The organism is Providencia sp. PROV150, from assembly GCF_028481025.1.
Taxonomy (GTDB): Bacteria; Pseudomonadota; Gammaproteobacteria; order Enterobacterales; family Enterobacteriaceae; genus Providencia; species Providencia hangzhouensis.
In genome coordinates this window covers 1-51,931 of sequence record NZ_JAMPPJ010000033.1, presented here as the reverse complement: position 1 = coordinate 51,931, position 51,931 = coordinate 1, and the positions used below count along the sequence as shown (strand labels likewise).

At 40.8% G+C, this 51,931-nt stretch carries 49 protein-coding genes; 38 read left to right on the top strand and 11 right to left on the bottom strand.

Annotation, left to right across the window (positions count from 1 at the left end):
* Positions 1-50 precede the first annotated feature (50 nt).
* Entirely contained in the window at positions 51-935 is an 885-nt protein-coding gene (corC, locus tag PSE83_RS19420; protein WP_036958175.1) for a CNNM family magnesium/cobalt transport protein CorC, read from the top strand.
* The gene (gene lnt / locus PSE83_RS19415; protein WP_004256995.1) at positions 935-2,464 is read left to right on the top strand and encodes an apolipoprotein N-acyltransferase; all 1,530 of its coding nucleotides are present in this window, start codon (positions 935-937) and stop codon (positions 2,462-2,464) included. The genes corC and lnt overlap by 1 nt, the downstream gene beginning before the upstream one ends.
* Before the next feature lie 46 nt (positions 2,465-2,510).
* Here lnt and PSE83_RS19410 read toward each other — a convergent pair whose 3' ends face one another.
* Positions 2,511-3,434, bottom strand: coding sequence for a sugar kinase (locus PSE83_RS19410; protein ID WP_112307274.1), 924 nt, complete (start codon positions 3,432-3,434; stop codon positions 2,511-2,513).
* On the bottom strand, positions 3,434-4,453 hold the full coding sequence (locus PSE83_RS19405; protein WP_004257001.1) for an SPFH domain-containing protein: 1,020 nt from the start codon (positions 4,451-4,453) through the stop codon (positions 3,434-3,436). The genes PSE83_RS19410 and PSE83_RS19405 overlap by 1 nt, the downstream gene beginning before the upstream one ends.
* Before the next feature lie 151 nt (positions 4,454-4,604).
* Here PSE83_RS19405 and PSE83_RS19400 point away from each other — a divergent pair, with 151 nt between their 5' ends.
* Positions 4,605-5,318 carry an NUDIX hydrolase gene (locus PSE83_RS19400; protein WP_004257005.1) on the top strand — a complete coding sequence of 238 codons (714 nt, stop codon included), beginning with the start codon at positions 4,605-4,607 and terminating at the stop codon, positions 5,316-5,318.
* A gap of 48 nt (positions 5,319-5,366) precedes the next feature.
* Here PSE83_RS19400 and PSE83_RS19395 read toward each other — a convergent pair whose 3' ends face one another.
* The 5 genes from PSE83_RS19395 to PSE83_RS19375 all read right to left on the bottom strand — a co-directional run bounded on the left by PSE83_RS19395 (position 5,367) and on the right by PSE83_RS19375 (position 10,105).
* Positions 5,367-5,894, bottom strand: coding sequence for a protein K (locus tag PSE83_RS19395; RefSeq protein WP_096864955.1), 528 nt, complete (start codon positions 5,892-5,894; stop codon positions 5,367-5,369).
* A 110-nt stretch (positions 5,895-6,004) separates the two neighbouring features.
* On the bottom strand, positions 6,005-6,505 hold the full coding sequence (locus PSE83_RS19390) for a redoxin domain-containing protein (RefSeq protein WP_096864956.1): 501 nt from the start codon (positions 6,503-6,505) through the stop codon (positions 6,005-6,007).
* 340 nt (positions 6,506-6,845) lie between these two features.
* The gene (locus tag PSE83_RS19385) at positions 6,846-7,577 is read right to left on the bottom strand and encodes a DsbA family protein (protein ID WP_004257016.1); all 732 of its coding nucleotides are present in this window, start codon (positions 7,575-7,577) and stop codon (positions 6,846-6,848) included.
* Positions 7,574-9,646: a protein-disulfide reductase DsbD family protein gene (locus PSE83_RS19380; protein ID WP_272661035.1), complete on the bottom strand. Its 2,073-nt coding sequence runs from the start codon at positions 9,644-9,646 to the stop codon at positions 7,574-7,576. The genes PSE83_RS19385 and PSE83_RS19380 overlap by 4 nt, the downstream gene beginning before the upstream one ends.
* Positions 9,647-9,694: 48 nt before the next feature.
* Entirely contained in the window at positions 9,695-10,105 is a 411-nt protein-coding gene (locus tag PSE83_RS19375) for a metal resistance protein (protein ID WP_112307277.1), read from the bottom strand.
* Between the two features lie 580 nt (positions 10,106-10,685).
* Between PSE83_RS19375 and PSE83_RS19370 the strand changes: the two genes are divergently transcribed.
* The 8 genes from PSE83_RS19370 to nadD all read left to right on the top strand — a co-directional run bounded on the left by PSE83_RS19370 (position 10,686) and on the right by nadD (position 18,994).
* Positions 10,686-11,579, top strand: coding sequence for an amino acid ABC transporter substrate-binding protein (locus tag PSE83_RS19370; protein ID WP_272661034.1), 894 nt, complete (start codon positions 10,686-10,688; stop codon positions 11,577-11,579).
* A gap of 115 nt (positions 11,580-11,694) precedes the next feature.
* The gene (locus tag PSE83_RS19365; RefSeq protein WP_094961800.1) at positions 11,695-12,435 is read left to right on the top strand and encodes an amino acid ABC transporter permease; all 741 of its coding nucleotides are present in this window, start codon (positions 11,695-11,697) and stop codon (positions 12,433-12,435) included.
* A 4-nt stretch (positions 12,436-12,439) separates the two neighbouring features.
* Entirely contained in the window at positions 12,440-13,117 is a 678-nt protein-coding gene (gene gltK / locus PSE83_RS19360) for a glutamate/aspartate ABC transporter permease GltK (RefSeq protein WP_036958176.1), read from the top strand.
* Entirely contained in the window at positions 13,114-13,839 is a 726-nt protein-coding gene (locus tag PSE83_RS19355; RefSeq protein ID WP_004257041.1) for an amino acid ABC transporter ATP-binding protein, read from the top strand. The genes gltK and PSE83_RS19355 overlap by 4 nt, the downstream gene beginning before the upstream one ends.
* 313 nt (positions 13,840-14,152) lie before the next feature.
* Positions 14,153-16,735, top strand: a complete 2,583-nt coding sequence (leuS, locus tag PSE83_RS19350; protein ID WP_164565436.1) for a leucine--tRNA ligase — start codon at positions 14,153-14,155, stop codon at positions 16,733-16,735.
* Positions 16,736-16,765: 30 nt separating this feature from the next.
* Complete coding sequence (lptE, locus tag PSE83_RS19345; protein WP_036957952.1) at positions 16,766-17,305, top strand: LPS assembly lipoprotein LptE; 540 nt, start codon at positions 16,766-16,768, stop codon at positions 17,303-17,305.
* Positions 17,305-18,336, top strand: a complete 1,032-nt coding sequence (gene holA, locus PSE83_RS19340) for a DNA polymerase III subunit delta (RefSeq protein WP_004257053.1) — start codon at positions 17,305-17,307, stop codon at positions 18,334-18,336. The genes lptE and holA overlap by 1 nt, the downstream gene beginning before the upstream one ends.
* Complete coding sequence (gene nadD / locus PSE83_RS19335) at positions 18,329-18,994, top strand: nicotinate-nucleotide adenylyltransferase (RefSeq protein ID WP_206277454.1); 666 nt, start codon at positions 18,329-18,331, stop codon at positions 18,992-18,994. Before holA ends, nadD begins: the two co-directional genes overlap by 8 nt.
* Here nadD and PSE83_RS19330 read toward each other — a convergent pair.
* Positions 18,985-19,707 (bottom strand): YbgA family protein, encoded by a 723-nt coding sequence (locus tag PSE83_RS19330; protein ID WP_272661033.1) that lies wholly within the window; start codon positions 19,705-19,707, stop codon positions 18,985-18,987. The two genes, nadD and PSE83_RS19330, sit on opposite strands and share 10 nt — an antisense overlap.
* Before the next feature lie 263 nt (positions 19,708-19,970).
* Here PSE83_RS19330 and rsfS point away from each other — a divergent pair, with 263 nt between their 5' ends.
* The 9 genes from rsfS to lipA all read left to right on the top strand — a co-directional run bounded on the left by rsfS (position 19,971) and on the right by lipA (position 28,562).
* Positions 19,971-20,297 (top strand): ribosome silencing factor, encoded by a 327-nt coding sequence (gene rsfS / locus PSE83_RS19325; RefSeq protein ID WP_004257063.1) that lies wholly within the window; start codon positions 19,971-19,973, stop codon positions 20,295-20,297.
* Positions 20,298-20,299: 2 nt separating this feature from the next.
* A complete protein-coding gene (rlmH, locus tag PSE83_RS19320; RefSeq protein ID WP_036957956.1) occupies positions 20,300-20,770 on the top strand; it encodes a 23S rRNA (pseudouridine(1915)-N(3))-methyltransferase RlmH in 471 nt (156 codons plus the stop codon).
* A gap of 32 nt (positions 20,771-20,802) precedes the next feature.
* Positions 20,803-22,692: a peptidoglycan DD-transpeptidase MrdA gene (mrdA, locus tag PSE83_RS19315; protein WP_004257068.1), complete on the top strand. Its 1,890-nt coding sequence runs from the start codon at positions 20,803-20,805 to the stop codon at positions 22,690-22,692.
* Between the two features lie 37 nt (positions 22,693-22,729).
* Positions 22,730-23,842 (top strand): peptidoglycan glycosyltransferase MrdB, encoded by a 1,113-nt coding sequence (gene mrdB / locus PSE83_RS19310; RefSeq protein WP_004257071.1) that lies wholly within the window; start codon positions 22,730-22,732, stop codon positions 23,840-23,842.
* Between the two features lie 13 nt (positions 23,843-23,855).
* The gene (gene rlpA, locus PSE83_RS19305) at positions 23,856-24,830 is read left to right on the top strand and encodes an endolytic peptidoglycan transglycosylase RlpA (protein ID WP_036957957.1); all 975 of its coding nucleotides are present in this window, start codon (positions 23,856-23,858) and stop codon (positions 24,828-24,830) included.
* A 172-nt stretch (positions 24,831-25,002) separates the two neighbouring features.
* Positions 25,003-26,214, top strand: coding sequence for a D-alanyl-D-alanine carboxypeptidase DacA (gene dacA, locus PSE83_RS19300; RefSeq protein ID WP_094961795.1), 1,212 nt, complete (start codon positions 25,003-25,005; stop codon positions 26,212-26,214).
* Positions 26,215-26,364: 150 nt separating this feature from the next.
* Positions 26,365-26,628 carry a DUF493 family protein YbeD gene (ybeD, locus tag PSE83_RS19295; protein WP_004257083.1) on the top strand — a complete coding sequence of 88 codons (264 nt, stop codon included), beginning with the start codon at positions 26,365-26,367 and terminating at the stop codon, positions 26,626-26,628.
* 230 nt (positions 26,629-26,858) lie between these two features.
* On the top strand, positions 26,859-27,473 hold the full coding sequence (gene lipB / locus PSE83_RS19290; RefSeq protein WP_071585879.1) for a lipoyl(octanoyl) transferase LipB: 615 nt from the start codon (positions 26,859-26,861) through the stop codon (positions 27,471-27,473).
* A gap of 123 nt (positions 27,474-27,596) precedes the next feature.
* Positions 27,597-28,562 carry a lipoyl synthase gene (lipA, locus tag PSE83_RS19285; protein WP_272661032.1) on the top strand — a complete coding sequence of 322 codons (966 nt, stop codon included), beginning with the start codon at positions 27,597-27,599 and terminating at the stop codon, positions 28,560-28,562.
* 143 nt (positions 28,563-28,705) lie between these two features.
* On the opposite strand, the gene cspE is transcribed toward lipA, so the two are convergent.
* Both cspE and PSE83_RS19275 read right to left on the bottom strand, forming a co-directional pair.
* Positions 28,706-28,915 (bottom strand): transcription antiterminator/RNA stability regulator CspE, encoded by a 210-nt coding sequence (gene cspE, locus PSE83_RS19280; RefSeq protein WP_004257099.1) that lies wholly within the window; start codon positions 28,913-28,915, stop codon positions 28,706-28,708.
* Between the two features lie 216 nt (positions 28,916-29,131).
* Positions 29,132-29,590, bottom strand: a complete 459-nt coding sequence (locus tag PSE83_RS19275; RefSeq protein WP_004257101.1) for a methylated-DNA--[protein]-cysteine S-methyltransferase — start codon at positions 29,588-29,590, stop codon at positions 29,132-29,134.
* 288 nt (positions 29,591-29,878) lie between these two features.
* On the opposite strand from PSE83_RS19275, the gene nrdH reads away from it, so the two are divergent.
* From nrdH to emrB, 11 genes are all read left to right on the top strand, one after another.
* Entirely contained in the window at positions 29,879-30,106 is a 228-nt protein-coding gene (gene nrdH, locus PSE83_RS19270; protein ID WP_036957963.1) for a glutaredoxin-like protein NrdH, read from the top strand.
* An 8-nt stretch (positions 30,107-30,114) separates the two neighbouring features.
* A complete protein-coding gene (gene nrdI / locus PSE83_RS19265) occupies positions 30,115-30,528 on the top strand; it encodes a class Ib ribonucleoside-diphosphate reductase assembly flavoprotein NrdI (protein ID WP_004257105.1) in 414 nt (137 codons plus the stop codon).
* Between the two features lie 11 nt (positions 30,529-30,539).
* The gene (nrdE, locus tag PSE83_RS19260) at positions 30,540-32,672 is read left to right on the top strand and encodes a class 1b ribonucleoside-diphosphate reductase subunit alpha (protein ID WP_004257107.1); all 2,133 of its coding nucleotides are present in this window, start codon (positions 30,540-30,542) and stop codon (positions 32,670-32,672) included.
* A gap of 12 nt (positions 32,673-32,684) precedes the next feature.
* On the top strand, positions 32,685-33,656 hold the full coding sequence (gene nrdF / locus PSE83_RS19255; RefSeq protein WP_112307280.1) for a class 1b ribonucleoside-diphosphate reductase subunit beta: 972 nt from the start codon (positions 32,685-32,687) through the stop codon (positions 33,654-33,656).
* A 760-nt stretch (positions 33,657-34,416) separates the two neighbouring features.
* Positions 34,417-35,616 carry a glycine betaine/L-proline ABC transporter ATP-binding protein ProV gene (gene proV / locus PSE83_RS19250; RefSeq protein ID WP_004257111.1) on the top strand — a complete coding sequence of 400 codons (1,200 nt, stop codon included), beginning with the start codon at positions 34,417-34,419 and terminating at the stop codon, positions 35,614-35,616.
* Positions 35,609-36,784, top strand: coding sequence for a glycine betaine/L-proline ABC transporter permease ProW (proW, locus tag PSE83_RS19245; RefSeq protein ID WP_004257114.1), 1,176 nt, complete (start codon positions 35,609-35,611; stop codon positions 36,782-36,784). The genes proV and proW overlap by 8 nt, the downstream gene beginning before the upstream one ends.
* 102 nt (positions 36,785-36,886) lie before the next feature.
* Entirely contained in the window at positions 36,887-37,882 is a 996-nt protein-coding gene (proX, locus tag PSE83_RS19240) for a glycine betaine/L-proline ABC transporter substrate-binding protein ProX (RefSeq protein WP_004257119.1), read from the top strand.
* A gap of 131 nt (positions 37,883-38,013) precedes the next feature.
* On the top strand, positions 38,014-39,213 hold the full coding sequence (locus PSE83_RS19235) for an MFS transporter (protein WP_172767380.1): 1,200 nt from the start codon (positions 38,014-38,016) through the stop codon (positions 39,211-39,213).
* Positions 39,214-39,874: 661 nt separating this feature from the next.
* The gene (gene mprA, locus PSE83_RS19230; protein WP_004257124.1) at positions 39,875-40,390 is read left to right on the top strand and encodes a transcriptional repressor MprA; all 516 of its coding nucleotides are present in this window, start codon (positions 39,875-39,877) and stop codon (positions 40,388-40,390) included.
* A gap of 216 nt (positions 40,391-40,606) precedes the next feature.
* Positions 40,607-41,788 carry a multidrug efflux MFS transporter periplasmic adaptor subunit EmrA gene (gene emrA, locus PSE83_RS19225; RefSeq protein ID WP_164565439.1) on the top strand — a complete coding sequence of 394 codons (1,182 nt, stop codon included), beginning with the start codon at positions 40,607-40,609 and terminating at the stop codon, positions 41,786-41,788.
* A 13-nt stretch (positions 41,789-41,801) separates the two neighbouring features.
* Positions 41,802-43,340, top strand: a complete 1,539-nt coding sequence (gene emrB, locus PSE83_RS19220) for a multidrug efflux MFS transporter permease subunit EmrB (RefSeq protein ID WP_036957964.1) — start codon at positions 41,802-41,804, stop codon at positions 43,338-43,340.
* 106 nt (positions 43,341-43,446) lie between these two features.
* Here emrB and PSE83_RS19215 read toward each other — a convergent pair whose 3' ends face one another.
* The gene (locus PSE83_RS19215) at positions 43,447-44,541 is read right to left on the bottom strand and encodes a tRNA/rRNA methyltransferase (protein ID WP_004257138.1); all 1,095 of its coding nucleotides are present in this window, start codon (positions 44,539-44,541) and stop codon (positions 43,447-43,449) included.
* 171 nt (positions 44,542-44,712) lie between these two features.
* On the opposite strand from PSE83_RS19215, the gene PSE83_RS19210 reads away from it, so the two are divergent.
* From PSE83_RS19210 to PSE83_RS19180, 7 genes are all read left to right on the top strand, one after another.
* On the top strand, positions 44,713-45,414 hold the full coding sequence (locus tag PSE83_RS19210) for a tRNA-uridine aminocarboxypropyltransferase (RefSeq protein ID WP_198634119.1): 702 nt from the start codon (positions 44,713-44,715) through the stop codon (positions 45,412-45,414).
* Positions 45,415-45,642: 228 nt separating this feature from the next.
* Entirely contained in the window at positions 45,643-48,288 is a 2,646-nt protein-coding gene (locus PSE83_RS19205) for a bifunctional acetate--CoA ligase family protein/GNAT family N-acetyltransferase (RefSeq protein WP_096864975.1), read from the top strand.
* Between the two features lie 159 nt (positions 48,289-48,447).
* The gene (gene pssA, locus PSE83_RS19200; RefSeq protein ID WP_004257145.1) at positions 48,448-49,803 is read left to right on the top strand and encodes a CDP-diacylglycerol--serine O-phosphatidyltransferase; all 1,356 of its coding nucleotides are present in this window, start codon (positions 48,448-48,450) and stop codon (positions 49,801-49,803) included.
* 71 nt (positions 49,804-49,874) lie between these two features.
* Positions 49,875-50,207, top strand: a complete 333-nt coding sequence (locus PSE83_RS19195; protein WP_004257147.1) for a YfiM family lipoprotein — start codon at positions 49,875-49,877, stop codon at positions 50,205-50,207.
* A 117-nt stretch (positions 50,208-50,324) separates the two neighbouring features.
* A complete protein-coding gene (locus tag PSE83_RS19190; RefSeq protein ID WP_004257149.1) occupies positions 50,325-50,648 on the top strand; it encodes an antibiotic biosynthesis monooxygenase family protein in 324 nt (107 codons plus the stop codon).
* Positions 50,641-51,030 (top strand): hypothetical protein, encoded by a 390-nt coding sequence (locus tag PSE83_RS19185; RefSeq protein ID WP_004257151.1) that lies wholly within the window; start codon positions 50,641-50,643, stop codon positions 51,028-51,030. The genes PSE83_RS19190 and PSE83_RS19185 overlap by 8 nt, the downstream gene beginning before the upstream one ends.
* Entirely contained in the window at positions 51,027-51,737 is a 711-nt protein-coding gene (locus PSE83_RS19180; RefSeq protein ID WP_112307282.1) for an ArsR/SmtB family transcription factor, read from the top strand. The genes PSE83_RS19185 and PSE83_RS19180 overlap by 4 nt, the downstream gene beginning before the upstream one ends.
* Positions 51,738-51,931 lie beyond the last annotated feature (194 nt).

Below are 51,931 nucleotides of genomic sequence, written 5' to 3'. Positions count from 1 at the left end.
GCGGTTCGAAGTATGACGAGTATTTTTTGAGGAAAAAAAAATTAACCGCCATGAGCGACGATAACTCTTCGAGTAGCGATAACCCTGGTCCTAAGAAAGGGTTCTTTGCACTGTTAAATCACCTATTCCATGGTGAACCTAAAAATCGTGATGATTTGGTCGAATTAATCCGCGACTCTGAACAGAACGATTTGATCGATCCTGACACCCGCGAAATGCTTGAAGGGGTAATGGATATTGCGGATCAGCGTGTGCGCGACATTATGATCCCGCGTTCCCAAATTGTTACCTTAAAACGTAACCAAACGCTTGATGAGTGCCTTGATGTCATTATTGACTCTGCTCACTCACGCTTCCCTGTTATTAGTGAAGATAAAGACCATATCGAAGGGTTATTAATGGCAAAAGATTTACTGCCATTTATGCGTACTGACGCTGAGCCTTTTAGTATCGATAAGGTATTACGCCAAGCGGTTGTTGTCCCTGAAAGTAAGCGAGTAGACAGACTACTCAAAGAATTCCGCTCTCAACGCTACCATATGGCTATCGTTATCGATGAGTTTGGTGGTGTTTCTGGTCTAGTGACCATTGAAGATATTTTAGAGCTCATCGTGGGCGAAATTGAAGACGAATACGACGACCAAGACGATGTTGATATTCGTCAACTTAGCCGCCATTCTTATTCTGTGCGCGCCCTTACGCAGATTGAAGATTTCAATGAAGCCTTTGGGACTCATTTTAGTGACGAAGAGGTTGATACGGTCGGTGGCCTCGTTATGCAAGCCTTCGGTCATCTACCTTCTCGTGGTGAAACCATCACAATTGACAACTATCAATTTAAAGTTGCGATGGCAGATAGTCGCCGGATCCTTCTGCTTCACGTGAAAATTCCAGACGACGCGCCAGTTCCAACTTTGGAAGAAGAACAGACTTAATGAACTCAACGTCTATTTATCAAAGTCAGCGGTTGCGGTTACTGCTGGCTTTAATTTTCGGAGCCAGTGGAACGCTGGCTTTTTCGCCTTTTGACATCTGGCCTGCCGCACTTCTTTCTATCCTTTTTCTCCAATTACTGACCTTGCAGCGCACAGCCAAGCAATCTTTTGCTATCGGTTTCGCTTGGGGATTTGGCTTATTCGGTAGTGGCGTTAACTGGGTTTACGTCAGTATCGCGGATTTTGGGGGGATGCCAGGGCCTGTTAACGTCTTTATTGTCATTCTTTTGGCAGCATACCTTTCCCTTTATACGGGGCTTTTTGGGGCATTGATGGCTAAATTTGCCCCACATGCCAATATTTGGCGTTTAGTATTTCTTGCTCCTGCCCTGTGGCAAGTCACTGAGTTTTTACGTGGTTGGGTTCTCACTGGTTTCCCATGGCTGCAATTTGGCTACAGCCAAATTGATGGCCCCATGAAATCGCTCGCTCCAATATTCGGCGTCGAAATGATCACATTGCTATTATTTAGCATTAGTGGTTTGTTAGTGCTCGCTATCCTACGTCGTAGCTTTATTGCATTAGCCACAGCGGTAGTTTTACTGTTTGCCCCATTAGTTGCCAAAAATATTCAGTGGTTTACCCCGCTTGAAGACAACAAAATGCAGGTGGCATTAGTTCAAGGTAATATCCCGCAATCAATGAAATGGGAAGCCAGTTTTTTACAGAAAACCAAAGATACCTATATGGAGTTATCTCGTCCTTATATTGGTAAAGCATCGCTAATTATCTGGCCTGAATCTGCCGTACCTTCTGTTGAACTGGATAACCAAGCATGGCTAAAATCCCTCGACCGGCTGTTAGCGGCTTCGAACACTCAATTAATCACAGGGATCGTTGATGCAAGGCCAATGGATGGGGAATATGAGTTCTTTAATACGATTATTGTATTAGGGGATAAAAACCCGTATCTCTACCCATCAAAAAACCGTTATAACAAACATCATTTAGTGCCATTTGGGGAGTTTGTTCCATTAGAAGATATCCTGCGCCCTATTGCACCGTTTTTTAACTTACCGATGTCTGGATTCAGCCGTGGTGATTACCAACAAGCCCAACTCGCTGTAGGGAATATTCACCTCACTGCCGCTATTTGTTATGAAATTATCTTAGGTACACAGGTCAGAGATAATTTTAAACCTGATAGCGACTACTTACTTACTGTTTCAAATGATGCGTGGTTTGGCCAATCTATCGGCCCATGGCAGCATTTCCAAATGGCACGTATGCGTTCGTTAGAATTGGGACGCCCATTATTACGTTCCACTAATAACGGAATAACTGCGGTGATCCGTGCGGATGGTTCAATACAAGATATGCTACCACAATTTAAAACAGCGACTCTTGCCACTGAAGTCACACCGACAACAGGGCTAACCCCTTACGCACGTTGGAGTAATCATCCAATGTGGGGAATCGCCATTATGTTTGGTATTCTTGGTTTTGCTATGAATAGACGTCAAAAGTAACGATGTTGACCCCACCTCGGTACCTGTAAATGAGGTGGGGAATTAGCTAAGCAACCAATAACCCCTGTGTGTCCGCAATCTTCACCGTCACAATACAGCCTGAATTAAATTGTAAGAAATCATCTTCAATGCCATCAGAAAAAATAACGCCGTTATCTGGCATTAATGACTCAACAGCTAACGGGCTACTCGGCTCAATCGTGCCAAATACCCATTTGGTTCCTGTCGTTTTACTTAAAAACGGCTCCCTAACACTAAATTGTAATTTACTTTCCCCCCAACCAAATCCTTTTGCCAACGGGTGAGTACTTACTCCCATAATGGCCTGTGCTCCCGCTAAAATAGATTGAAACCACCCCGTTGACCCAAGTCCTGTGGATATAATTATTCCAGAAGATGATTGAAACTCTTGTTCCCCATTCCAGTTCAATAAATAGCGTGCCGAAGTGTGGCTTTTCGGGCCAATGAATAAATCGTTTACCGCTAATAGTGATTGCCCATCATTGGTTGTAGCTTGTGCAAAAGTCACTATTTTTTGCTCTATTTTTCCTTTTAAGGTATTTATCACGACTTCCTGCAATTGGCCTATTTCAAAAGGAAGTAGTTGGCCATCCCACCTTTCAGGATCAGGGTTAATAGCAATAACTGGCTGTCCATTTAAGTATTTCAAGGTATTCGCCACTAAACCATCTTGGCCAATGACAACAACAATATCGTGTTTAGAAAATTGGTAACTAGGCAATAATTTTCGTTCCAATAATTGAAATCTACCCAATGATTTCAATACCGATTCGGCTTGTACTAATTGGCGCTGATATAAATCATGCTCATTTAAATAATCGCTGACTTCAACATGGTTATGCTCCAAGTAAAATTTGGCTTGAGGCCAGGTGTTAAAGCGTTCAATCAATTCCTGTAAACGCGTTTTACGCATGACTAATACAAATCGCACGTCATTATTCCTTTGCATTATTTACCTCCTTTTTTCATTAACTGGCTAAATAAATCAGGCGATATATTGAGCTCACCAATTTTTCCAGCATTTTGTGCCAATGATTCGAATGCCATCGCCATCAACTGCTCAGGTCCCATTTTAGCCAACGCTAACGCTTTTAAGTTTTCAACGGGTAATTGGCTATAAGCTTTCATTTTAGATTCAATGGAATAAGCATCTGCATCAGACTGTATACGCTGGTTTTCAACACTAAGCGCAACCAGCTCATTGCGTTTTGCCTCTGCACTTACTTGTGCAATTAACTCTTCTTGCTCTATTTCGGCTCGCTCTCGCAATATTTTTCGCTCATTATCAAGACGAGCCTCTTCAATTTGTTGTTCTTTGGCCTGAACAGATAAATCTGTTTCTAATTCAGCTTCTTTAATTGTTCGCTCTTGTTCTACAGAAAACTTACGTCTTGCATAAATGGCATCATCAGCCTCTTTCAGTATGGATTCTCTCGCTTGTGCTTCTAACGCTTTGAGCGTTTCAGGTAATGGTGCGATGGCAGAAATAGAAACATCCAAAATTTCAATTCCCAGTGACTCAATAACCGCCTGCTCTGCTAATTGCTGGTTCACCAAAATCACTAATGATTGGCTAATCAATAATGCATCTCGCAATGAAGTAGTTTGTATTTTGGCTTGAATCACTGTTTGAGCTGCTCGCACAACTCGGTCACTTAATTTAAGGGGATCTTCAGAAGAATAGCTTTTCCCATCCTTAGATAAATTAAAATTTAAGACGTCCGCGGTTTTTTCCGGCTGCTTTACCTGAAAAGAAATTTGCCCCTGGATACGTAAACTTTGGAAATCAGACGTTTGTAAATTAAAAATAAATGGGGCTTCTTGGGCATTTAATGGAAGTGCCGCAATGGAAGTTTTATCGGAGTTATACCAAAAACTGAGCCCCTTACCTTGCTTACGCACTTTCCCATTCACCGATTGAATAACAAAAGTTGATGAGTCTGCTTTGAAATATTTAAAGTTAATCATAGTGGATTCCTCATTATTGTCTTTATGACCTTAATTGATTATTGTCCTATAGACACAAACAAGTCAAGCATTAAATGTCTTAATGACAATAACTATTTTTACCTGTATGATTTAACCCTAAACTTCATCTTTAGCGATAAGTGGTAACAATATGAATGAAAAAGAGTTTCTTGCTAGTTATGACAGAAAAGATTATTTATCGCCTTTACTCACTGTCGATGCCGTTTTATTTACTTACCATGAAAACACGTTGAAAGTATTACTGGTTGAGCGAGCAAGTTTCCCTGAAAAAGGGAAATGGGGCTTACCGGGAGGATTTATTGATGAGCAAAATGATCAAACCTTAGAAGAGACTGTTTTACGTAAACTAAAAGAAAAAACAGGAGTTATTCCTCCTTATGTTGAGCAACTTTGTACGGAAGGAAACCACCAACGAGACCCTCGCGGCTGGTCTGTCACTGTTTGCTACACAGCTCTAATTGCTTACCAAGCCTGCGAAGCCCATATTGATACCGTGGATTCTGTAAAATGGGTTTCTATTGATGAAATTGAACAACTGACTCTTGCATTCGACCACCTCAAACTTTATCAACAAGCGAGAGAGCGCCTAAAGCAAAAATCACTCTATTCGATAGTTCCAGGTTTTGCATTACCTGACGTTTTTACCTTAGCAGAGCTACAACATGTCCATGAAGTTTTGATTGGTAAGCCTTTACAAAATAAATCGTTTAGGCGCCGACTCGAACAAGCTGATTTGTTAATTGATACCGGAGAAAAACGCCACGAGCGTGGCCGACCCGCTAATTTGTATCGTTTAAAACCACAATCAGCGGACTACCGTTTTATTCGTAATTTAGAATTTTAATCATTGATATGCCTGATAAACAAATATTATCAGGCATTCCAATGAATGCTATTGGCAAATTGCAGGGGTAACAATATAGGTAAAAATGAGTTTGTTAGACTTATGATAATTATGCGTAATGCCTTCGGGAAACATTTCATGCAAAATATCCATACCTGCATTTTTACCGCAATAGTTGCGATTTAAAATCTCACGCATATTTTGCTGCCAGCTATCACCTTCCAATATATTGTCAGGGATCCCTTTGATAGTGTATTGGTAAAATAACATGCCATTTTTAGCAGTCACTTCCGTCAATAGTGTTACGTCATCAATCAGCATAGGCAATGATTCCGCCATGTCAGATAGAAAAATACCCCGTAACATCGTTGGGTCATCATCTCCTTTTGCATTAAACGCATTGATTTTATCTTCTGTTGAATTAGCTTTTATTTCATCATAACGCTGTTCTATTTTTGAATTTTCTATTGTTCCTGATGGTTCTTTAGTTGTCGTTTTTTCTTCCACATCAGGGGAGCATCCCGTGATTAATACCGCGCCTAAAAATAATCCAACCACTTTTTTAAACATAGCCATCCCATTCACCTATTTTATTATTTATATAGCCAAATGAGTTTACCATAATGATAAATTAAACTTATAGGCAGAAAAGTCCCCTTTTTTAGGTCAAAGGGGATGGTGGAAAGTTAAAAGGATGCCAACCACATACGCATTTTTAGACCATAAGAGCTAGTCCAGCCCGATGTAAAGCTAACTAATTCACCGTTATCAATTACCATAAATGTGGGAGTTGCGCTGACCCCAACCGCATTGGAAAGCTGACCGCTGGTATCGTTAATCACAGGAAACGTTAATTCCTTGTTTTCCATTCCCTTGATTAAGCGAGATGTTTCACCTGAACGTATCGCGACCGAAATAATTGGCATACCTGATTGGCTTAACTCTGATACCGTTGGCGAAGTCAAATTACATACCCCACACCAAGTTGCCCAAAAATACACTAGAATCGGTTTTTCTTTACTTAACTCAGCTAATGAAACGCTCTCACCATTCACTAGAGTGTGCTGCTCCAATAATACGGGCGCAAGGGTTTGTGGTTTGCGCCATAAATCCATCACCGTAAAGGCAATAAATAAAATAATTGCCAAAACAATAATTTCTTTAGACCACTTTTTTATTTTATTCATATAGTTACTTACCTATTTGTTATCAAATAGTACAAATCAAAGATGTAAGAAACCAAAACATCCACTTAAAATGAATGCTTTAGCATTTAATTAAATATTTTTTTCCTATCCTCTAATTTTAGAGTTTGGATTGTTTAATCTTTATCCTCTAATTCTAGAGTTTGGATTATTTAATCTTTATCCTCTAATTTTAGAGTTTGGATTATTTAATCTTTATCCTCTAAATAATTCGCGTTGTGGCTAGGCGGCGAGTGAAACTAAGCCCTAGGAGCATACATAAGTATGTGACTAGGGTTAGTAAGCGAAGCCAACAACGCCACAGCGCGAAGTATGACGAGGATTATTTGAGCTTAGCGAGCTGCTCCTTCACTACCGCCTCAAACTGCTGTGCATCAATAGCACCTGGGATCATTTCATCACCCACCAATGTTGCTGGGGTACCATTCACACCCAATTTTTCTGCCAATATCATATTGGTACGAATACCATCGCGGCTCTTATCACTCGCTTTTAGCTTATCGTTGCCAGTGGCTTTGAGAGCATCTTTGATATTTGCATCTGATAGCATGCCCTGTTTTTGCATAAATTTATGGTGTAAAGCTTCAAATGCTTTCGGGTCTTCTTGCCACAGTGTCATGGTTAACTGAGCTGAATCCATTGATGTTTGGCCTTTAAATGGTAAATATTTGATTACCACAGCCACATCATTTGGATATTTTTTCACAATATCCATCAGTTGAGGGTCGAAACGCTTACAGAATGGGCAGTTAAAATCAGTAAAGTTAACTAAAACTAACTTAGCATCTTTTTTACCGATACGCGGGCTGGTTGGGTCATTGAATAAAGCATCGTGCTCCGCTTTTAACGTTTCTTTCATTTGGGCTTGTTGTTTTTCCCCTTGTTTGGCTTGCAGGGCAACGATAGCTTCTTCGAGAATTTCTGGGTTTTCAACCAAAGTATCACGCACTAATTTACGCACTTGTGCTTCTTGGTCTGCACTCAAAGGTGCCGCCTGTGCTACTGATCCAATCATTAGTGACGAAAATAAAACAGCTAAAATTGTTTTTTTCATTTTGTGGCTCCTTTGGCCTGATTCATAACGGATATTAGCGATTCACGATCAAGTATCGTTGAAAGTACTTCGCCTTCGGCCAAGTTAGGGCCATAGATTTGATTAAATGGAACAGCGACCTGCCCACGTTTTTGTAAAAATGCTGTAATTTCAGGTGAAGGCTTCGTCCAATCACCACGTAAAGCAACAACATCAGGTTCACTAAGCAGCTGTTGAATATCATCTCTTAGCAATACATTGTATTTATTTGCCTTACAGGTTACGCACCATTCCGCGGTAACATCAATAAATACGCGTTTATTATCCGCTAGCGCATCAGCAATTGCCTGTTCAGTTAGCGGTTGCCAATTCACCGTATCTTTAACGAGAGAGCGGCTACCAGAGTGCTGTTCTTGCGTCATCCAAACAAATCCACCAGCAAAAACAGCGAATAATATAAATGGCAAGATAGCTGCTCTTACACCACGTTTTATCGCGATAAAGACCACTAATAACACTAAGAAAATGACAGCAATCGAGGTCGAAGTAGAGACACCAAAATGCGGAATTAATAAACTAATTAGCCATAAGCTGGAAACTAGCATCATGACTCCAAGTATTGCACGCAATTTGAGCATCCACATACCCGGTTTTGGTAACAACCTCGCAATAGCAGGAAAAGCGGCAATTAATAGCCAAGGCAAACTCATTCCGACACCTAATGCCGTGAAGATCAACCACAACTCTTCCATTGGCGCTGCCAGTGCAAAGGCCACGGCTGTGCCCAAAAATGGTGCAGAACAAGGCGTTGCCAACAATGTCGCGAATACCCCTTGCCAGAAATGACCACTATTGCCATGACCACCTGCAGTCGCCAAGCGTGTATTAGCCTTACTGCCAAGGTTGATTTCGAATAAACCAAATAAATTTGCAGTAAATAACGCCGTTACCACCACCATAAAGCCGATAAACCACGGGTTTTGGAACTGAATACCCCAGCCAACGGCTTGCTGACCGACCCGCAGTAAGGTCATCAGTAAGGCGAGTAACCAGAAGGAAACCAAAATCCCTGAAGAAGACAGTAAAAATTGACGACGAATGGTTTTCTGCTCACCTTGCGGAACCATTAAGACTGAGCCCAGTTTCATGGCGAGTACAGGAAGAACGCATGGCATTAGATTAAGGATCAAGCCACCTAAAAGTGCAAATAACACTACTTGCCATAAAGAAGCACCGCTCACTTTTGACGCTATTGTGCCAGTAAATGTGCTAACTTGATGGCTAATTTGCTGGGAAATGTCACCATCAGAAACCACAAAAGAAATGGTTTTTCCGGTTAAATCAGGAGACTCGCCCCCCCAATCATCACCAACATCTATTGTTGCTGTTAAATGTTCTCCTGATGTTTCTATTACAGGTACGCCTAACGCCGCCCCTTCAACCACATCAGTGAAAATGTTCGGTTGTTCCCACGAGTTCCCTGTATTTTTTTGTAATTCAATGATTAGCTTATCATTAGCAAAACCAACTTTGGTTTGCTCAACTAAACCACTTGATGGTGGAACCGCACCTTTGGCTTGGTTAAACGCCCAAGTAAAGTCAGCAGGAACAGGTTCTGTTAAATCGAGCTCAAATGGGTAATCGGTTAAAATACAAACATTACTACATGTTGATAATGTTAACGTTCCTGCCAGTTTGTCCAACTTCTCATTACTTGTTACTGTTATCGGGAAAACTACATCGCCCATATAACCTTGAGTTGAAACACCAGCAACATCAAAGCGCCCTGGTGTTGGCCATTGCCAATCTGTTGATTCGACAGGTGACGACCATACAATTTCAGGCGCTACTCCGCCTTCGCCTGGTGAGCGCCAATAGGTTTTCCACCCCTCATCAAGTTGCACATCAAGCAAAACTTCAATTTTGCCATTTTCCTGTGCTGAACTTAATAACCTGACCTGCGCATGCCGTGGAGTGTTGTCATTCATCCACCCCGTATTCGCAGGTTGCAACCACCCCGTATCTGCAGCGTATAAACTGCTCGAAAATAGTGCAAAAAATATAAAAAATGAATTAATTAAAAAACGCATTGTTTCCTCCAGAATAAATTACACAAACGAATCCCTATTCGTTGTGTGTTAATTCCGAAGATTACAAAATTGTAAGTGTCTTCTGACTCTTGGAGGGGCATGCTTCTCTTCATTATTTGCTCTAGATATAAATAGATTAGTACAAAATAAAGTTAGCGCAGCCAAAGTAAGGAGCATAAAGAAGAATGGTTCAAGCACAGCAGGTAACAAAGTCATTAATGACTTGGCGCTCAGTTCACAACTAGAAAGATGTGTACTACTGCCATCACCTTGTTTTACTTGTGATTGTTCGATATAGGAAAGGTTAGCTCCAGTATTAATTTGCACTTGAGCTAAGACGTCGGGCACAAAAAAATTGGCGAGCAGACGCTCTCCGACGGCGCGTTGATTCATACAAATCAATACCATCAGACAGGCGAATATCACTAATCCTTTACCTAATTTTAAATGCCTGTTCATGCGCACCTTGGTATAACTTCCTGAAATAATACTAATTATGCGACTTTGATAACCATAACGATAAAAACCAGTCTTTGATTAATACCGTTACACCGTCTATAAGTTAAATAGAGGTTACATCTTACACAGCAAAATATTCCGTACAAGTGTCATCAGCTAACTTTACAAATATTATTCTCTTCCCAATGAACAAAAATGCAGTTCCATCAAAACTAGGCACGTAAATTGCTTTATCCAATATATGACATGAAATGAAGATAGATTGCACCTTAACAGTGCGTGACTATCAGTTTAGGACAATATTAAGTGGCAAATCACCATGTTAGTGCGGTAATTCAAAAATTACCCAAATAATATGCGAGACAGCTCCCGAAATTGAAACAATTTGTTTTCATTAATTAACAAATTTAATTACTTTTTAACAACAATAAAACATATAGCGGATAATCGCGGTATTGTCTAAATCTGCGAAATATTTGCAAACACAACACTACAAAACCACAGTAATTCAGGTGTTATCTCGTGATGACCCCTTAAAATTACAACGGGTTTACACCGATGTTCTAAAGGAGTTGTAATTATGCGTATAAGTAAACTTGTATTATCGATGATGATTTTAGGTGCAACCTGCGCAGTCCAAGCAGAAGAATTAAACGGCACTCTGAAAAAAATCAAAGACAACGGTGTAATAGTTGTTGGTCATCGTGAATCATCCGTACCGTTCTCTTACTATGATAATAGCCAGAAAGTGGTTGGTTACTCGCAGGATTATTCAAATGCCATTGTTGATACAGTGAAGAAAAAATTAAACATGCCTGATCTGCAAGTCAAACTCATTCCCATTACATCACAAAACCGTATTCCACTCCTGCAAAATGGCACATTTGATTTTGAATGTGGTTCAACAACCAATAACGTAGAAAGACAAAAACAAGCGGCTTTCTCTAACACTATCTTTGTGGTCGGGACACGCTTACTCACCAAAGGTGATTCCGGTGTAAAAGACTTTGCTGACTTAGCTGGTAAAAATGTTGTCGTGACCTCAGGTACGACTTCTGAAATTCTGTTGAATCAGTTGAATGATGAAAAAAATATGAAAATGCGCATTATCAGCGCGAAAGACCATGGTGACTCATTCCGTACCTTGGAGTCAGGCCGTGCTGTCGCCTTTATGATGGATGATGCATTGTTAGCGGGTGAGCGAGCAAAAGCGAAAAAACCGGATATCTGGGAAATCGTTGGCAAACCGCAAACTGAAGAAGCTTATGGCTGTATGTTGCGTAAAGATGATCCTCAATTTAAAGCGCTTATCGACGAAACCATTGCGAATGCACAGACCTCGGGGGTCGCAGAGAAATCCTTTGACCGCTGGTTCAATCAGCCTATTCCACCAAAAAATCTGAACCTGAAATTTACTTTGTCCGATGAAATGAAAGCCTTATTTAAAGAACCAAATGACAAAGCATTAAACTAATAAAAAGACAAACAGGGTATTACTGAAGTAAGAATTGCAAGGCGGTCGTTCCCCGCCTTGCATCCTCTCTTACGACAGTATTCGGGAATTACATTGCCCACAGGAAGTCAATATTATGTCTATTAACTGGAATTGGGGGATTTTCCTTCAGGAAGCCCCATTTGGGAATACCACCTACTTAGGGTGGTTAATATCTGGCCTCGAAGTCACCGTAACACTTTCTATTTGCGCTTGGATTATTGCATTTCTAGTCGGTTCATTCTTCGGTATTTTACGTACAGTACCTAACCGTTTTTTAGCTTTTTTAGGTACCGCATACGTAGAATTATTCCGTAACGTGCCGCTTATTGTACAATTTTTTACTTGGTATTTAGTTATTCCAGAACTTCTCCCGCGTTCAATCGGGGATTGGTTTAAAATGGATTTAGCCCCTAACTATCAATTCTTTATTTCCTCAATGCTTTGCCTTGGGTTATTCACCGCAGCGCGGATGACTGAGCAAGTGCGCGCAGCCATTCAGTCACTACCTAGAGGGCAAAAAAGTGCCGCACTCGCAATGGGGCTGACTTTGCCACAAACCTATCGCTACGTTCTATTACCCAATGCCTATCGGGTTATTTTGCCACCAATGACGTCAGAAATGTTGAACTTGGTTAAAAACTCAGCCATTGCGTCAACCATTGGCTTAGTCGATATGGCAGCACAAGCCGGAAAGCTATTGGACTATTCTGCTCACGCATGGGAATCCTTTACCGCAATTACGTTAGCTTATGTCGGTATTAACGTCATTATCATGATTCTGATGACGTTATTAGAGCGCAAAGTTCGCTTACCAGGCACTCTTGGAGGGCGGTAAAATGATGTATGAATTTGACTGGAGCTCAATTGCTCCGAGTATGCCCTTTTTAATCGATGGCTTTATTGTCACAGCAAAAATCACACTAACCGCGATAGTGGTCGGAATTTTGTGGGGTACCGTCCTTGCCGTGATGCGGTTATCCACATTCAAACCAATTAGCTGGTTTGCGGCCTTGTATGTGAATACATTCCGTTCTATTCCGTTGGTTATGGTTTTACTGTGGTTTTACTTAATCGTACCTAGCTTATTACAAAATGTTCTAGGCTTATCACCAAAAAATGATATTCGTTTAATTTCTGCAATGATAGCCTTCTCTCTTTTTGAAGCGGCCTATTACTCTGAGATTATTCGTGCTGGTATTCAAAGTATTTCACGAGGACAAGCCTCTGCGGCGTTAGCTTTGGGAATGACAAATATGCAAACTATGCGGCTCGTGGTGTTACCGCAAGCCTTTAAAGCCATGGTGCCATTGTTGTTAACTCAAGGGATTGTGCTGTTCCAAGACTCATCCCTCGTGTATGTGCTCAGTTTGACAGACTTTTTCCGTACCGCCACCAATATTGGTGAGCGTGATGGGACACAAGTAGAGATGGTACTGTTTGCGGGTCTGGTGTACTTTATTGTCAGTTTTGGCGCTTCTATGTTAGTGAATTATCTTAAGAAAAGGACTGTTTCATGATAACCCTGAAAAATGTATCCAAATGGTATGGCCAATTTCAGGTGCTTACAGACTGCACAACTGAAGTTAAAAAAGGTGAGGTTGTGGTTGTGTGCGGGCCATCTGGTTCTGGTAAATCCACATTAATAAAAACAGTGAATGGTTTAGAGCCGATTCAACAGGGTGAGATTTTTGTGAATGATATTCAAGTTAATAACAAAAAAACTGACCTTGCAAAACTTCGCTCTAAAGTTGGGATGGTATTCCAACACTTCGAGCTCTTTCCTCATTTGTCGATTATTGAAAATTTGACATTAGCGCAAGTTAAGGTATTAAACCGCGATAAAAAAGAAGCGGAAGCAAAAGGTTTGAAATTATTGGAACGCGTAGGTTTATCCAGCCATGCCAATAAATTTCCAGCTCAGCTTTCAGGTGGGCAACAACAGCGTGTCGCTATCGCTCGAGCACTGTGTATGGATCCTATCGCTATGCTATTTGATGAACCTACTTCAGCGCTAGACCCAGAAATGATCAACGAAGTGCTTGATGTTATGGTTGAATTAGCCAATGAAGGCATGACCATGATGGTGGTTACCCATGAAATGGGATTCGCCAAAAAAGTGGCTAATCGTGTTATTTTTATGGATGAAGGCAAGATAGTTGAAGACAGTAAAAAAGAAGATTTTTTTGCTAACCCACAATCCGACCGTGCAAAAGATTTTCTCGCAAAAATCCTCCATTAATATTCAAGAGGGAGCTCATTAGCTCCCTCGTCTTATCACTGCGCTATTAGCAAATAAATCAACAACAACAACCTGAATTCGAAATAGATCAATAAACCACTACCATTTAACAAACTTTTTAGTTAAGTTGTTTGGTTATCAGCGTAAAATATCCTGATCCGTTCCCCGAAAAGCAATATCCAGCCTCCCTCGTAGGTTCAGCTAATCAACTATTGTTGTTTTCGGTGTAGATCCGCTATGCTATGCGATCTCAATTAAGAAAGACATTCACGCTACAGATGTAGCATTTATTCACCATAGGATTATCGGTGCCATGCAAGAACAATATCGTCCAGAAGATATAGAGCCTAAAGTACAGCGTCACTGGGATGAAAAAGCAACTTTCAAAGTGACTGAAGACAACAGCAAAGAAAAATACTACTGCCTGTCCATGCTACCTTACCCTTCTGGTCGACTACACATGGGCCACGTACGTAACTACACCATGGGTGACGTTATCTCTCGTTACCAACGTTTGTTGGGGAAAAACGTTCTCCAACCAATTGGTTGGGATGCGTTTGGTCTGCCTGCTGAAGGTGCTGCGGTTAAAAATAATACTGCTCCTGCGCCTTGGACTTATGCCAATATCGATTACATGAAAAACCAGCTGAAAATGCTCGGTTTCGGTTACGATTGGGATCGCGAAGTCACGACTTGTACCCCTGAATATTACCGTTGGGAACAATGGTTCTTCACTAAATTGTATGAAAAAGGTTTAGTGTACAAAAAAACCTCTGCGGTTAACTGGTGCCCACATGACTTAACTGTTTTGGCGAATGAACAAGTGGTTGATGGCTGCTGCTGGCGTTGTGACACCCCTGTTGAGCGCAAAGAAATCCCACAGTGGTTTATTAAAATTACCGACTACGCAGAAGAGCTGCTCAACGACCTTGACAAATTAGATGACTGGCCAGAGCAAGTCAAAACCATGCAGCGCAACTGGATCGGCCGTTCCGAAGGGACTGAGATCACGTTCAATGTTGCAGACCGTGATGAAACCTTAACAGTCTATACCACTCGCCCTGATACTTTTATGGGGGCAACTTATGTGGCTGTTGCAGCAGGTCACCCTCTGGCTAAAGAAGCCGCGACAAATAACCCTAAATTAGCCCAATTTATTGATGAGTGCCGTAATACCAAAACTGCGGAAGCAGATATGGCAACCATGGATAAAAAAGGTATGGCAACCGGTTTATTCGTTATTCATCCATTAACCCAAGAAAAGCTGCCAATTTGGGTCGCTAACTTTGTCTTAATGGAATACGGTACTGGTGCTGTTATGGCCGTTCCTGCCCATGACCAACGTGACTGGGAATTCGCTCACAAATATAACTTACCCATCAAAGCAGTTATTGCCGATGCTGATGGCAATGAGCCTGATTTATCCCAAGAAGCGATGACCGAAAAAAATGCACTGATTAACTCAGGTGAATTCAGTGGATTAGACCACCAAGCTGGCTTCAATGCCATTTCAGATAAACTTGTCGCACTAGGTGCAGGTCAACGTAAAGTAAACTACCGCTTACGTGACTGGGGTGTTTCACGTCAACGTTACTGGGGGGCACCAATCCCAATGGCAACATTGGAAGATGGTACTGTCGTTCCTGTTCCTGAAGACCAGTTACCTGTCATTTTGCCAGAAGATGTCGTGATGAACGGCATTACCAGCCCAATTAAAGCTGACCCTGAGTGGGCAAAAATGACCATTAACGGTCAACCTGCATTACGTGAAACCGATACCTTCGATACCTTTATGGAATCTTCTTGGTACTATGCACGTTATACCTGCCCGCAATATGACGACGGCATGTTAGACCCCGAGGCAGCAAACTACTGGTTACCGGTTGACCAATATATTGGTGGTATCGAACATGCCATCATGCACTTAATGTATTTCCGCTTCTTCCATAAGTTGATGCGTGATGCAGGGTTAGTCAACTCAGATGAACCAGCAAAACGCTTACTGTGCCAAGGCATGGTGCTTGCTGATGCATTCTATTATACGGGCAGCGATGGTCAGCGTGTTTGGGTTTCTCCTACAGACGCCATTGTTGAACGTGACGACAAAAACCGTATTATTAAAGCCGTAGATAATGAAGGCCATGAACTGGTGTATACCGGTATGAGCAAAATGTCTAAGTCGAAAAACAACGGTATTGACCCACAATTAATGGTCGAAAAATACGGTGCGGATACCGTTCGCCTATTTATGATGTTTGCTGCACCACCAGAGTTAACCCTTGAGTGGCAAGAATCCAGCGTTGAAGGGGCTAACCGCTTCGTTCGTCGCGTTTGGCGTTTAGTACACGAGCACTCACAAAAAGGTGCAACTTCACCTTTAGATATCAGCACATTAACACCTGAACAAAAAGACTTACGTCGTGATCTGCACAAAACAATCGCGAAAGTCTCTGATGATTTCAGCCGTCGTTATGCATTCAACACTGCAATTGCTGCTATCATGGAATTCATGAACAAATTGGTTCGTGCGCCACAAGAAACGGAACAAGACCGTGCATTAGTTCAAGAGTCTCTCGAAGCTATCACACTTATGCTATCTCCAATCATTCCACATGCTTGCTTTGAAATGTGGAAAGCGCTCGGTCACCAAACAGACATCGATTTCGCACAATGGCCTGTTGCTGATGAAAAAGCCATGATTGACGATACCAAACTGGTTGTCGTTCAAGTTAATGGTAAGGTTCGTGGTCGTATCACCGTTCCGGCTGATGCAAACCAAGAATTTGTCCTAGATATGGCAAAAAATGAACCGAGCGTAGCGAAATACCTTGAAGGTGTTGGCATCCGCAAAGTAATCTATGTCCCAGGCAAATTGCTAAACCTTGTTGTAGGTTAATATTAGGTTGTTGGCTGATAAGGAGGCCAGGTGCGTTATCTGATAACTTTATTTTTGAGCCTGGCGGTGCTAGTCACCGCAGGTTGCGGTTTTCGTCTTCAAGGAACAACTCAAATTCCTGAGGAACTGAGAACTTTGCAGCTAAGTTCAAGTGATCCATATAGCTACCTTACAAGGGCGCTTAGGGAACAACTGCGGCTCAATAATGTGACCATTCTCGAAACTGGAAGAGCCGGTGTTCCCATTTTGAAAGTTCTGAGTTCTAATGAAAACACTGAAACTGTGTCCGTTTATCAGGATGGTAAAGCGGCAGAGAAACAATTAACACTGGTAATGAATGTGCAAGTGTTAATGCCTGATGGTGCTATCTATCCTTTACAAAGCCGTGTTGAACGCACTTTCTTCGACAACCCTTTAGAAGCACTGGCGAAAGATGCTGAAAAAGAAATTGTAAGGCAAGAAATGCAAGAACAAGCTGCACGCAATATCGTGCGTAAATTATTGCTTGTTCATTCAGCAGAACTTGAAAAAGCAAAAAACCAAGCGGCTGATACGAATACTCAACCATAATGACACGTATCTATCCTGAACAGCTGGCCTCTTCGTTACAAGAGTCTCTAAGAGGCCGCTATTTAATTTGGGGTAATGAGCCCCTTCTTCTTCAAGAAAGCCAAGATGCCATCCGCAAAGCGGCACAAGAGCAAGGCTTTGAAGAGCATTTTTCGTTTTCTCTAGAGCAAAATACTGATTGGGATGAGATTTTTAGCCTCTGCCAAGCTCTCAGCCTATTTGCTAGCCGTCAAACTCTCACGCTGTTGTTGCCTGAAAATGGCCCTAATGCCGCCATGGCTGAAAAGCTGAACCAACTGGCGCAATTACTGCATTCAGATCTCCTGCTTGTGTTACGTGGTCATAAGCTCACTAAAGCACAAGAAAACAGTGCTTGGTTTAAAGCAATTAGCCAAGATGCTATTTATATCAGCTGCCTAACGCCTGAATATCAGCGGTTACCACAATGGGTTTCTAAACGCGCCTACAGTATGCGGCTTTCGTTAGAAACCGAAGCTAACCAGCTACTTTGTTACTGTTATGAAGGGAATTTACTTGGTTTGGCGCAAGCACTTGAGCGGCTGTCTCTTCTTTATCCAGATGGTAAACTCACCTATCCTCGGGTTGAGAGTGCCGTTAATGACTCTGCGCATTTTACTCCCTACCATTGGGTTGATGCCCTATTGGCGGGTAAATCCCGCCGTTCATGGCATATTTTAGAGCAATTGCAGCAAGAAGATATTGAGCCTGTTATTTTATTGCGATCAATCCAGCGCGATCTAATGTTACTTATTACATTAAAACGCCAGTCGGCAACAACCGCGTTAAAGACATTATTTGATCAACACAAAGTGTGGCAAAACCGCCGAGGTGTGCTCACGGAAGCCTTACAACGTTTAACATTGCATCAATTACAATCTGCATTAATGTTATTAACGCAAGCAGAAATCAATATTAAACAAGATTTTAGCCATTCTCCATGGCCTGACCTGCAGTCACTGTCTATGCTATTATGTGGTAAAGCATTTGCAGAGAATTTTATTCATGAGTAACTCATTTTCAAAACAGCATAACTTGCTCGCATTATTCGGTGGGACGTTCGACCCCATTCACTTTGGCCATTTACGTCCAGTGCAAGCACTTGCTCAACAAGTTGGGCTCGAAAAAGTTATCTTGTTACCTAACCACGTTCCCCCCCATCGCCCACAACCAGAAGCGACGCCATCACAACGTTTAGAAATGGTGAAACTCGCAATTCAAAATGCGCCTTTATTTGCTATCGATACACGTGAATTAGAAAAAAATAGCCCTTCTTACACGATAGAAACACTGGTTGAATTACGCCAAGAAATTGGGCCAGAAAAACCTCTGGCGTTTATTATTGGTCAAGATTCCTTATTGTCGATTAATAAATGGCACGGCTGGGAGCGGATACTTGATAACTGCCATTTATTGGTTTGTTCCCGACCGGGATATGCCACACAGTTTACCGATCCTAAAATGCAAAACTGGCTGTTAGAACATCAAACAACAGACCCTATTGCCTTAAGCCAAGTGGCGAATGGGTATATTTTTATTGGAGATACTCCACTGGTAAATATCTCAGCAACAGAGATCCGCGAAAAATTAAATTCAGGCGACTCTTGTCACGATTTAATTCCAGATGCAGTTCTGCAATATATTCATCAACATCACCTTTATCAGCAATAAGGGAGCTCCCTTATTGAACAACTATTCGGATATGGCTCAAAAATGACTTGCTCTATTAAATAGTTGTCTGGGTATTGAATAAGCAATTGTTTCATCATCTCTAACGGCCTATTTAACGGTAAATTCCCCGCTAAATAGTCGTTAATCAGCCATAATAAGCGTTTTTTCTCATCCTTCGTGGCTTTGTGTTTGAAATAACCTTGCATATGGCTCAGCGCATTAACTTCCGTATTTCTTGCTGGCACTGTCGCCAATATTTCCATTAAACAAGCTTTATATTGATTAAAAAAACACACGAGGTCGGTACTGCTTTTAATACTCGCCACTAAACGCCCTGTATACTGATAGCCAACAGGGGAATACGCCATGATGAGATATTTGTGGCAGCTATGAAATTGAATAATGTTGTGATGTGTTAACTCGTTGTATAAGCCATCTAACCTTTGTAACGTATACAATTTCGTCAAAAAGCAGTCCCAGAACGTTGTATCTTGTAGTTTATCACTGGTTAATATTGGAATGTTAGCAGGGAATAGCCCCTGTAATTCAGGGAGTTGCTGGCCAAAGCAAATAATACCATTAACTTTGTTTTGCCTGTCCTCATGGGAAAAATCCGTCATAAATTCAACCATGGAACTCACTTGTCGATGAATATTAACAGGAAGATGATTAATCCCTTCAAATATAAAAACTTTTGGCTTAATTATTTGCATAATACCTATCTCATCCTAAAATGTTTTTCAGGAGTACAGTTTCTAGAGTTATTTTGTAAAGTTAACACAAACTTCTTGCTCAAATGTACGGATATCCCTATAAATTTCACTCCACAATGAATAAAAAATAATTTAGCCGATTTTTCTTAAAATCTAGGGTAAAATAACAAGGCTGTTAATGTGTTTGATTCGTTATCAGCTATTATTTTATCTACAAACTACAAACAGTGTTTAACGTGATATTCTGTTTATTTGAATAAAAGGTGAACCTTTTGCAAGGAACTGAACTCCAACAATTTATTATCGATCAGCTTGATGATGCTAAAGCAGAAGATATCATTACTATCGATGTTCAAGGGAAATCAAGTATTACCGATCAGATGATCATCTGTACAGGGACATCAAGCCGCCATTTGATGTCAGTCGCTGACAGATTAATCGAAGCTTGCCGAAAAAATGGTTTAATGCCATTGGGTGTTGAAGGGCAAGGCATTTCTGATTGGATTGTCGTCGACCTTGGCGATGCCATTGTTCATATTATGCAAGAAGAAAGTCGTCGTATGTATGAATTAGAAAAGCTTTGGAGCTGAGTTTGAAATTACAGCTCATCGCCGTTGGAACAAAAATGCCGGACTGGGTCCAGACCGGCTTTATGGATTACCTCCACCGTTTTCCTAAAGATATGCCATTTGAATTAACGGAAATTCCAGCAGGAAAACGCGGGAAAAATGCAGATATAAAGCGCATTCTAGAAAAAGAAGGCGAATTAATGCTCGCAGCTGTAGGTAAAGGAAATCGCATCGTCACTTTGGATATTCCAGGGGATCGTTGGGATACCCCAAAACTTGCCGTACAGCTCGATAAATGGAAACAAGATGGCCGTAATGTTAGTTTATTAATCGGTGGTCCCGAGGGTCTTTCACCCGCTTGCAAAGCAGCCGCGGAGCAAAGCTGGTCGCTTTCACCACTTACGCTGCCCCATCCACTGGTTCGTGTCCTTGTTGCTGAAAGTCTTTATCGCGCATGGAGTATTACGACTAACCACCCTTATCACAGGGAATAGTCAGGTTTAAATATGTTCAAAATGGCAATGGGATGAAAACACAACGCACCCCTTTTCGCGACCATACCGCTGAATCAGTTTTGTTTATCCGCCGAGCGCTTATCGCCTTCGGTGTGATTGTCATTTTAACGTCTATTCTTGTAACGAATTTGTATCACTTACAAATTGTCCGTCATGAAGATTACCAAACGCGGTCAAACGATAACAGAATCAAATTGGTGCCTATTGCACCAAGCCGTGGGATTATTTATGACCGTCGAGGAACCCAGCTCGCACTTAATAGCACGTTTTACCAGTTAGAAATCGTGCCCGAAAAAGTCAGTAATCTACAAGAAACCTTAGATAATCTTCGTAGTGTGGTCGATTTAACTGACGAAGACATCACTAATTTTGAAAAAGAGCGTAAGCGCTCACGTCGGTTTACCTCTATTGCACTAAAAACACAGCTTAACGAAGTCCAAGTCGCTCGTTTTGCTGTTAACCAGTACCGTTTTCCTGGTTTAGAGGTCAAAAGCTACCAACGTCGTTCTTACCCATACGGTTCTGCACTAACCCATGTGATTGGCTATGTGGCAAAAATTAATGACAAAGATGTTGAACGTCTTGATAAAGAAGGTTTATTACCCAATTATGCCGCTAGCCACGATATCGGTAAATTAGGTATTGAACGTTATTATGAAGACATCTTACACGGCAAAACAGGTTATGAAGAAGTTGAAGTGAATAGCCGTGGTCGTGTTATTCGCCAACTTCATGAACAACCACCGCAAGCTGGTCGGGATATCTACCTTACCATTGACCTCGAATTACAGATTTATATCGAAAAACTGTTAACCACTAGCCGTGCTGCCGTTGTGGTCACTGACCCACGTAATGGCGAAATTTTGGCTTTGGTGTCTAATCCAAGTTATGACTCTAACTTGTTTGTTAACGGTATCTCAAATAAAGATTATCAAGCGTTATTAAATAACCCTGATAGGCCGTTGATTAACCGGACAACTCAAGGGCTTTACCCCCCTGCATCAACAGTAAAACCCTTTATTTCTGTCGCCGCATTGAGTGAAAAAGTAATCACGCCAAATACGACTATTTTTGATCCTGGTTGGTGGCAATTACCGGGTTCAGAAAAACGCTACCGCGACTGGAAGCGTTGGGGGCACGGTAAACTTAACGTATCGAAATCCATTATTGAATCTGCGGATACCTTCTTCTACCAAGTCGCTTATGATATGGGAATTGATCGTATTTCTGAATGGATGAGCCGTTTTGGTTTTGGCGATTATACGGGTATTGACCTGGCTGAAGAGCGTTCTGGCATAATGCCAACCCGTGAATGGAAACAAAAACGCTATAAAAAACCTTGGTATCAAGGTGATACGATCCCTGTTGGGATAGGACAAGGCTATTGGACAGCAACTCCAATTCAAATGTCAAAAGCATTGATGACATTAATAAATGATGGTCAAGTTAAGACCCCTCATTTACTCTACGGCACAAAGTTGGGTAATGCCATGGTGCCTTATGAAGACAAAGAAACCAAACAAATTGGCGATATTAACTCAGGTTTTTGGGAACTAGCTAAGCATGGAATGTACGGTGTAGCCAATGCACCAAATGGTACTGGCCGCCGCAGTTTCATTGGCACACCATATAAAGCAGCTGCGAAATCTGGTACCGCACAAGTCTTCAGCTATGAAACCTATAACGCCAGTAAGCTGGCAGAGCACTTGCGCGACCACAAGTTAATGATTGCTTATGCTCCGTATGATAAACCCACTATTGCCGTTGCGATTATTTTAGAAAATGGGGGCGTAGGCCCAGCAGTCGGTGATATTGTGCGGCAAATATTTGACCACGTTCTTCTTGGTGATAACCGAACCGAAGTCGCAGTGTCAGCAACCAATGCAGGAGAAGATCGCTGATGCGCAATTCTATGAATAACAAAGAGCTATAAAGAATATGACAGACGATAAGAAAAAAATTTCGTTATCCACACGTCTGCATATAGATGTGCCTATGCTGCTAATTATTATCGCGTTGCTTGCATACAGCGCATTTATTATGTGGAGTGCCAGCGGCCAAGATCCTGAAATGATGGAGCGTAAATTAGGGCAGATAGCGACAGGCTTCGTCGTCATGATAGTGATGGCGCAGATCCCCCCTAGAATGTATGAAAATTGGGCACCTCACCTGTTTATCTTCTGCGTTATTTTACTGGTTTTTGTTGATGTCTTTGGGCAGATAAGTAAAGGGGCTCAGCGTTGGCTAGACTTAGGGTTCATTCGGTTCCAACCCTCTGAAATTGCAAAAATTGCCGTCCCTTTAATGGTCGCTCGTTTTATGAACCGAGACCTATGCCCTCCTTCATTCAAAAATACCGTAATTGCACTAGTATTGATTTTTGTACCCACATTATTGGTGGCGGCGCAACCAGACCTTGGTACTTCAATTTTAGTTGCAGCTTCAGGCTTGTTCGTTTTGTTCCTTGCAGGAATGAGTTGGCGGCTTATTACTGTTGCAGCGATTGCGCTCGCGGCCTTCATTCCCCTGCTGTGGTTCTTTTTAATGCATGGCTACCAAAGAGCCCGTGTCATGATGTTATTAGACCCAGAAACTGACCCATTAGGGGCTGGTTACCATATTATCCAGTCAAAAATTGCAATTGGTTCTGGTGGGTTAATGGGGAAAGGTTGGCTACATGGCACTCAATCACAGCTTGAATTTTTGCCAGAAAGACATACCGACTTTATTTTTGCTGTGTTAGCAGAGGAACTTGGCTTAGTTGGGGTGCTCATTTTACTTGGCCTATACCTTTTACTGATTATTCGCGGGCTTTATATTGCTGCTAGCGCACAAAACACCTTTGGTCGAGTTATGGTTGGCGGCTTGATCTTAATCCTTTTTGTCTATGTATTTGTGAATATCGGTATGGTCAGTGGTATATTACCTGTGGTTGGTGTCCCCCTCCCTTTAGTGAGTTATGGGGGCTCCGCATTGATTGTTTTAATGGCTGGATTCGGTATTATCATGTCGATACATACACACCGAAAATTCCTTTCTAAAAGTTTATAAAATGAGGCTTAGTATGCGTTTACAATGGATAATGCTTGGCGTCACAGCCGCGCTACTCAGTGGCTGTGTGACAGATGAAGTTAAACAACCAGCCCAAGTGCCAACCAATGTACCCACTCAAGATGTATTAGGTGCAGAGCCTCATTATGAGCCGTATCATCCAACCGCAAATAATGATTACTCACGTAATGGTCAACAATACCAAATCGTACGTGACCCATCACAATTTAGCCAAGTGGGTTATGCATCCATTTATGGTGCTGAGTCTGCAGGTAATATGACTGCGATTGGGGAACGCGTTAACCCAGTGGAATTAACAGCGGCTCACCCGACTTTGCCAATCCCAAGTTATGTACGTATCACCAATATGATGAATGGCCGCATGATGGTTGTTCGTGTTAATGACCGCGGGCCTTATGTTCCAGGTAAAAGTATTGCTGTTTCAAGAGCTACCGCTGACCGCCTGAATTTAATGCCTACGACAAAAATTAAAATTGATGCCATTCAAGTTGCCCAAGATGGCTCCTTATCAGGGACAGGAACAGTAGGTTCTAACTTTGTGAAACAGAGCTATGCTTTACCGGGACGCCCACAATTAGGCTCTGGCCCAATGGGCACCCCTGTGATGGAAAACTTGCCAACTCCGGAAAATACATTGCCAGTTCAGCAGCCCAAAGAACCGATGCAGCCTACTATGCCAGACATGAACCTGCAAACACCAACACCGCCACCTGCAGCCGTTGTAGCTGAAGAACCAGTTCCAGAGCGTGGTTTTCTTGTTCAAGCTGGTGCCATTAGTAGCCAAGCCAACGCGCAAAATATGCTGAATGAGTTGAAAACACAATTTAATGTTCCAGGCCGTCTACAACCCTATAATGGTATTTACCGAGTACAGCTAGGGCCATTTAGTACAAGGCAACAAGCTGTTGAGGTTCAAGGCCGTTTACAGTCTGAAAAAAACCAATCGTCAATGGTCGTTGCACCATAGAGCTATGTAACTTTAGGTTGCTCAATCATATTTTGGGCAACCTAAATACAGGCAATATTCAACTGACAAAAAAATCATTGGTACAGCGCAAAAGTCACTTTTTTCTTATCCCGTTCTTTTGCTAAACTGCGCCTCCTTGTGTTAACCGAATTTCGGATGTAATGGTAAAACCATGAATAATGTCGCTCCATCACGCATCGTGCGTCATACTGTGCTGGGTTCCGCACTCCTTCTTATGACTGCTAACATTGCGAACGCTAATGAAACCTTCCCAAATACATCAATTCCTGCAGCGCCCGCTATTGATGCAGAAGCTTATATCTTAATTGATTATAATTCAGGCAAAGTTCTCGCTGAAAGTAATGCTGACCAACGCCGTGATCCGGCGAGTTTGACAAAAATGATGACCAGCTATGTTATCGGTCAGGCAATTAAGTCAGGCAAAATTGGTGAAAATGATATTGTCACGGTTGGAAATGATGCGTGGGCTACTGGTAACCCAGTATTTAAAGGCTCATCATTGATGTTCTTAAAACCAGGCGATCGTGTTAGCGTTTCTCAGTTAACTCGTGGCATTAACTTGCAATCAGGTAATGATGCCTGTGTTGCAATGGCCGACTATATTGCGGGTGACCAAGCCAACTTTGTTCAGCTAATGAATGGTTACGTGAACAAATTAGGGCTGAAAAATACCCATTTTCAAACTGTTCATGGGTTAGATGCTGAGGGCCAATATAGTTCAGCACGTGATATGGCTCTTATTGGGCAAGCGCTAGTACGTGATGTGCCTGAAGAATACGCAATTTATAAAGAGAAAGAGTTTACCTTTAACAACATCCGTCAAACAAACCGCAATGGGCTGTTGTGGGATAAGAGTTTAGCTGTTGATGGCATCAAAACAGGCCATACTAATGCCGCGGGCTATAACCTTGTCGCATCAGCAACTGAAGGTGACATGCGCCTGATCTCCGTTGTTATGGGGGGGAAAAGTAGCAAAGGCCGTGATGCCGAAAGTAAAAAATTACTCACTTACGGTTTCCGCTTTTATGAAACCGTTAAACCATTACAAGCCAATGTGGATTTTGCCAGTGTGCCAGTCTGGTTTGGTGATGAAAATGAAGTAAAATTAGGTGTGACCGAAGATTTATACCTCACTATCCCACGAGGCCGCTTAAAAGATTTAAAAGCCAGCTATGAATTAACGACAACTGAACTAGAAGCACCATTAACCAAAGGCCAACAAGTAGGGACAATTAGCTTCCAACTTGATGGTAAAATCATCGAACAGCACCCTTTAGCAGTGTTAAAAGATGTTGAAGAAGGTGGTTTTTTCAGTCGGTTAATTGACTACATAAAATTACTCTTTCATCGCTGGTTTGGTTAAGACTTGAAACTAAAATAAGTCGTCCCCATATAGTAAATATCGAAATAGATAAGTACCGAAATGTTTGTTGGATGAATACATCTCATTGGCTGGTTTAATACCAGCCAATCTTTTTCAGCCAGCAGCCCAATTTAAAAATTAGGAGTGCCCATGAAAACGAAATTAGGTGAACTGCTTGAGTTCCCATGCCCATTAACCTACAAAGTGATGGGCTTGGCACAGCCTGAACTGGTTGATCAAGTGATTGAAGTGGTACAGCGTCATGCGCCAGGTGACTATAGCCCAGACGTAAAACCAAGTAGCAAAGGCAATTATCACTCAGTTTCTATTACTATCAATGCAACTCATATTGAACAAGTTGAAACCTTGTATACTGAGTTAGGTGCATTAGAGTTAGTGAAAGTTGTACTTTAAACAACAAGTTATCAAAGGCCGAATAGTCTACTGTTATTCGGCCTTTTTCATTTTTATGCCCTACGTTAAAATGCAATATATTCACTCCTAAATAACATTTGTTTCCAATCTAAATCACATTTTATGCAAGCATCCAGTCGTATGTTAACTTGAAGTATGGCAAACATAGGCGTTATACTGCCCGCAACGATAAAGACAACGTGGACACCTAAATTTTGTCAGATAGATGTATAACCATACGCCAACTTGGCCTTGCTCCTTATCAAACTGTTTCTGATGCTATGCACCAATTCACAGAACACCGTACGCCAGAAACCCATGATGAAATTTGGCTAGTTGAACATCCTCGCGTATTTACCCAAGGCCAAGCCGGAAAAGCGGAGCACGTTCTTGCCCCTGGTGATATCCCTGTTATCCAAAGTGATAGAGGCGGCCAAGTTACCTATCATGGGCCAGGGCAACAAGTGATGTATGTTATGCTCGATCTAAAACGCAATAAAATTGGTGTTCGTGAGCTAGTTACCGCATTAGAAAATACCGTCGTAAATACCCTTGCCCATTTTAATATTGCAGCGTATCCTCGCCCTGATGCTCCCGGTGTCTATGTTAATGGCGACAAAATTTGCTCCCTCGGATTACGCATAAGGAAAGGCTGTTCTTTTCATGGCCTCGCATTGAATATTGATATGGATCTTGAACCCTTTAATCGTATTAATCCTTGTGGTTACAGTGAATTAAAGATGACTCAAATGAGTAATCTTGCTCCCAAAGTATCAGTTTCCGATGTTCAGCCTGTGCTAATTCGCCAATTCTGTGACACACTAGGATTTCATATTGTTCAATAATAATGCTATAATTTTTTAACATTTTTAAAAAATATTTTAATGAATGGATAACAGTCTCCATTCAGTTTTATTTAGAATTATCACTTATCCATCAGCATAAAAGATAACTGGAACCGTCATATTATGAGTAAACCAATTCAGATAGAACGCGGAATTAAATATCGTGACGCCGACAAAATGGCGCTGATCCCTGTCAAAAACGTTGTGACTGAACGAGAAGAAATTCTACGTAAACCTGACTGGATGAAAATTAGGCTTCCTGCTGATTCCACTCGTATTCAAGGCATTAAAGCAGCCATGCGCAAAAATGGCTTACACTCTGTATGTGAAGAGGCATCATGTCCTAACCTTTCTGAGTGTTTTAACCATGGTACCGCGACCTTTATGATTTTGGGCGCTATTTGTACCCGCCGCTGCCCATTCTGTGATGTTGCCCATGGTCGCCCAAATGCACCAGAAGCCAACGAGCCCGAAAAATTAGCGCAAACTATTAAAGATATGGCGCTACGCTATGTCGTCATTACGTCTGTTGACCGTGATGACCTACGTGATGGTGGAGCACAGCATTTTGCTGATTGCATTAGTGCTATTCGTGAAAAAAGCCCATCAATTAAAATTGAAACGCTGGTTCCTGACTTCCGCGGCCGTATGGATCGCGCATTAGAGATTTTAACCGCAACACCACCTGATGTGTTTAACCATAATCTTGAAAATGTGCCACGTGTTTACCGCCAAGTTCGCCCTGGCGCTAACTATGAATGGTCTTTAAAATTACTCGAAAAATTTAAAGAAGCACATCCAAATATCCCAACTAAATCGGGGTTAATGGTCGGTCTTGGTGAAACCAATGAAGAAATTATCGAGGTTATGCGCGACTTACGTCGTCATGGTGTAACGATGCTTACACTAGGCCAATACTTACAACCAAGTCGCCATCACTTACCCGTCAAACGCTACGTCAGCCCTGCTGAGTTCGATGAAATGAAAGAAGAAGCCATGGCAATGGGCTTCACTCACGCAGCCTGTGGCCCATTCGTTCGCTCTTCTTATCATGCCGATTTACAAGCTAAAGGCGAAGAAGTTAAATAATCTCAACTGTTTAATTTATAGATAATTTATAGATGAAAAGGTCTGGTTTATATCAGGCCTTTTTTATTTTTATAGATAAAAAAACTCGCCCTAGATAGCTAGGGCGAGTTTTCAGCTGTTCGTTTTAATCTTAATTATAAAAATTACAGAGGAATAACGTTAGCAGCAGATGGGCCTTTAGCACCTTCAGTAATTTCAAATTCCACTTTTTGGCCTTCAGCTAAGGTTTTAAAACCATCGCCCATAATCGCAGAAAAGTGAACAAATACATCTTTGCTACCATCTTCTGGAGTGATAAAACCAAAACCTTTAGATTCGTTGAACCACTTAACGTTACCTTTAACTTTAGACATCAAATATTACCTTTAAAATAAAATAGACACACCATCTGTATCAAGCTCAGTACATCAGATTTCTCAGTTACTTGTCTACAACCTAGATCACGAAAATGGACTAAAAAGATAAAAAAATATTATTTATCGATAGAATAGGTTCTGATTTTGACAATAATTCTTACCAATAGTAATTATTACAACCAATAGTATTACCTATAACTAATTATTTAGTGTTTACTTCTCATGCAAAAGTAACCAATCTTTAATATCTAATCCCCCTGTATACCCCACTAATTTTCCATCATGCCCAAGTACGCGATGACAAGGAACAATTAATGAGATTGGATTACGTGAGTTTGCCATACCGACCGCACGACAATAATTTACGGAGCCTAACTTTAACGCCAAATCTTTATAGCTCCATCGCTCCCCGTAAGGGATCCCACAAAGATGTTTCCACACTTTTTTCTGAAACTCTGTTCCTTGTGGATTTAATGCAACCGTAAAAACGGTTCTTTTATGATTAAAGTATTCCTTTAATTCTTTCACACAAAGCTTGGAGTGCTCATTCTTCGTTTCTTTTTCTGTTTTTTCATCCACAAAATAGAGGCTCGTTATTCCGTCATCATCAGCCGTAATATGTATCCACGGTTTAGGAAATTTATCCGGTGTTGCTAAATATTGATGGTACATAGTATCTCCTCAAAAGGACTCAATTACCTGATTGTATATACAGTTATAGAGTAAATTATTTCCACTTTGCAATGATCTTTTTTCTTAGAGAGTCTATCTGAATCATCCAATACCATACTTTTTTATTTTCAATGTTAATAACCACCTAGCTAATAATTAGAATAATTATCATTCAATATTTTCTATTCACTACATATTGTGTGGTTGATAAGTTAAAAATCTATATATAGTATTTATATGTCACGCACCTTATTTTTACTGCTATTAAACATTCAAAAGGTAAATAACATGGCTGAGATTACCATTTATAGTAAACCTAACTGCGTTCAGTGTAATGCAACTTATCAAGCCTTAGATCGCAAATCTATTTCCTACCAAATCATTGACCTTACTGAAGACAGCCAAGCTCTTGAATTAGTCAGAAAATTAGGCTACCAGCAAGTTCCTGTTGTTATTGCGGGAGACAAACATTGGGCAGGTTTTCGACCAGACATGATTAGCTTATTAGCCGCTTAGGTGGTGTTATGAAAACGGAATCACTCATCTATTTTTCAAGTCGCTCAGGAAATTGCCATCGCTTTATTGAAAAGCTAGGTGTCCCAGCAACGCGGTTGCCTATTGGAAGCCACGAAAATAGTCTAATTGCGACAAAACCTTATGTTTTATTGCTGCCGACCTACGGTGGTGGTGGTAGCAAAGGTGCTGTCCCAAAAGAGGTGATCCAATTTCTTAATATTGAAGTCAACCGCACACTTATCCGCGGTGTTATTGCTGCGGGTAATACCAATTTTGGTGATGCCTATGCGATAGCTGGAAATATCATTGCGCAAAAATGCCATGTCCCCTACCTATATCGTTTTGAACTTCTTGGTACTGATAAAGATGTTCAGTCCGTTCAACAAGGCCTAAAAACGTTTTGGCAACGTACAAACAACTAGAGTTATTCCAAATGGATAAAATGCAAAATATATCAGATGTGGATTATCATGCGCTCAATGCGATGTTGAATTTATATGATAATGAAGGCCGTATTCAATTTGATAAAGACAAAGAAGCGGCTCACCACTATTTTCGACAGCATGTGAACCAAAACACCGTATTTTTCCATGATTTAAAAGAAAAATTAGACTTTTTAGTACAAGAAAATTATTACGAAAACAGTGTATTAGAACAATATGACTTTGAATTTATCAAAGCACTATTTAAACAGGCATACGCTCATAAATTCCGTTTTCAAACGTTTCTCGGTGCCTTTAAATATTACACGAGCTATACGCTGAAAACTTTTGATGGCAAACGCTATCTCGAACGCTATGAAGATCGCGTTTGTATGGTTGCTTTAACGCTTGCGCAAGGGAGTGAATCTCTTGCTAAATTGTATGTCGATGAAATTATTACAGGTCGTTTCCAACCTGCAACTCCCACCTTCCTTAACTGCGGTAAAAAACAACGCGGTGAGCTAATCTCTTGTTTTCTTTTAAGAATCGAAGACAACATGGAATCTATTGGCCGCTCTGTGAATTCGGCTTTGCAGCTATCCAAACGAGGTGGCGGAGTCGCCTTTCTAATGACCAATTTGCGGGAACAAGGCGCCCCAATAAAACTGATTGAAAACCAGTCTTCTGGTGTTGTTCCTGTCATGAAAATGTTAGAAGATGCATTTTCTTATGCCAACCAATTAGGTGCAAGGCAAGGCGCCGGTGCCGTCTATTTGCATGCTCATCACCCTGATATTATGCGTTTTCTTGATACTAAGCGTGAAAATGCAGATGAAAAAATACGGATTAAAACACTTTCTTTAGGGGTCGTTATCCCCGATATTACTTTCCAGCTAGCGAAAGATAACCAGGACATGTATTTGTTCTCTCCTTATGATATTGAGCGCATCTATGGGGTTCCTATGTCTGAAATTAGCGTTACAGACAAATACCATGAGATGGTCAATAACAAAGCGATAAAAAAATACAAAATTAATGCTCGGGAATTTTTCCAAACTTTAGCTGAGATCCAGTTTGAATCTGGATATCCGTATATTTTATTTGAAGATACTGCCAACCGAGCTAACCCTATCGCAGGGCGCATAAATATGAGCAATCTTTGCTCAGAAATACTGCAAGTTAATCGCCCTAGCGTTTATGAAGACGATTTGAGCTATCAACAAATTGGTAAAGATATTAGCTGTAATTTAGGCTCCATGAATATTGCTAAAACAATGGATTCACCGGATTTCGCCCAATCAATAGCTGCAGCTGTTAGAGCATTGAGCGCAGTTTCCGATATGAGCGATATTCGCTCTGTCCCTTCCATTGCTGAAGGTAACCGACAATCGCATGCGATTGGGTTAGGTCAAATGAATTTACATGGCTACTTGGCAAGGGAGCATATTTATTACGGCTCAGAAGAAGCGCTCGATTTCACCAATATCTATTTTTATGCGGTCACCTATTACGCATTAAAAACTTCAAACCAATTAGCCATCGAAAGAAAAACTGCATTTGTTGGTTTTGAACATTCAACCTATGCCTCTGGTGATTATTTTGATAAATATATCAACAATATTTGGCTACCAAAAACACAAACCGTTCAGGAATTATTCCGACGTTCGGGTATCGAAATTCCAACTCGTGAAGATTGGCAAGCTTTAAAGCAGTCTGTCATTACCTATGGGATTTATAACCAAAACTTGCAAGCAATACCTCCTACTGGGTCCATTTCTTATATCAATAATTCAACATCAAGCATTCACCCGATTGTTTCACGAATTGAAATTCGTAAAGAAGGTAAAATTGGTCGTGTCTACTACCCTGCTCCTTTCATGACGAATGAAAACTTAGAATATTACCAAGATGCTTACCAAATCGGCCCTGAAAAAATTATTGATACTTATGCCATGGCAACTCAGCACGTTGACCAAGGTTTATCTTTGACTCTATTTTTTAAAGATGATGCCACCACACGAGATATTAACCGAGCGCAAATATATGCCTGGCGAAAAGGAATCAAGACATTGTATTACATCCGATTACGCCAAACTGCCCTCGAAGGAACTGAAGTCGAAGGCTGCGTATCTTGCACTTTGTAATAGGAAAATATTATGACCACCAGCGCATCTAACACACCAGTAAAAGCCATTAACTGGAACCGTATTCAGGATGATAAAGACTTAGAAGTATGGAACCGATTAACAAGCAATTTTTGGCTTCCAGAAAAAGTGCCATTATCTAATGATATTCCGTCTTGGAATACCCTAACTGCTGCAGAAAAACAGTTGACGATACGTGTATTTACTGGTCTTACCCTGCTAGATACGATTCAAAATACGGTCGGTGCACCTTGCTTAATGCCAGATGCTCAAACCCCCCATGAAGAAGCGGTTTTGTCGAATATTAGCTTTATGGAAGCAGTACATGCCCGCTCTTATAGTTCAATATTTTCAACACTCTGCTCAACGGTTGATGTCGATGATGCATACCGCTGGAGTGAAGAAAACAATGCATTACAAAATAAAGCTAAGATCATCCTATCTTATTATTGTGATTCACATCCTTTAAAGAAAAAAATAGCAAGTGTCTTTTTAGAATCATTTCTATTTTATTCAGGTTTTTATTTACCAATGTATTGGTCAAGTAGAGGCAAATTAACCAATACCGCAGATCTTATACGCTTAATTATTCGTGATGAAGCCATACATGGCTATTATATTGGCTATAAATTTCAAAAATCATTAGCACAATATGATGAGAATACTCAGAAAGAAATTAAGGATTTTTCTTTTTCATTATTATTCGATTTATATGAAAATGAAGTAAAATATACACAAGAGCTTTATGACACAGTTGGTTGGTCAGAAGATGTCAAAAAATTCCTTCATTATAATGCGAATAAAGCATTAATGAATTTAGGTTATGAAGCCTTATTTCCTGATACGGTCACCGATGTCAGTGCTGCGATATTATCTGCTTTATCTCCTGATGCAAATGAAAATCATGATTTCTTTTCGGGCTCTGGTTCATCTTATATTATTGGTAAAGCAGTCAGTACCGAAGATGATGACTGGGACTTTTAACCAAAGCTTTAATTTAGCTTATTGATAAACATCATTCACAACAAAAAACATACCATGATGAATTATAATGATTTTATTCATCATGGTATTTTTCGGTTCAAAAAATAGACTGATTTATTCGTTTTTTATATGTATATCTGTTTAATTACTCATTTTTAATGAGTTAATCTGGCCATTAATTTCAATTCAATCAAGTTTCACTTCATTTTTCATTAATTTTATTAATCAATAAGCTATTAAATTCAATTTTTTCATCCATCAGTTCAACATCTATCCACCTAAAAATTAAATAAAATCAGTAGTCCCCATATTAATAAAAGCAAAGTGTATTATTTTTGAATAAATTCAACCTCACCAGTAAGTTAACTTTGATATGGAAATCATAAAAATTATCATCCTATAGCTCAATGACACTTTTATTTATATTAATAAAATCATTTTTCACCTCTAACTTTTTTGATTAATTATACTTAACCTAGGGTTGCCAGCTGATTTTATTATGCTAGGGTTTATTGCTTGCAAATTTTACTAATAACTCAAACGGAGGAATTTGAATTTAATCCATAATTAGCTAATCAATTAAACTAAATACAGGAATCTATGCCCTAATAATTTTCAAAGGATAATCATAGTTAGGAAACATAATTTTCAAAGGATAATCATAGTTAGGAAACATAGTGTTAACTATCACTATAGAATTCATCACTCTCAATACAGGTAATTCATTTTCCTTATTGATTGAAAATTGGGTAAATAATATATGGCAATAAAATTACAAGTTAAAAACTTATATAAAATATTTGGGGACAATCCTGATCAAGCATTTAAGCTATTAGAATCAGGTATGAATAAAGATGATATCTTTGAAAAAACAGGCCTAACCGTAGGTGTTCAAGATGTTAATCTGACGATTGAAGAAGGCGAAATCTTTGTTGTCATGGGACTTTCTGGCTCAGGAAAATCTACCTTGGTGCGCCTCCTCAATCGCCTGATAGAACCTACTAGCGGGCAAGTCATGATAGATGGAGAGGATATTTCCAATATCTCTGACAAAGCATTGCGCGAAGTTAGGCGAACAAAAATTAGTATGGTGTTTCAATCCTTTGCATTGATGCCACATATGAACGTCATTGATAACACCGCTTTTGGTATGGAACTTTCTGGTATTCCAAAAGAAGAGCGCCATAAGAAAGCCATGAATGCACTTGAGCAAGTTAATCTTGAAAAATGGGCGAATTCATACCCAGATGAGCTCTCGGGTGGGATGCGTCAGCGTATCGGGTTAGCCAGAGCACTAGCCAATGACCCTGATATTCTGTTAATGGACGAAGCGTTCTCAGCCCTTGACCCATTAATTCGTACTGAAATGCAAGATGAACTGCTCTCCTTACAAGGAGATAAACAACGCACTATTGTCTTTATTTCTCATGATCTTGATGAAGCCATGAGAATTGGTGACCGCATTGCCATTATGCAAGGAGGCGTTGTCGTTCAAGTTGGTACGCCTGATGAAATTCTCAATAATCCAGCGAATGATTATGTTAAGACCTTTTTCCGCGGTGTGGATATCAGCCAAGTATTCAGCGCTAAGGACATCGCGCGTAGGCGGCCAAATGCCCTATTACACATCGCACCGGGTTTTGGTCCCCGTTCCGCGCTAAAAGTCCTTAATGATGAAGATCGCTATCACGGTTATTTAATTTCCCGAGGACATACCTTTGCCGGAGTAGTTTCTGTTGAATCCTTAGAAAAAGCGCTTCACGAAAAAGCAGGTATAGAAGCCGCAATTTTAACTGATATCGAACCAATTCAAGGTGATACATCCTTAAATGAAGTTATTTCTACAGTAGCACAAGCCCCTTGCGCCGTTCCGGTTATTAACGAAAAAAACCGGTATTTAGGCGTGATTTCAAAAGGAATGCTGTTACAAGCGCTGGATAAGGAGACACCAAATGAGTAAGCAAAATCAAGAAACAACGACGAACCAGCAAGATCCATGGGCTGATACTGAAGTCACTGAGACACCAACACAAGGTACTGAAAATACACCAGCTGATGACCCATGGGCAGCGACAAGCTCTAGCGAGACAAATACCTCTGCAGATGATCCTTGGGGCAATGCATCAGACACAACAACACCTGCTGATACCAGTTCGAGTGATTGGCTTGATGCCGCACCGACTGATAGCATCGTGCCCGATCAGTTTAATATTATGGACCCCTTCCAACACACACTGATCCCCCTTGATTCATGGGTTACGCATGCTATCGATTGGGTTGTTCTCAACTTTCGTCCTGTATTCCAAGGAATACGCGCCCCCATTGATTTCATTCTGAGCGGGTTTGAACAATTTCTTACATCACTACCAGCTCCTGTTGCCATTATTATTTTCGCATTACTCACTTGGCAATTAGCCGGACGCGCAATGGGTGTGGCCACATTTATTTCGATGATAGCCATCGGGGCGATTGGTGCTTGGTCAGAAGCGATGGTGACACTATCTCTAGTGCTCACATCTTTACTGTTTTGTATTGTGATAGGACTACCACTGGGTATTTGGTTGGCACGTAGTGATAGAGCCGCTAAGATTATTCGCCCATTACTTGATGCGATGCAAACTACACCTGCATTCGTCTATTTAGTCCCGATTGTTATGTTATTTGGTATCGGTAATGTACCCGGTGTCGTGGTCACCATTATATTTGCTTTACCGCCAATCATTCGTTTGACCATTTTAGGGATCAAACAAGTCCCAGCTGACTTAATTGAAGCCGCTGAATCATTCGGTGCAAGTCCTCGCCAAATGCTGTTTAAAGTGCAATTGCCATTAGCAATGCCAACCATTATGGCCGGGGTGAACCAAACCTTGATGTTAGCGCTGTCGATGGTCGTTATCGCCTCAATGATTGCCGTCGGAGGCTTAGGCCAGATGGTCTTACGGGGTATTGGTCGCCTTGATATGGGTCTCGCGTCTGTCGGAGGGGTCGGTATTGTTATTCTGGCTATCATCTTAGACCGTTTTACCCAATCTTTAGGGCAAGATACTCGCGGCAAAACATCATGTCGTTGGTATCAAAAAGGCCCTATTGGGCTAGTCATGCGCCCATTTTGTAAAAAAAACCATTAATCAGAACATCCTCCATTCACCTAAGTGCCACTCACGTGGCACCTAACTTGGCTCTTAACTTTAAAGCCAAGCTCGCTGCGAAAAAACAGAGGGAACAATATAATGAAACATAAAATCATTCTTGCATCTGCACTAACAGCCATGTTTACCGTCCCATTTGCAGGTGCTAACGACCTGCCAGGTAAAGGGGTAAAAATTAACCCTGTGCAAAGTACGATCAGTGAGGAGACATTCCAAACACTGATTGTTGCGAAAGCCCTTGAAGAGCTCGGCTATGATGTCCAACCGATCAAAGAAGTCGACTATAATGTCGCTTACGCATCAATTGCGAACGGTGATGCGACTTACTTAGCCACCAGCTGGGTTCCTTTACATAATGCGCAATATGACGCCGCTGGTGGTGATAATGTGTTCTATCGTCAAGGTAATTATGTTGTCAATGCGGCTCAAGGCTACCTCATCGACAAAAAAACCGCTGAAAAATACAAGATTACCAATGTTGAACAACTCAAAGACCCTAAAATTGCCAAACTCTTTGATTCAAATGGTAATGGTAAAGCTGATTTAACGGGATGTAACCCCGGTTGGGGCTGTGAAGCAGCCATCAATAACCATTTAAAAGCCTATGACTTAGAAAAAACGGTTGACCATAACCAAGGGAACTACGCGGCAATGATGGCAGATACCATTACCCGATATAAAGAAGGTAAGCCTATTTTATATTATACGTGGACGCCTTATTGGATAAGTGATGTCCTCAAGCCGGGCCGTGATGTAGTTTGGTTAGAAGTGCCATTCTCATCAATGCCAAACGGTGAAAAAACAGACACCACATTACCTAACGGAAAAAACTATGGTTTCCCACCAAATACCATGCATATTGTCGCCAATAAAAAATGGGCTGCAGATAATCCTGCTGCAGCAAAATTATTTGAAGTAATGAAACTACCTATTGCCGATATTAATGCGCAAAACTTAAGAATGCATAATGGTGAAGCATCTCAATCGGATATTCAGCGCCACACAAATGCTTGGATCAAAGCCCATCAATCCACTTTTGATGGCTGGGTAAAAGAAGCACAAGAAGCCGCTAAGTAAGTATAAACAGCTCGATTAAGTCACCTTAGCCACCCTAGCCGGTGGCTTTTTTACATCAATGACAAAAAGAAATAAACCAAGGTAATAAATTTTGTTTATAGTAGACGCCTAGCTAATAATAGGTAATCCTCATGAAACAGACCCAAACTGCAGAGCTAACAACGGGCCTCACTATTTTAATGGCCATTGCCACAGGTCTTGTCGTTGCCAGTAATTACTATGCTCAACCGCTTTTAGACACCATTGCGGGGCAGTTTAATTTAACCACTAATATGGCTGGGTTTATTGTCACCGCGGCCCAACTGGGCTATGCGGCAGGTTTACTTTTTTTAGTCCCGTTGGGAGATTTGTTTGAACGCAAGCGTTTAATTTTAACGATGACCTTTCTTTCGACATTAGGGCTATTAATTACAGCGCTTTCAAATAATATTTGGCAAATCCTTTTAGGTACCGCCCTTACTGGACTATTTTCAGTTGTTGCACAAGTCCTGATCCCACTAGCAGCATCTATTGCTAAGCCTCATAAACGCGGTAAAGCGGTAGGAATGATTATGAGTGGGTTATTGCTGGGCATTTTACTTGCAAGAACGGTTTCAGGTGCTGTTGCTATGGTCGGTGGCTGGCGAGCGATCTATTGGGTGGCCTTTGCATTATTGATGCTGTTAATGATTGTTCTAGCCATTAAACTCCCCCGTTACCATCAAAAAGCTAACTTAAACTACTTCCAGCTCATTGGTTCTATTGGCCGGTTATTTTTCGGCACTCCAGTGCTTGCGGTACGCGCTTCTCTCGGTGCATTATCATTTGCCAATTTTGGTTTACTGTGGACCGCAATGGCTTTCTTATTAGCCAGTCCGCCATTCAGTTATTCCGAAGGGACTATAGGTTTATTTGGCTTAGTCGGTGCCGCAGGTGCCATTATGGCCTCCCAAGCAGGGCATCTTGTCGATAAAGGCAAAGGAAAGCTCATTACAACTATTGGGTTGGTGTTATTACTATTATCCTGGATACCCATCGGTTTAGCGAAATATTCCCTGGTCGCATTTATCATTGGTATTTTGGTGCTAGACCTTGCAGTACAAGCCGTCCATGTCACCAGTCAGAGTACGTTATATCGAATATTACCTGAAGCTCGTAACCGCCTAACGGCAGGCTATATGACCAGCTATTTCATTGGGGGCGCACTAGGATCTCTACTTTCAGGCTATGCCTATGAACACGCGGGTTGGGAGGGAGTTGCGATTGCAGGTGCAATCTTAACCACTCTAAGTTTAATTATTTGGGCTATCGGTATTCGCTATGATCCCATCATCACCACAACTGATGACTAAACATAACTGATATCTGTATCAATACATTTTATGATGAAAATTTTCGAGATCACATAAACATATAAAATCTCATAATACATTAAACTTATGTGACTCAATTTTACCCATCAAATCTGTTGAATATTGAATAAATAAACAGTTCATCATAAGGCCAATAATTATCAACTGTAATAGTAAACAAAGTAAATATTAGGGAATGACACAGTTAAACAAATACAATGACTCTATGAAAAGGTAGTATAACTGTTAATAAATCAAATTATTGCTATATCAGATAATGTTTAAATTATACAAAAATAAGTAATTACACCTATCCATTAAAAATATCTATCTAAGTTGTAATTATTGGGTAACAAAAAAAATGGTATTGAGTTAATGTCGTGTGATTATATATTGTTTTGTATGATTGAAATTAGCCTTTAATTAAGCATTGGCTTGGTTGTTTTATAACCAAAAATGACACTATCAGTGTAAAAAGGTCAGCCTGCTATACAAAAATAGGTAAATTACATTCATAAAATTTATGAATCATGTATCATTATCAAAATAAAATCGGCGATATTAATTAAGTATAATTGCTAATTCTATCTTTTAATATACCATTTAGGTGGTTGATGACAGTTGTAATCTTACCAACTGAAACTAATAAGGTATCCCAATAATGGAAAGTTCATTTACACCAACTGAAGAGCTACTCAATGCTCGTGTAGAACAACAAGATTCACATGAAAGTCCTATTCCGTATCAAGAAATCCTACTGACACGCCTATGCATGCATGTTCATGGGAAGTTACTTGAAACACGAAATAATATGTTAAGGTCTCAAGGTATTAATGAAACCCTGTTTATGGCACTTATGATCCTTGATACAAAAGACTCCCGCAGTATTCAGCCATCTGAACTCAGTGCGGCTCTTGGTTCCTCACGAACCAATGCAACACGAATTGCAGATGAACTGGAAAAAAATGGTTGGATTGAGCGCAAAGAAAGTCACAACGATAGACGTTGCCTTCATCTACACCTCACAGAAAAAGGGACGGAATTTTTAAATGGCCTATTACCACCTCAACACAGCGCATTAATTGATATTTGGTCTGTTTTAGATGCTGATGAGAAACAACAGCTTAACACGCTGATGCGTAAATTACTGACAAAACTGGATACTATAAAAGATTGACCATAACATTTGTAAGGTTAATGTATTTGAGCCATTCTTAAGCTCAAAGGTGAAAAAAAACTTTTCAGCCCATAATATTTCATTATCCTTTCACCCTTATGCTTTACGATATCCCATCAAACAGCAAAATCATTTGTAGTCTCAGTTTCCAGTGGTTATTACCTAACTACTGGAAACAACCGTGATCCTTATCCAGAGAAGTGGAGAAATACGAGTATGAGTTCCCCTGAGGAAATGCAACAAACGCAAACTCCCCAACGAAATAAAAAAAGGCAACGTAAAAGTGCGCTTATCTTGTTGACTCTATTATTTATTATTATAGGCGTTGGCTGGGGGGCCTACTGGTATCTCGTTCTTCGTCACTATGAATCAACGGATAATGCTTATGTCGCGGGAAACCAAGTACAAATACAATCCCAAGTTTCCGGCAGCGTGATGACTGTCAATGTGGACAACACAGATTTCGTGACAAGTGGAACTGTTTTGGTTGAACTGGACCCACGTGATGCTGAATTAGCTCTCGATAAAGCAAAAACAGAATTAGCCAACAGTGTGCGTCAAACCCGCCAGCACATGGTTAATAGCCGCCAGCTACAAGCCAATATTGAGGTCAAACGTTCTGAATTAAACCGGTTGCAAAATGATTTAAAACGTCGAGAAGTTTTAGGTAGTAGCCATGTCATTGGTAAAGAAGAACTACAACACGCAAGAGAAGCTGTCGTCAGTGCTAAAGCGGCATTAGACATGGCAATAGAACAATATAATGCTAATCAAGCCATAGTGTTAAATAGCTCAATTGAAAAACAACCCGCAGTAGAGCAAGCAGCAACACAAGTTCGAAACGCTTGGCTCACCTTGCAACGGACGAAAATCGTCAGCCCTGTTGATGGCTATGTTTCACGCCGCAGTGTACAAGTGGGTTCACAAATCACCCCTTCAACCCCATTAATGGCCATCGTTCCTTCCAATGGTATGTGGATTGATGCGAACTTTAAAGAAACACAACTTGCGGATATGCGTATCGGCCAACCTACGAAGGTCATTACTGATTTTTACGGTAAAGATATCGTATTTAACGGTACTGTTGTGGGACTTGATATGGGAACAGGTAGCGCGTTCTCTTTATTACCTGCACAAAATGCCAGTGGTAACTGGATCAAAGTAGTCCAACGCCTACCCGTACGTATAGCCTTAGATGAAAACCAACTTGAAGAATATCCATTACGTATCGGTTTATCCACCGAAGTTACGGTTGATACATTAGATAAAAATGGCAAAGTGCTTTCTAAAGGGATGCGTGATACCCCTGCTTACCATACTGCTGCATTAGCTGTAGATATGTCTCCTGCGGACAAAATAGTTACTGAGATAATTAATAATAACCTAGGAAATAAATAGTGGGGGTGCAATCGTGACGACAGCACCTTTAACGGGATCAAAACTCGCATGGATGACAATAGCCCTTTCATTGGCAACATTTATGCAAGTTCTTGATTCCACCATTGCTAACGTAGCTATTCCAACCATTGCGGGAAATTTGGGGGCATCCAACTCGCAAGGAACTTGGGTAATAACCTCTTTCGGCGTTGCCAATGCGATCTCCATCCCCATCACTGGTTGGTTAGCCCGTAGGATAGGTGAAGTCAGGCTATTTTTATGGTCTACAGGCTTATTCGCTTTAACTTCATGGCTGTGCGGTATTTCTGGCAGCTTAGAGATGCTAATCTTATTCCGAGTTTTACAAGGTTTAGTCGCAGGACCACTCATTCCTTTATCTCAAAGCCTACTGCTTAACAATTATCCTCCAGCCAAACGCAATATGGCCCTCGCCCTTTGGTCAATGACTATCGTTATTGCTCCGATTTGCGGACCGATTCTTGGTGGTTATATTAGTGATAACTACCATTGGGGCTGGATATTTTTTATCAATGTACCATTTAGTATTGCGATCATTTTTGCCATCATGCGCACCTTAAAAGGCCGTGAAACTAAAATATCTATTCAGCGCATTGATACTATTGGTTTAGTGCTATTGGTTGTTGGTATTGGTGCTTTACAGATTATGCTTGACCAAGGCAAAGAGCTGGATTGGTTTAACTCGACTGAAATTATCGTCCTGACCGTTATTGCTGTTGTCGCTATTGCCTTTTTAATTGTATGGGAACTCACCGATGACCATCCCGTCATCGACTTATCCCTATTTAAAGAACGCAATTTTACGATTGGCTGTTTGTCCTTAAGCCTTGCTTACATGCTCTATTTTGGAACGATTGTACTACTGCCCCAATTGCTACAAGAAGTTTATGGCTATACCGCAACATGGGCTGGGTTAGCCTCTGCACCTGTAGGATTATTACCGCTATTGATTACGCCAATTATAGGGCGTTTTGGTAACCGAATTGATATGCGTTATTTAGTTACATTCAGCTTTATTATCTATGCTGTTTGCTACTATTGGCGTGCTTATACTTTCGAACCTGGGATGAGTTTTGCCGAAGCTGCTTGGCCGCAATTTGTGCAAGGTTTAGCCATCGCTTGTTTCTTTATGCCTTTGACAACCATTACATTATCTGGCCTGCCGCCAGAAAAAATGGCCTCTGCATCGAGTTTATCTAACTTTACTCGTACCCTAGCTGGAGCCATTGGGACATCTATCACCACAACAATGTGGACCCAAAGAGAGTCAATGCATCATGAAAACCTCGCTGAATTTGTTAACCCATATAACCCAAATGCCCAACAGATGTACAGTGAACTGGCGAAAATAGGCATGAATGAGCAGCAAAGTGCGGCCTATCTTGCTAAAACGATTACTGACCAAGGACTGATTATGTCAGCAAATGAGATATTCTGGCTCTCAGCTGGGATTTTTATCCTACTGATGGTCATTGTCTGGTTCGCTAAGCCACCATTTGGGGCAGGTTCAAAAGACGGTGGTGGTGCTCATTAATTAGCCCAACCCAGTGAATAACTTGGTGATAGATATAAAAAAGCCATACATAGCGGGAATACATCCTTTTATGTATGGTCTTATTTTTCTGATAAAACGTAGGTGGTTATTTAACTTGGTTTTGTTGCCACCACTGGGCTAACATAATTCCTGTTGCAACAGAGACATTCAAGCTTTCCACTTTACCTGTTCCACCGATATAGAGACTCATATCGCCTTGATCCCACGTACTATCACTTAAACCATCACTCTCTTGGCCTAAAACTAAGACCATTTTGGCCGGTAACTTCGCTTTTGCGAGATCTTGACTACCTTTATGGCTAGAAGTCGTCACAATGGTATAACCCGCTTTGCGGAATTTATCCAAAGTATCTGTTAATCCATCTGCATCAATCGCTTTAATGTGTTCAGCACCACCTTCTGCAGTACGAATTGCCGCCCCAGACTCCAGCATGCCCGCATCCTGCAAAATCACACCTTTGATACCGAAATGCGCACAGCTACGCATAATTCCGCCCAGATTATGTGGATTTCCCACATCTTCCAGTGCTAATACGCAGTCATTACCTGCCGCTTGCTGCAAGTAAGCATCAGCACTCATTCCACCGCGTTTTTTAATGATAAAACAGACACCACCATGATGTTCTGTTCCCGATGCTTTCGATAACTCTTCGTCATCAACAACGTGGTAAGCTTTGCGATTTGCCGCCATCCATTTTAACGCATCACGAAAACGCGGTGTGACAGATTGCAAGAACCATGCGCGAACAATCGCATCAGGGCGGTTTTTAAACATGGCTTGGCAGGCATTCTCACCATAGATACGAGTTTCTTCTTGGCGCTGCTTACGCAATTGTTCAGGGTCAATTTGGCTCTTACCAACAATTCCGCCATGGTCATTCGTTAATTCTTCGCTATCTGGCTTAGAAACAGTGCGCCATGGTGAACGCTCGCGAGGTGCTTCATTACGGTTATCAGAGCGACGACCTTCACGCCCACCTTCAGGGCGGCTTGAGCGACCACCACGATCTTGACGGGCACCATCTCGTCTATCACCACCACGCTTGTCATTACCGCGCCTATCATCACGGCCACCGCCTCGGCGTTTATCATTACCTTTATTGTTGTCCTGCTCTTCACTGCGGACATACATCACTTTTACTTTGCCGTTTTTACCACTAAAATCATTCGAGTCGTTCATCACTATCCCCTACACTAAGCTATGGCGCGAAGATTACATGATGTTGCATGGCTACGCTACCGATTCGCACTATTATCTCATCTAAAAGTTATTGAATATACTTCTATCGTATAGAAATCGTTTTGCGTACAATATGCGCCTTAATTTTAGGCCTAAAAAATATAATTCAACATGACTTCGAATGCCGTTTATCACCTGCGTCAACAGCGCCTCGCATTATCGACTAAACCGTTTAGGGCACGAGGCTGCCGAGTAAAACGTTGCCAATATTGTTTGTTACCTAACCCACAATGCCTATGCCAAGACACCATATCATCACAAGCAAAAAGCCAATTTTGCTTGATTATGTTTGATGGTGAGGTATTTAAGCCAAGTAATACAGGAAAGTTGATTGCGGATATTTTGCCCGACACTTTGGCCTTTCAATGGTCAAGAACAGAGCCTGATGCGCAGCTATTGGCGGCACTGCAAGACACCACAAGGCAGCCCTACCTTATTTTTCCAGAAAGCTACGCTCAAAATGAACGCATCGTGGTCAATGAACCGACTTTGTCGGATAAACCCGCTTTATTTATTTTACTCGATGGGACTTGGCCTGAAGCACGCAAAATGTTTCGAAAAAGCCCTTATCTTAATGATATTCCAATGCTTTCAATTAATACCAAAGCAAGAACTGACTACTTACTCCGTACGCCATCAAGGGAAGAACAACATTGTACCGCCGAAGTTGCAGCTACCGTTTTAGAATTAGCGGGAGATTTAGACGCTTCACAACAACTCTTTAGCCACTTCAATCTTTTCCGTCAAAAATACCTTGAAGGGAAACCGCATCACCCTATTGCACAGAAGCTACTTACCGAATCCCACCTCTAACTATTTATTGGTACTGTTTTTCTCTTTCTTTTCGAGCCCAGTACCATTAAATGACAACTTTTAGATCGTCGTGCTGATAAAACGTGAACGTGCTTGTATAAATTAATTAAACTCACCAGATAAACTAGCGCAATCTCAAAGATAAGGCATAGTATTCATAAGTATCACTCAGCCACTTTTTATCTATTGAACGCTTATCTCGTTCAGCAAAGCAAAGGGTTATCAACCATGGGTTTAGTCAGTCAGTTAGAATCTTTATTCCGGCCAAAGTCTATCGTTGTCGTGGGAGCATCTGAAAACCCGAGCCGTGCAGGTTCGGTGATGATGAAAAACCTACTTACCAGCGGTTTTAAAGGTCCTATTTTACCTGTTAATCCAAACCGAAACTCTGTCCTCGGCGTACTTGCTTATCCTTCTATAGATAAATTACCGCTCAAACCTGATCTTGCCGTTATCTGTACCCATTACTCACGTAATATCTCCTGTTTACAGCAATTAGGGGAAGCTGGCTGTAAAGTGGTTATTATTTTATCATCCCCTTCCATTCAGTTTAATGAATTAAAAAAAGTCGCCCAGCAATATCAAATTCGCCTATTAGGCCCGAATAGCCTAGGTTTTCTCGCCCCATGGCAAGGTTTGAATGCAAGTTTTTCTCCAATACCAATCTTAAAAGGAAAACTCGCTTTTATCTCTCAATCTGCTGCTGTATCGAATACCGTTCTGGATTGGGCAAGGCACCGAGACATCGGTTTTTCTTATTTTATTGCCCTTGGTGATAGCATCGATATAGATATTGACGATTTACTCGATTACTTAGCGCGTGACAGCAAAACCAGCGCTATTTTGTTGTACCTTGAGAGCATTAGTGATGCACGACGTTTCTTATCATCATCTCGCAGTGCCTCACGCAATAAACCTATATTAGTGATAAAAAGTGGTCGAACCCGCAAAGCACAAAAACTACTGGGCGATAAACCTAGCCTAGATGCCGCTTACGATGCTGCTATCCAGCGTGCAGGTCTTCTTCGCGTGCAAGATACTCACGAAATGTTTTCTGCGGTTGAGACATTAAGCTATATGACTCCATTACGCGGTGAGCGTCTTTCAATCATGAGTAATGGTTCTGCCCCAGCCGCGATGGCATTAGACGAACTTCTCTTACGTAATGGTAAACTTGCAACGTTAAGTGTTGAAACAGAAAATGAATTAAGTTCACTATTACCTCTTGATTTATCGACACAAAATCCGATTGACTTAGGAGATGATTCCACCGTTGAGCGCTATATCAATGTACTGAACAAAATGCTCGATAGCCATGACCATGACGCTTTGTTACTTATCCACACTCCCAGTGCGATAACTGAAAGTAAAACCATGGCAGAAAAAATTATTAAAACTATTAAGCAACACCCACGCGGAAAGTGGCTAACCATTTTAACCAACTGGTGTGGAGAATATTCCTCTCAAGAATCTCGTCGCCTATTTAGTGAAGCTGGGATCCCTACCTACCGCACTCCAGAAGGGGCAATCACGGCGTATATGCATATGGTGGAATATCGCCGTAACCAAAAACAATTAAAAGAAACGCCAGCCCTCCCAGTAGGTATCACCGCTAATACGCAACAGGCTCATGAATATATTCAGCAAGCATTGGAAAATAATAAGCTACACTTGGATACTCATGAAGTTCAGCCAATTTTAAAAGCCTACGGGTTAAATAGCTTACCCACCTGGATTGCACATTCGAGCAATGAAGCCATTGAAATCGCAGAGAAAATTGGTTACCCCGTTGCTTTAAAACTACGTTCTCCCGATATTGTACACAAGTCAGAAGTACAAGGGGTCATGCTCTATTTACGCAATGCTAAAGAGGTAGAAGATGCAGCTAAAGCGATTATGGAACGTGTTTCAACAAATTTCCCTAATGCACGAATTGAAGGGCTACTAGTACAAAGTATGGCTAATCGAGCAGGTGCTCAAGAGCTCAGGATCGCTGTTGAACTAGACCCTGTCTTTGGCCCTCTTATCATGTTAGGAGAAGGTGGTATTGAGTGGCAACAAGAGAGCCAAGCTGCTGTAGCTCTTCCTCCGCTAAATATGGCTTTAGCTCGCTACCTAGTTATTAATGCTATTAAAGGTTATAAAATAAAATCCCGAAGTGCTTTAGAACCATTAAACATCATAGGGTTATCTGCTTTATTAGTACGAGTTTCAAATTTAATTATTGATTGCCCAAATATTACAAGGTTAGATATTCATCCATTGCTCGCCTCAGGGGATGAATTTACTTTACTTGATGTCTCCATGGCATTAAGCCCAACAGATGATGCGACAACATCAAGGCTGGCAATTCGCCCTTATCCTAGTGAGCTAGAAGAAACAATTCATTTAAAAGAAGATCTTACCTGCTTACTACGACCGATCCTCCCTGAAGATGAACCTTTGCTAAAATCCTTTATAGAGCAAGTGACTAAAGAGGATCTTTATTATCGCTACTTTAGCGAGATCAGCGAATTTACCCATGACGACCTCGCCAATATGACACAGATTGATTATGACCGTGAAATGGCTTTCGTTGCGGTAAAAAACCCCAATACTACGCCTGAAATTATTGGCGTCACGCGAGCAATGGCTGATCCTGATAACCAAGAGGCTGAATTTGCAGTACTGGTTCGCTCTGATATGAAAGGGCAAACGCTCGGTTATCAACTTATGCAAAAGTTACTTAACTATACGCGAAGCCACGGCATTAAAAAGCTAACAGCCATAACTATGCCTGAAAACCGCAATATGATAAGCCTAGCTAAAAAACTTGGTTTTGAGATTGACGTTCAATTTGAAGATGGAGTCGTTAATCTGACACTTCACTTATAGAAATATCTAAGGACACGGCTTAACTTGTATAGTAATTAAACAAGTCGTCAATTTATACTAAATGGTTTAGCTAAATATGCTATCATCCATAGATCATTCGCTTAAAAATGTGCGCAAAGCGAGTTGCTATTAGACTAATAAGAGAAAATTTACACTGTGATGTTGTCAAAATTAAAACAAGCAAAACATCAACAATATTTGTTAAGTTTACCAAAACTCTCTCAAGAAATTGCTGATGTAAAAACGCTATATAAGACAGAAGATTTTCGTGATGAACTGCTTAAACAAATTTCTCAGGCTCAAAATACTATCTACATAACGGCTTTGTATTTAGAGAAAGACGATGCAGGTAAAGACGTACTTCATGCTTTATACGCTGCAAAACAAGCTAATACATCATTGGATATCAAAATTCTCGTAGACTGGCACCGTGCTCAGCGAGGTCGCATCGGGGTTGCAGCAAACGCCACTAATGCCGATTGGTATTATGATGTTGCAAAACATTACCCTGAAATTGAAATCCCTATCTACGGCATCCCTGTAAATACACGGGAAGCTCTGGGTGTTTTGCATCTAAAAGGCTTTTTATTTGATGATACTCTACTCTATAGCGGGGCAAGTATTAATGACGTCTATTTACAACGTCATAGTAAATACCGTTACGACCGCTATCACCTGATCAAAAATAGCCAACTTACCGCATCAATGAAAAAATTTATTGATGACGCATTACTACAAGCTGATGCCATTCATTTATTAAATACGCCAACTCGACCAAAAACAGCTGAGTTTAAGCATTTAATTAAACAATTTCGTTTGGGCTTACGGGGAGCGTCCTATCAGTTTTCAGGGAATGCAACTAATGATGAGCTGTCCGTCACTCCCTTTGTTGGTCTCGGTAAGAAAAACGATTTAAACCGTGTTATCACGCATTTAATGGGTGCAACAAACAATAAACTAACAATCTGTACGCCTTATTTTAATTTGCCTGCGGTGTTAGTTAGGGTTATTAGTCGGTTACTGCGTGATGGCAAACAAGTAGAAATTATCATTGGTGACAAAACTGCCAACGACTTCTATATCCCACCTGAAGAGCCATTTAAAATTATTGGTGCATTGCCATACCTTTATGAGATCAACTTGCGCCGTTTTGTTAGTCGCTTGCAACGCTTTATAGATAGCCAGCAATTAACAGTAAGGCTCTGGAAAGATTCGGACAATACCTACCACCTAAAAGGAATGTGGGTTGATAATGACTGGCAATTAATCACGGGTAACAACCTTAACCCACGAGCTTGGGGGTTAGATCTTGAAAACGCAGTATTAATTCACGATCCAAAACAACAGTTGCAAGAGCAACGCAATCACGAGCTAGAGTGCATTCGAACTCATACTAAGGTTGTTAGCCATTTTCGTGAACTGGATAGCATCCAAACCTATCCTGTTAAAGTGAAGAAATTAATCCGACGACTACGTCGAATACGAGTCGATCGCTTAATTAGCCGCATCCTTTAGAATTTAAACAAAGCGTCACTCCGGTGGCGCTTTTACTTTGCTACTTTAATTTTTTAGGTATCTTACCAAAAATGTTTAAATCACTGATCATTAGCTTACTTATATTCATTTCAACAGGATGTACTGGTTTTCATTGGGCTAATGATAATTGGCAAGGTAAAGATAAAGCGCAGCATTTTGCATTTTCAGCCGCGATGGCTGCGGCTGGTAATGCTTATGCAGATAAACAAAACATGCAACACAGCGATGCTGCCATATTTGGTATTCTATTTTCAGTTTCTCTTGGCGCAGCAAAAGAGCTTTATGACAGCAGGCCTAATGGTACTGGGTGGAGTTGGCATGATTTTGCCTATGATGTTGCAGGGTCAATAGCAGGTTATAGTTTATATCAGTCCTTAAAGTAACCCACGCCCTTCTTTCCCATTTTTTACATTCCTCTCCTATTTTTAATATTTCGCTCACCATCGAAGTATCTATAAATTAAACCGTTATAGTTGAGCTTCTACATTAAGGAGAGTTTTATGATTGCCGTAATTTTTGAAGCCATCCCAATACCAGTGCAAAAAGAGCGTTATTTTGAATTGGCAGCCAAACTTAAATCTGAACTTATGCACATTGACGGGTTTATTGCTGTCGAACGCTTTCAATCTATTACAATAGAAGGAAAAATTCTCTCACTTTCATGGTGGGAAACAGAAGAAGCAGTAAAACAATGGAAAAACCATTTCATGCATATCGATGCACAAGTTGAAGGACAACAAACCATTTTTTCCCATTATCGAATTCGAGTTGCCCATACCTTAAAGGATTACTCATTCAATAACGAGGATAGCTTTGATGTATGATATTCATGTGATTATTGAAAACCAAGTAGGTGCTTTAGCACTATTGGCGACAACATTAGGGAAACATGGTATTGGCCTTGAAGGTGGTGGCGTTTTTTCTATCGAAGAAAAAAGTCATGCTCACTTTCTTGTTACCCAGCCAGAAAAAGCACGAGATGCCTTAACTACTGAGGGTTTACAGGTTGAAAGTATCATACAACCAGTGATCCGCAAATTAAAACAAGAACGTCCTGGCGAACTTGGAGAAATTGTTTCTCAACTCGCACTTCACCAAATTAATATCCTTGTTCAATACAGCGACCACAATAACAGGTTAATATTAATAACAGACAACAATATATTAGCCGCTGAAGTAACAAAGAAGTGGGAAAGCCAACCATGATACCAAGCAAAGATAGTATTCCCATTGAAGAAAAAGAGCCATTAGAACAATCTATCGCAAAAGTTGCCTCTGCGATTGCTGACCCTTCAAGGGTCAGTATTTTGTGTGCATTAATGGATGGCAGGGCTTGGACAGCAACAGAATTAAGCGTAGCTGCAAATATAGCCCCATCAACAACGAGTGCACACTTAACTAAACTTTTAAACAGCCACTTAATTAGTTGTCTATCCCAAGGAAGACACCGTTATTATAGGCTTGCAGGCACCGACATTGCCGAATTATTAGAAACATTAATGGGGGTATCCATGAAATTGGAGTACACCCCACCTATAACAACACCTATTCATCTGCGAAAGGCACGTACTTGCTATGATCACTTAGCCGGAGAAATTGCCGTTCAGATCTACGAATTTATGGATAAAAATGGCTGGTTTACAGCTAGAGAAAATAAATTATCAATGATTGGTGCCAATCAATTTAAAAAATTAGGTATCGACATTGATCCTAATACAAAACGAAAAATAGCATGTGCTTGTTTGGATTGGAGTGAAAGACGTATGCACCTAGGGGGACTAGCAGGAACCTTACTATTGAAATTTTTTGCAGAAAAAGAATGGATAGAGAAAACAAAAGGTTATCGAGAAATTACTTTTACTACCTACGGTAAGAAAGCTTTAAAGCGTATTTTTAATATTAATATAGCTTAACCCCCCAACAAAATAACGAACAACCCTAGAACGATTTGATAATATACTTACCAAGCTAATTACTAATTAAAAGCAGACGTAAAACTGTATTTCTCCAAACAATGCCCCAAGTCACCTACAATAGGTTATTATCCATAAAATCCAGTATGTTAGTAATACAAAAAAGCCTCGTGATTTTTATCACGAGGCTTTGA

Bases quoted from the DNA above. Each gene is read 5' to 3' on its own strand.
- lnt (WP_004256995.1), top strand. From the start codon at position 935: ATGAACTCAACGTCTATTTATCAAAGTCAGCGGTTGCGGTTACTGCTG.
- PSE83_RS19355 (WP_004257041.1), top strand. From the start codon at position 13,114: ATGATAACCCTGAAAAATGTATCCAAATGGTATGGCCAATTTCAGGTG.
- emrA (WP_164565439.1), top strand. From the start codon at position 40,607: ATGAGTTCCCCTGAGGAAATGCAACAAACGCAAACTCCCCAACGAAAT.
- nrdF (WP_112307280.1), top strand. From the start codon at position 32,685: ATGACCACCAGCGCATCTAACACACCAGTAAAAGCCATTAACTGGAAC.
- holA (WP_004257053.1), top strand. From the start codon at position 17,305: ATGACACGTATCTATCCTGAACAGCTGGCCTCTTCGTTACAAGAGTCT.
- PSE83_RS19205 (WP_096864975.1), top strand. From the start codon at position 45,643: ATGGGTTTAGTCAGTCAGTTAGAATCTTTATTCCGGCCAAAGTCTATC.
- PSE83_RS19375 (WP_112307277.1), bottom strand. From the start codon at position 10,105: ATGAACAGGCATTTAAAATTAGGTAAAGGATTAGTGATATTCGCCTGT.
- mrdB (WP_004257071.1), top strand. From the start codon at position 22,730: ATGACAGACGATAAGAAAAAAATTTCGTTATCCACACGTCTGCATATA.
- dacA (WP_094961795.1), top strand. From the start codon at position 25,003: ATGAATAATGTCGCTCCATCACGCATCGTGCGTCATACTGTGCTGGGT.
- PSE83_RS19390 (WP_096864956.1), bottom strand. From the start codon at position 6,505: ATGAATAAAATAAAAAAGTGGTCTAAAGAAATTATTGTTTTGGCAATT.
- nrdE (WP_004257107.1), top strand. From the start codon at position 30,540: ATGGATAAAATGCAAAATATATCAGATGTGGATTATCATGCGCTCAAT.
- proV (WP_004257111.1), top strand. From the start codon at position 34,417: ATGGCAATAAAATTACAAGTTAAAAACTTATATAAAATATTTGGGGAC.
- PSE83_RS19180 (WP_112307282.1), top strand. From the start codon at position 51,027: ATGATACCAAGCAAAGATAGTATTCCCATTGAAGAAAAAGAGCCATTA.
- PSE83_RS19215 (WP_004257138.1), bottom strand. From the start codon at position 44,541: ATGAACGACTCGAATGATTTTAGTGGTAAAAACGGCAAAGTAAAAGTG.
- PSE83_RS19235 (WP_172767380.1), top strand. From the start codon at position 38,014: ATGAAACAGACCCAAACTGCAGAGCTAACAACGGGCCTCACTATTTTA.
- corC (WP_036958175.1), top strand. From the start codon at position 51: ATGAGCGACGATAACTCTTCGAGTAGCGATAACCCTGGTCCTAAGAAA.
- PSE83_RS19330 (WP_272661033.1), bottom strand. From the start codon at position 19,707: ATGCAAATAATTAAGCCAAAAGTTTTTATATTTGAAGGGATTAATCAT.
- leuS (WP_164565436.1), top strand. From the start codon at position 14,153: ATGCAAGAACAATATCGTCCAGAAGATATAGAGCCTAAAGTACAGCGT.
- ybeD (WP_004257083.1), top strand. From the start codon at position 26,365: ATGAAAACGAAATTAGGTGAACTGCTTGAGTTCCCATGCCCATTAACC.
- PSE83_RS19405 (WP_004257001.1), bottom strand. From the start codon at position 4,453: ATGATTAACTTTAAATATTTCAAAGCAGACTCATCAACTTTTGTTATT.
- gltK (WP_036958176.1), top strand. From the start codon at position 12,440: ATGTATGAATTTGACTGGAGCTCAATTGCTCCGAGTATGCCCTTTTTA.
- nrdH (WP_036957963.1), top strand. From the start codon at position 29,879: ATGGCTGAGATTACCATTTATAGTAAACCTAACTGCGTTCAGTGTAAT.
- PSE83_RS19195 (WP_004257147.1), top strand. From the start codon at position 49,875: ATGTTTAAATCACTGATCATTAGCTTACTTATATTCATTTCAACAGGA.
- mrdA (WP_004257068.1), top strand. From the start codon at position 20,803: ATGAAAACACAACGCACCCCTTTTCGCGACCATACCGCTGAATCAGTT.
- proX (WP_004257119.1), top strand. From the start codon at position 36,887: ATGAAACATAAAATCATTCTTGCATCTGCACTAACAGCCATGTTTACC.
- PSE83_RS19275 (WP_004257101.1), bottom strand. From the start codon at position 29,590: ATGTACCATCAATATTTAGCAACACCGGATAAATTTCCTAAACCGTGG.
- PSE83_RS19395 (WP_096864955.1), bottom strand. From the start codon at position 5,894: ATGGCTATGTTTAAAAAAGTGGTTGGATTATTTTTAGGCGCGGTATTA.
- PSE83_RS19185 (WP_004257151.1), top strand. From the start codon at position 50,641: ATGTATGATATTCATGTGATTATTGAAAACCAAGTAGGTGCTTTAGCA.
- PSE83_RS19385 (WP_004257016.1), bottom strand. From the start codon at position 7,577: ATGAAAAAAACAATTTTAGCTGTTTTATTTTCGTCACTAATGATTGGA.
- nrdI (WP_004257105.1), top strand. From the start codon at position 30,115: ATGAAAACGGAATCACTCATCTATTTTTCAAGTCGCTCAGGAAATTGC.
- rlpA (WP_036957957.1), top strand. From the start codon at position 23,856: ATGCGTTTACAATGGATAATGCTTGGCGTCACAGCCGCGCTACTCAGT.
- nadD (WP_206277454.1), top strand. From the start codon at position 18,329: ATGAGTAACTCATTTTCAAAACAGCATAACTTGCTCGCATTATTCGGT.
- PSE83_RS19190 (WP_004257149.1), top strand. From the start codon at position 50,325: ATGATTGCCGTAATTTTTGAAGCCATCCCAATACCAGTGCAAAAAGAG.
- PSE83_RS19400 (WP_004257005.1), top strand. From the start codon at position 4,605: ATGAATGAAAAAGAGTTTCTTGCTAGTTATGACAGAAAAGATTATTTA.
- PSE83_RS19365 (WP_094961800.1), top strand. From the start codon at position 11,695: ATGTCTATTAACTGGAATTGGGGGATTTTCCTTCAGGAAGCCCCATTT.
- PSE83_RS19380 (WP_272661035.1), bottom strand. From the start codon at position 9,646: ATGCGTTTTTTAATTAATTCATTTTTTATATTTTTTGCACTATTTTCG.
- lipA (WP_272661032.1), top strand. From the start codon at position 27,597: ATGAGTAAACCAATTCAGATAGAACGCGGAATTAAATATCGTGACGCC.
- mprA (WP_004257124.1), top strand. From the start codon at position 39,875: ATGGAAAGTTCATTTACACCAACTGAAGAGCTACTCAATGCTCGTGTA.
- PSE83_RS19370 (WP_272661034.1), top strand. From the start codon at position 10,686: ATGCGTATAAGTAAACTTGTATTATCGATGATGATTTTAGGTGCAACC.
- PSE83_RS19210 (WP_198634119.1), top strand. From the start codon at position 44,713: ATGACTTCGAATGCCGTTTATCACCTGCGTCAACAGCGCCTCGCATTA.
- cspE (WP_004257099.1), bottom strand. From the start codon at position 28,915: ATGTCTAAAGTTAAAGGTAACGTTAAGTGGTTCAACGAATCTAAAGGT.
- PSE83_RS19410 (WP_112307274.1), bottom strand. From the start codon at position 3,434: ATGCAAAGGAATAATGACGTGCGATTTGTATTAGTCATGCGTAAAACG.
- proW (WP_004257114.1), top strand. From the start codon at position 35,609: ATGAGTAAGCAAAATCAAGAAACAACGACGAACCAGCAAGATCCATGG.
- pssA (WP_004257145.1), top strand. From the start codon at position 48,448: ATGTTGTCAAAATTAAAACAAGCAAAACATCAACAATATTTGTTAAGT.